The sequence below is a fragment of the Streptomyces sp. JLYT201 genome, from assembly GCF_059448825.1.
Window position 1 is genome coordinate 4,680,711 of record NZ_CM182551.1, and the last position, 56,976, is coordinate 4,737,686.

The 56,976-nt window shown below is 73.5% G+C and carries 48 protein-coding genes (1 of these 48 cut by a window edge); 17 read left to right on the top strand and 31 right to left on the bottom strand.

Annotated elements, in window-relative coordinates; genetic code table 11:
• The 5 genes from AC5WAM_RS19190 to AC5WAM_RS19210 form a co-directional block, all read right to left on the bottom strand.
• Window positions 1-352, bottom strand: partial view of a putative DNA-mimic protein gene (locus AC5WAM_RS19190; protein WP_138960977.1) — the 5' portion only. Its footprint begins 299 nt before the window's first position; 352 of the gene's 651 nt are visible here — the first part of the coding sequence; it begins with the start codon at window positions 350-352; its stop codon lies off the left edge, out of view.
• 200 nt (window positions 353-552) lie between these two features.
• The gene (locus AC5WAM_RS19195; RefSeq protein WP_495523278.1) at window positions 553-3,057 is read right to left on the bottom strand and encodes a dolichyl-phosphate beta-glucosyltransferase; all 2,505 of its coding nucleotides are present in this window, start codon (window positions 3,055-3,057) and stop codon (window positions 553-555) included.
• A complete protein-coding gene (locus tag AC5WAM_RS19200) occupies window positions 3,054-3,791 on the bottom strand; it encodes a GntR family transcriptional regulator (RefSeq protein WP_495523279.1) in 738 nt (245 codons plus the stop codon). Before AC5WAM_RS19200 ends, AC5WAM_RS19195 begins: the two co-directional genes overlap by 4 nt.
• 128 nt (window positions 3,792-3,919) lie before the next feature.
• The gene (locus tag AC5WAM_RS19205) at window positions 3,920-5,278 is read right to left on the bottom strand and encodes an aspartate aminotransferase family protein (protein ID WP_495523280.1); all 1,359 of its coding nucleotides are present in this window, start codon (window positions 5,276-5,278) and stop codon (window positions 3,920-3,922) included.
• Window positions 5,279-5,960: 682 nt separating this feature from the next.
• Window positions 5,961-6,857 (bottom strand): VTC domain-containing protein, encoded by an 897-nt coding sequence (locus AC5WAM_RS19210; RefSeq protein ID WP_495523281.1) that lies wholly within the window; start codon window positions 6,855-6,857, stop codon window positions 5,961-5,963.
• A gap of 278 nt (window positions 6,858-7,135) precedes the next feature.
• Between AC5WAM_RS19210 and AC5WAM_RS19215 the strand changes: the two genes are divergently transcribed.
• From AC5WAM_RS19215 to AC5WAM_RS19245, 7 genes are all read left to right on the top strand, one after another.
• A complete protein-coding gene (locus tag AC5WAM_RS19215; RefSeq protein ID WP_495523282.1) occupies window positions 7,136-7,726 on the top strand; it encodes a DJ-1/PfpI family protein in 591 nt (196 codons plus the stop codon).
• Window positions 7,723-8,190: a MarR family winged helix-turn-helix transcriptional regulator gene (locus AC5WAM_RS19220; RefSeq protein WP_366794287.1), complete on the top strand. Its 468-nt coding sequence runs from the start codon at window positions 7,723-7,725 to the stop codon at window positions 8,188-8,190. Before AC5WAM_RS19215 ends, AC5WAM_RS19220 begins: the two co-directional genes overlap by 4 nt.
• Window positions 8,191-8,389: 199 nt before the next feature.
• Window positions 8,390-9,238, top strand: a complete 849-nt coding sequence (locus AC5WAM_RS19225) for a DUF8832 domain-containing protein (RefSeq protein WP_495523283.1) — start codon at window positions 8,390-8,392, stop codon at window positions 9,236-9,238.
• Between the two features lie 33 nt (window positions 9,239-9,271).
• A complete protein-coding gene (locus AC5WAM_RS19230; protein ID WP_495523284.1) occupies window positions 9,272-9,802 on the top strand; it encodes a carboxymuconolactone decarboxylase family protein in 531 nt (176 codons plus the stop codon).
• An 84-nt stretch (window positions 9,803-9,886) separates the two neighbouring features.
• Window positions 9,887-11,161 (top strand): MFS transporter, encoded by a 1,275-nt coding sequence (locus tag AC5WAM_RS19235; RefSeq protein ID WP_495523285.1) that lies wholly within the window; start codon window positions 9,887-9,889, stop codon window positions 11,159-11,161.
• 273 nt (window positions 11,162-11,434) lie between these two features.
• The gene (locus tag AC5WAM_RS19240; RefSeq protein ID WP_495523611.1) at window positions 11,435-13,453 is read left to right on the top strand and encodes a serine/threonine-protein kinase; all 2,019 of its coding nucleotides are present in this window, start codon (window positions 11,435-11,437) and stop codon (window positions 13,451-13,453) included.
• Between the two features lie 230 nt (window positions 13,454-13,683).
• On the top strand, window positions 13,684-17,241 hold the full coding sequence (locus AC5WAM_RS19245) for an nSTAND1 domain-containing NTPase (RefSeq protein WP_495523286.1): 3,558 nt from the start codon (window positions 13,684-13,686) through the stop codon (window positions 17,239-17,241).
• 63 nt (window positions 17,242-17,304) lie between these two features.
• Here the strand turns inward: AC5WAM_RS19245 and AC5WAM_RS19250 are convergent, their stop codons facing one another.
• On the bottom strand, window positions 17,305-18,588 hold the full coding sequence (locus AC5WAM_RS19250) for an adenylosuccinate synthase (RefSeq protein WP_366794292.1): 1,284 nt from the start codon (window positions 18,586-18,588) through the stop codon (window positions 17,305-17,307).
• Window positions 18,589-18,761: 173 nt separating this feature from the next.
• Between AC5WAM_RS19250 and AC5WAM_RS19255 the strand changes: the two genes are divergently transcribed.
• Window positions 18,762-19,613 (top strand): diacylglycerol kinase family protein, encoded by an 852-nt coding sequence (locus AC5WAM_RS19255; RefSeq protein WP_366794293.1) that lies wholly within the window; start codon window positions 18,762-18,764, stop codon window positions 19,611-19,613.
• Here the strand turns inward: AC5WAM_RS19255 and AC5WAM_RS19260 are convergent.
• From AC5WAM_RS19260 to AC5WAM_RS19325, 14 genes are all read right to left on the bottom strand, one after another.
• The gene (locus AC5WAM_RS19260) at window positions 19,610-20,842 is read right to left on the bottom strand and encodes a cytochrome P450 (protein WP_495523287.1); all 1,233 of its coding nucleotides are present in this window, start codon (window positions 20,840-20,842) and stop codon (window positions 19,610-19,612) included. The genes AC5WAM_RS19255 and AC5WAM_RS19260 overlap by 4 nt on opposite strands.
• 127 nt (window positions 20,843-20,969) lie before the next feature.
• A complete protein-coding gene (locus tag AC5WAM_RS19265) occupies window positions 20,970-21,653 on the bottom strand; it encodes a response regulator (RefSeq protein ID WP_366794295.1) in 684 nt (227 codons plus the stop codon).
• Window positions 21,650-23,014 carry a sensor histidine kinase gene (locus tag AC5WAM_RS19270; protein ID WP_495523288.1) on the bottom strand — a complete coding sequence of 455 codons (1,365 nt, stop codon included), beginning with the start codon at window positions 23,012-23,014 and terminating at the stop codon, window positions 21,650-21,652. Before AC5WAM_RS19270 ends, AC5WAM_RS19265 begins: the two co-directional genes overlap by 4 nt.
• A gap of 138 nt (window positions 23,015-23,152) precedes the next feature.
• Window positions 23,153-24,067, bottom strand: coding sequence for an alpha/beta hydrolase (locus AC5WAM_RS19275; RefSeq protein ID WP_495523289.1), 915 nt, complete (start codon window positions 24,065-24,067; stop codon window positions 23,153-23,155).
• A 133-nt stretch (window positions 24,068-24,200) separates the two neighbouring features.
• Entirely contained in the window at window positions 24,201-25,448 is a 1,248-nt protein-coding gene (kynU, locus tag AC5WAM_RS19280) for a kynureninase (protein ID WP_366794298.1), read from the bottom strand.
• The gene (locus AC5WAM_RS19285; RefSeq protein ID WP_366794299.1) at window positions 25,441-26,295 is read right to left on the bottom strand and encodes a tryptophan 2,3-dioxygenase family protein; all 855 of its coding nucleotides are present in this window, start codon (window positions 26,293-26,295) and stop codon (window positions 25,441-25,443) included. The genes kynU and AC5WAM_RS19285 overlap by 8 nt, the downstream gene beginning before the upstream one ends.
• A gap of 195 nt (window positions 26,296-26,490) precedes the next feature.
• Complete coding sequence (locus AC5WAM_RS19290) at window positions 26,491-26,904, bottom strand: DUF3151 domain-containing protein (RefSeq protein WP_144320093.1); 414 nt, start codon at window positions 26,902-26,904, stop codon at window positions 26,491-26,493.
• A gap of 91 nt (window positions 26,905-26,995) precedes the next feature.
• Complete coding sequence (locus tag AC5WAM_RS19295; RefSeq protein WP_495523290.1) at window positions 26,996-28,162, bottom strand: MalY/PatB family protein; 1,167 nt, start codon at window positions 28,160-28,162, stop codon at window positions 26,996-26,998.
• Between the two features lie 70 nt (window positions 28,163-28,232).
• On the bottom strand, window positions 28,233-29,255 hold the full coding sequence (gene fbaA / locus AC5WAM_RS19300) for a class II fructose-bisphosphate aldolase (RefSeq protein ID WP_495523291.1): 1,023 nt from the start codon (window positions 29,253-29,255) through the stop codon (window positions 28,233-28,235).
• A gap of 144 nt (window positions 29,256-29,399) precedes the next feature.
• The gene (pyrE, locus tag AC5WAM_RS19305; RefSeq protein ID WP_030682693.1) at window positions 29,400-29,951 is read right to left on the bottom strand and encodes an orotate phosphoribosyltransferase; all 552 of its coding nucleotides are present in this window, start codon (window positions 29,949-29,951) and stop codon (window positions 29,400-29,402) included.
• A 30-nt stretch (window positions 29,952-29,981) separates the two neighbouring features.
• On the bottom strand, window positions 29,982-30,776 hold the full coding sequence (locus AC5WAM_RS19310) for an aldose epimerase family protein (RefSeq protein WP_366794302.1): 795 nt from the start codon (window positions 30,774-30,776) through the stop codon (window positions 29,982-29,984).
• Window positions 30,777-31,044: 268 nt separating this feature from the next.
• On the bottom strand, window positions 31,045-31,836 hold the full coding sequence (locus tag AC5WAM_RS19315; RefSeq protein ID WP_366794303.1) for an SRPBCC domain-containing protein: 792 nt from the start codon (window positions 31,834-31,836) through the stop codon (window positions 31,045-31,047).
• A gap of 70 nt (window positions 31,837-31,906) precedes the next feature.
• Window positions 31,907-33,487, bottom strand: a complete 1,581-nt coding sequence (locus AC5WAM_RS19320) for a polyamine aminopropyltransferase (RefSeq protein WP_495523292.1) — start codon at window positions 33,485-33,487, stop codon at window positions 31,907-31,909.
• Window positions 33,488-33,625: 138 nt separating this feature from the next.
• Complete coding sequence (locus AC5WAM_RS19325; RefSeq protein ID WP_366794305.1) at window positions 33,626-34,144, bottom strand: DUF2617 family protein; 519 nt, start codon at window positions 34,142-34,144, stop codon at window positions 33,626-33,628.
• 785 nt (window positions 34,145-34,929) lie between these two features.
• Here AC5WAM_RS19325 and AC5WAM_RS19330 point away from each other — a divergent pair.
• Together AC5WAM_RS19330 and AC5WAM_RS19335 are read left to right on the top strand one after the other, a co-directional pair.
• Window positions 34,930-36,132 carry a pyridoxal phosphate-dependent aminotransferase gene (locus tag AC5WAM_RS19330; RefSeq protein WP_495523293.1) on the top strand — a complete coding sequence of 401 codons (1,203 nt, stop codon included), beginning with the start codon at window positions 34,930-34,932 and terminating at the stop codon, window positions 36,130-36,132.
• A gap of 191 nt (window positions 36,133-36,323) precedes the next feature.
• Entirely contained in the window at window positions 36,324-37,520 is a 1,197-nt protein-coding gene (locus AC5WAM_RS19335) for a putative hexosyltransferase (protein ID WP_495523294.1), read from the top strand.
• A gap of 29 nt (window positions 37,521-37,549) precedes the next feature.
• Here AC5WAM_RS19335 and AC5WAM_RS19340 read toward each other — a convergent pair whose 3' ends face one another.
• Both AC5WAM_RS19340 and clpB read right to left on the bottom strand, forming a co-directional pair.
• A complete protein-coding gene (locus tag AC5WAM_RS19340) occupies window positions 37,550-38,089 on the bottom strand; it encodes a type III secretion system chaperone family protein (RefSeq protein WP_366794307.1) in 540 nt (179 codons plus the stop codon).
• A 110-nt stretch (window positions 38,090-38,199) separates the two neighbouring features.
• A complete protein-coding gene (clpB, locus tag AC5WAM_RS19345; protein WP_495523295.1) occupies window positions 38,200-40,824 on the bottom strand; it encodes an ATP-dependent chaperone ClpB in 2,625 nt (874 codons plus the stop codon).
• 209 nt (window positions 40,825-41,033) lie between these two features.
• Here clpB and AC5WAM_RS19350 point away from each other — a divergent pair, with 209 nt between their 5' ends.
• A complete protein-coding gene (locus tag AC5WAM_RS19350; RefSeq protein ID WP_495523296.1) occupies window positions 41,034-41,474 on the top strand; it encodes a pyridoxamine 5'-phosphate oxidase family protein in 441 nt (146 codons plus the stop codon).
• Between the two features lie 116 nt (window positions 41,475-41,590).
• Here the strand turns inward: AC5WAM_RS19350 and AC5WAM_RS19355 are convergent, their stop codons facing one another.
• Window positions 41,591-41,947, bottom strand: a complete 357-nt coding sequence (locus AC5WAM_RS19355; RefSeq protein WP_366794310.1) for a hypothetical protein — start codon at window positions 41,945-41,947, stop codon at window positions 41,591-41,593.
• Entirely contained in the window at window positions 41,944-42,105 is a 162-nt protein-coding gene (locus tag AC5WAM_RS19360) for a hypothetical protein (RefSeq protein WP_170316475.1), read from the bottom strand. The genes AC5WAM_RS19355 and AC5WAM_RS19360 overlap by 4 nt, the downstream gene beginning before the upstream one ends.
• Before the next feature lie 131 nt (window positions 42,106-42,236).
• On the opposite strand from AC5WAM_RS19360, the gene AC5WAM_RS19365 reads away from it, so the two are divergent.
• The 3 genes from AC5WAM_RS19365 to AC5WAM_RS19375 are packed head-to-tail and all read left to right on the top strand — an operon-like array spanning window position 42,237 to window position 45,244.
• Entirely contained in the window at window positions 42,237-43,226 is a 990-nt protein-coding gene (locus AC5WAM_RS19365) for a helix-turn-helix transcriptional regulator (protein ID WP_366794311.1), read from the top strand.
• Window positions 43,223-44,206 carry a helix-turn-helix transcriptional regulator gene (locus tag AC5WAM_RS19370; protein ID WP_366794312.1) on the top strand — a complete coding sequence of 328 codons (984 nt, stop codon included), beginning with the start codon at window positions 43,223-43,225 and terminating at the stop codon, window positions 44,204-44,206. The genes AC5WAM_RS19365 and AC5WAM_RS19370 overlap by 4 nt, the downstream gene beginning before the upstream one ends.
• A 60-nt stretch (window positions 44,207-44,266) precedes the next feature.
• A complete protein-coding gene (locus tag AC5WAM_RS19375; protein WP_495523297.1) occupies window positions 44,267-45,244 on the top strand; it encodes a helix-turn-helix transcriptional regulator in 978 nt (325 codons plus the stop codon).
• 8 nt (window positions 45,245-45,252) lie between these two features.
• Here the strand turns inward: AC5WAM_RS19375 and AC5WAM_RS19380 are convergent, their stop codons facing one another.
• Entirely contained in the window at window positions 45,253-45,672 is a 420-nt protein-coding gene (locus AC5WAM_RS19380) for a hypothetical protein (protein ID WP_366794314.1), read from the bottom strand.
• 38 nt (window positions 45,673-45,710) lie between these two features.
• The gene (locus AC5WAM_RS19385) at window positions 45,711-46,277 is read right to left on the bottom strand and encodes an MmyB family transcriptional regulator (protein ID WP_366794315.1); all 567 of its coding nucleotides are present in this window, start codon (window positions 46,275-46,277) and stop codon (window positions 45,711-45,713) included.
• 625 nt (window positions 46,278-46,902) lie between these two features.
• On the opposite strand from AC5WAM_RS19385, the gene AC5WAM_RS19390 reads away from it, so the two are divergent.
• Together AC5WAM_RS19390 and AC5WAM_RS19395 are read left to right on the top strand one after the other, a co-directional pair.
• Window positions 46,903-47,934, top strand: a complete 1,032-nt coding sequence (locus AC5WAM_RS19390) for a helix-turn-helix transcriptional regulator (RefSeq protein WP_495523298.1) — start codon at window positions 46,903-46,905, stop codon at window positions 47,932-47,934.
• A 14-nt stretch (window positions 47,935-47,948) separates the two neighbouring features.
• Complete coding sequence (locus AC5WAM_RS19395; RefSeq protein WP_495523299.1) at window positions 47,949-49,001, top strand: helix-turn-helix transcriptional regulator; 1,053 nt, start codon at window positions 47,949-47,951, stop codon at window positions 48,999-49,001.
• 216 nt (window positions 49,002-49,217) lie between these two features.
• Here AC5WAM_RS19395 and AC5WAM_RS19400 read toward each other — a convergent pair whose 3' ends face one another.
• The 5 genes from AC5WAM_RS19400 to dnaK all read right to left on the bottom strand — a co-directional run bounded on the left by AC5WAM_RS19400 (window position 49,218) and on the right by dnaK (window position 54,293).
• The gene (locus tag AC5WAM_RS19400; RefSeq protein WP_138960939.1) at window positions 49,218-49,724 is read right to left on the bottom strand and encodes a hypothetical protein; all 507 of its coding nucleotides are present in this window, start codon (window positions 49,722-49,724) and stop codon (window positions 49,218-49,220) included.
• Window positions 49,725-49,910: 186 nt separating this feature from the next.
• Window positions 49,911-50,366: a heat shock protein transcriptional repressor HspR gene (locus AC5WAM_RS19405; protein WP_030682652.1), complete on the bottom strand. Its 456-nt coding sequence runs from the start codon at window positions 50,364-50,366 to the stop codon at window positions 49,911-49,913.
• Window positions 50,367-50,370: 4 nt separating this feature from the next.
• Complete coding sequence (dnaJ, locus tag AC5WAM_RS19410) at window positions 50,371-51,558, bottom strand: molecular chaperone DnaJ (RefSeq protein WP_495523300.1); 1,188 nt, start codon at window positions 51,556-51,558, stop codon at window positions 50,371-50,373.
• Window positions 51,559-51,678: 120 nt separating this feature from the next.
• On the bottom strand, window positions 51,679-52,425 hold the full coding sequence (gene grpE, locus AC5WAM_RS19415) for a nucleotide exchange factor GrpE (RefSeq protein WP_366794319.1): 747 nt from the start codon (window positions 52,423-52,425) through the stop codon (window positions 51,679-51,681).
• Window positions 52,425-54,293, bottom strand: a complete 1,869-nt coding sequence (gene dnaK, locus AC5WAM_RS19420) for a molecular chaperone DnaK (protein WP_366794320.1) — start codon at window positions 54,291-54,293, stop codon at window positions 52,425-52,427. The genes grpE and dnaK overlap by 1 nt, the downstream gene beginning before the upstream one ends.
• A gap of 324 nt (window positions 54,294-54,617) precedes the next feature.
• Between dnaK and AC5WAM_RS19425 the strand changes: the two genes are divergently transcribed.
• Complete coding sequence (locus AC5WAM_RS19425) at window positions 54,618-56,900, top strand: (Fe-S)-binding protein (RefSeq protein WP_495523301.1); 2,283 nt, start codon at window positions 54,618-54,620, stop codon at window positions 56,898-56,900.
• Window positions 56,901-56,976 lie beyond the last annotated feature (76 nt).

A 56,976-nucleotide genomic window follows, 5' to 3' on the forward strand; every position in this document is an offset into this window, starting at 1 on the left:
CGTACGCCCCGGCGTGGTCGTAGTGCCACACCAGGTGCGACTGCTGGGCGGTCGCGTCGAACATCTCCAGGAGCTGTTCGTAGTCCCCGCCGAGCTCGTCGACCGGAGTGACCTCCAGGCCGCAGACGCGCAGCAGGTACGCGCGCCGCAGGAAGTGCAGCGCGTCGTAGTCGAAGCCCGCGACCGGTGCCACGTCGCCGGACAGGCCCGGCATGTACGCGTAGACGGGGATCGTCGGCAGCCCCGCCTCGGTCAGCGCCTTGTCGTACGCGGCGAGTTCCTCCGCGAAGGGGTTGTCGGGGCTGTGGCACAGCACATCGACGAGCGGGACGAGCCACAAGTCGCAGGCCAAGAAGGGCTCCTCGGGTCAGAACGTCGAACGTCGGACGACGCGGGGGTTCGGACGGGTCGGGTGGGGGGTCGGTCGCGCGGTCGGGAAGGGCGAGGAAGGGCGGTCAGGACGGGGCGGGCGGGACGGGCGAGGGCGGATGAGGTGACGGACGGGGGCGGACAGGTGGTGGACGGGCGTGCGGGGGCGCACGCGGGGGTCGGCTACCGTGCGTGTTGTTCCCGCAGCGTAGTGGCAGCGGGGCCGCTCGCACTCCCCCCTTGCACGTCCCAGATCCACACCCCGTCTACCCACTTTCCGCGCTGTCCAAGAAGATCGTCGAGCGTGCTGCGCAGTGCCGCGTCGGCGGCCTGCGGGGCGAGCACGACGACGCCCGCGTTCCAGTACCGCAGGTCCTCGCGCACGGCCCGCCGCCAGGCGTCCGTGGCCCGCACGGCGCGGCCGGTGCCCCGGATGTCGCGCAGCAGGTTGGAGGTGTTGCGGGGCGGGGCGCCGTAGATGCCGATGCGGTCCGGGCCCCAGGGCCCGTTGAAGTACCCGCCGGGGAGCCGGAAGCCCAGGCCCGCGGTGGTCTGCCAGTGCAGCGCCTCCGCGTAGCCGGGGTCGGGCAGCGGCACCGGGACGAGTGTCTCCCCCGCCGCCGTGTCGACGTACCGCTTCCAGGTGCCGTCGGCGATGAACGCCGGGACCTCGATCCGGTCCACGGCCTTCAGGGGCAGCGGCACGAGGGGCAGCAGGGCGGCGGCGACGGCGCCGAGGCCCGCCCACCGCAGGACGGCGGCCCGGCGGCCCGTGGCCGGGGCCCACGCCGGGGCCCGCCGGGGCCGCTCGACGAGCCCCTCGATCGCGAGCGCGACGAGCATGCCGAGCGCCGGAGCGCACACCATCGCGACGCGCCCCTCGATGACCGACTCGAACAGCGGCCGGTCGGAGAGCAGGGCCCACGGCCCCGGCAGGACCACGTCCGTCAGCGGGATGCGGAACTTCGGGCCCAGGGACAGGAACGCCGCCGCGACCGCGGTGAACGCGAGCGCCTTCACCGCGGGGCGCCGCCACAGCCACACCGTGATCGCGAGGGCGAGGACGACCAGCGGCCAGCCGTAGAAGGCGTTCTGCTCGGTCGGGTTCATCGAGAGCGAGGCGGCGGTGTCCGCGTCGCCCGCCAGGGAGCGCTCGGCGAAGGACAGCAGGGCGAGCGGGCTGTTGCCCGCGTCGTCGCCGTGCAGCACGCTCTTGTAGCTCTGCGGCCCGAAGAACTGCCACCACAGCGGGAAGGCGACCAGCGGCAGACAGACGCCGATGCCGATCGCCAGGCCCCGCGCGAGGGGGCGCCAGGCGGCGCGCGCGACATCCCGGCGCACCACCGCGTACGCGACGGTGAAGAGCACCATCCCCAGGGCGGCGAGCAGCAGCGGCTCCTCGCCGAGGAAGATCTGGTACGTCGTGAACAGGCCGAGGACGACGCCGTCCCGTACGACGTGACGGCCCGCGCACAGGCGCAGCGCCCGGTCGATGATCAGCGGGATCATGAACAGGACGATGAAGTTCGGGTGCGCGTGCGCGTGGCTGACCATCGGCGGCGCGAAGGCGGCGAGCGCCGCGCCCGCGGCGGCGGCCCCCCGGTGCCGTACGAGACGGCGGCGAAGCAGCCAGTACCAGGCGGTCGCGGTGGCGGCGAGTCCCAGCGTCATCGCCACGTTCAGGCTGACGGCCGGGCCGAACACCCAGGTCACGGGGGCCAGTGGGACGGACAGGCCGAGCATGACCGTGTTGGCCATGAGGTTCACGCCGTCCGGGGCGTTCTGGAAGGTCGTGAACAGGGGGTTGTCGAGGTGCCTGACGTTGTGGGCGGTGACCTCGAAGAACCACTCCCACTGGTTCTGGTCCTGGAGGGCGTGCGGCAGGTACCGGGTGTCCGGGGAGATCCAGCGCCGCGCGTACAGGGCGGTCGAGGCGATCAGGAACAGGGCGGCGACGAGCAGGTCGGCGGGGCGCAGCGCGCGGGCGCGCAGCGCGGTCAGCTCGGCCAGGACGCGGACGTAGTCCGTGGGCCGCACCTTGGAGCCCTCCTGGTGCGACCACTGCACCGGCACCTCGGCGACCGGCCAGCCCCGGGTGCGGAAGTGGTGCAGGATCTCCACGTCGATGCCCCAGCCGCGCAGCCGGGCCGAGGCGAAGGCCGCGCGGGCCCGGTCGCCGTCGAACAGCTTGAACCCGCACTGGGTGTCGCGGATCCCGGGGACGGCGACCGTGCGTATCAGGAGGTTCCCGCCCCGGCCGAGCAGTTCGCGCAGCCGGTGCTGGTGCACGCCGATCGTCGCGCCGGGGCGCGCCCGGGAGCCGACCGCCGCCGCGTTGCCGTCGGCGAGGGCCTTCTCCAGGGCCTCCAGCTCCTCGATGGGCGCGGCCAGGTCGGCGTCCGTGACCAGGACGCGGCGGCCGTACGAGGCGAGGACGCCCTGGCGCAGGGCGTGGCCCTTGCCGCGGTTGCTCTCGCCGCGGATCAGCTGGATGCGGGGGTCGGCCGCGGCGGCCGCGGCGGCGATCTCCGCCGTGCGGTCCGTGGAGCCGTCGTCGACGACGATCAGCTCCCACGCCGGGGGCTGCGGGGCCGCGTCCAGGTAGGCGCGGACGGCCTCCAGGGTGGGGGCCAGACGGCGTTCCTCGTTGAAGGCGGGGATGACGACGCTGAGGTCCACGGCGGTCATCCGGAAGCCCGCCCGTCGTCCCCGGCGGCCGGGTCGCCGTCCGTGGCGGCCAGGGTCTCGATCAGGGCGAGCGAGTGCGCGTTGTACTCGACGACGATCGCGTGCGCGGCGAGCGGCTCGCGGCGCGACACGGCGTCCACCAGGTCGGTGTGGCGCGACCACAGGCGGCCGCGCAGATCGCCGCCGCGCTCCGCCTCGCGGCGCAGGTGCGGGACCGCGCACACCCAGGACTTGACGCGCAGGCGGTGCAGGAAGTCGGCGAGGTAGGCGTTGCCGAAGAGGGCGCTCAGCTCGCGCCAGAAGCGCAGGTCGTAGCCGATGAGGACGGTGAGGTCGCCCGCGGCGGCGGCGCGGGCGGCCTCCTCGCCGCGGCGGCGCACCGACACGAATCCGCCCGGCGGGACGGTGCGGCGCTCCGCCGTCACGGCGAGGTCGCGGAAGATGCCGTCCGCGACGAGGCCGCGGGCCTCGATCATGCCGCGGTAGTCGGCGAGGGTGTGTTCGTGCACGCGGAAGCCGCGGTGCTGCACGGAGTCCAGGAGGCCCTGCGCGGAGAGGTTCACGAGGGCCTCGCGGACCGGCGTTGCGGAGACGCCGTACTGCTCGGCTATCTCCTTCACCGTGAACTCCTGCCCCGGTATGAGGCGTCCCGCGAGGATCTCGTCGCGCAGGGCGTCGGCGATCTGCTGGCGCAGGGTGCTGCGGATGACGGCGGGGCCGTCGGCTCCGGGCATGGTGGGTGGCCTCCCCCTGCGAGGTCTGGTGCGGCTTCGCTCGACGACGTGCCAGGCGTCGTCGCTTATGAGCACGTCAGACTACGCGGTCGGGGTTCCGCCCCCCGAGCCACGCCCGGCCGCGGGGCTCAGGCCACGTGGGTGTCGGCGATGTCCAGGGCCCGGTCCAGGGCCGCGAGGCCGTCCTTCGCCTCGGCGTCCGTGATGGTGCACGGCGGCACCACGTGCGTGCGGTTCATGTTCACGAAGGGCCACAGGCCGTTCGCCTTCGCCGCGGCGGCGAACGCGGCCATGGGGGCGTTCGCCTCTCCGCTCGCGTTGTAGGGGACGAGGGGCTCGCGGGTCTCCCGGTCCCGGACGAGCTCCAGGGCCCAGAACATGCCGACGCCCCGCACCTCGCCCACGCTCGGGTGCCGCTCGGCAAGGGCGCGCAGGCCGGGGCCGATGACCTCGGCACCGACGCGCGCCGCGTTCTCGACGACGCCCTCGTCCGCCATGACGCCCAGGGTGGCGACGGCGGCGGCGCAGGCCAGCGGGTGGCCGGAGTAGGTGAGTCCGCCCGGGTAGGGCCTGCGGGCGAAGGTCTCGGCGATCGCCGACGAGATCGCCACACCGCCCAGCGGCACGTACCCGGAGTTCACGCCCTTGGCGAAGGTCAGCAGGTCCGGTACGACGCCGTCGTAGTGGTCCACGGCGAACCAGGCGCCGGTGCGGCCGAAGCCCGCCATGACCTCGTCCAGGATCAGGACGATGCCGTGCCGGTCGCACAGCTCGCGCACGCCCGCGAGGTAGCCGGGCGGCGGGGGCATGATCCCGGCGGTGCCCGGGATCGTCTCCAGGATGATCGCCGCGATGGTCCCGGGACCCTCGAAGGCGATGGTGTCCTCCAGGTGCGTCAGGGCCCGCTCGCACTCCTGGGTCTCGTTCTCGGCGTAGAACGGGGACCGGTAGAGGAACGGCGCCCAGAAGTGCACGACGCCCGCCGACGCGGTGTCGGACGGCCAGCGGCGCGGGTCACCGGTGAGGTTGATCGCGGCGGCGGTGGCCCCGTGGTACGAGCGGTACGCGGAGAGCACCTTGGGGCGGCCGGTGTGCAGCCGGGCCATGCGGGTGGCGTTCTCGACGGCCTCGGCGCCGCCGTTGGTGAAGAAGATCTTGTCCAGGTCGCCCGGGGTGCGCTCGGCGATGAGCCGGGCCGCCTCCGAGCGGGCCTCGATCGCGAACGCCGGGGCGAACGTGGCGAGCTTGCCCGCCTGCTCCTGGATCGCGGCGACGACCTTGGGGTGCTGGTAGCCGATGTTCGTGTAGACGAGGCCGCTGGTGAAGTCGAGGTAGCGGTTGCCCTCGTAGTCCCAGAAGTACGAGCCGTCCGCGCCGGCCACCGCGAGCGGGGTGATCAGTTCCTGGGCCGACCAGGAGTGGAAGACGTGCGCGCGGTCGGTTGCGGCGACCGCTGCGCCGAGCTGGGGGTTGGGCTGAGGGGTCATGGGGGCGAGGGTAGGTGTCCGGAATGCGCCCCCGACATGGGCGCGGTGTCTGGCGACCGCCCCATAACGCGACAACCTGTCGCCCGCGACGCTCGCGGGGACCGCCGCCGCCCGGCCGTGGCACGGGGGGCGCAGGGCCCGCGGGGCCCCAGCCGTGCGGGGCCCGCCGTCCGCGCGGGGCGGCACTCCACCGCTGCCGTGCCTCCGGTGCGGCGGACCGTCGAGCGCGAGGGGCCCGGCCCCGGCCCCGGAGACTCCGGCTGTGAAGCCCCGGGTGTGAAGAGGCCGAGCCCGAAGGCCCCGGCGTCCCCTCGGCCCAGCGCCCCGCGCACCCCGGTGGCCGCGCTGCGGCTCGACGCGGAGACGCCGCGGGACCCCGAGGAGGCCCGGCGCGTCACGGCGGCGGTGGCCCGCGAACGCGCCGCGTTCTGGCAGCCGTTGGCCGAGGACCAGGGGCGCCGCGGCGACGTCGACACCCCGGCCCACGGCCTGACCGTGCCCGTCCCGTACGACGAACTCGCCGCCTGCTTCGACGTGTTGACCGGCAACGTGCTCGACCCCGCGCCCCAGGGCACCGCCTACCACGTGGGCGTCACCACCGGCCCCGCCGGGCGCGCCCGGCGCACGGCGCGGGACGCGGGCGGCTCGTTCGCCGTCGAGCACCGCCCGACCCGGGTGGTCCTCACCTTTCCCCGCCCGGCGCGTCCGGACCGCCCGGATCCGCCGGGCCTCCGGGATCCGCCGGATCTCCCGGACCGCCCGCCGCCGCCGTCCCTCCCGGAATCCCCACCGCCCGCGGGAACGCGACCCGCACCGCCCGCGCCCAGCGGTTGATCCCCAGCTCCGGGCGCACGGCCGCCAGGCCGCCGCAGTACTTGGTGAACTCGGCGGCCCGCAGCCCGTACCGGTGCAGGACCCGGTCCGCCTCCGTCAGCTTGCCGCGCGTCTTCGTCTCGACGAGGACGAGGCCGCTGTCGGCCGTCGCCGTCCGGCCCGTCGCCACGTCCCGTACGACGAGGGCGGCGTCGCACGTGACCCGCTGGCCGTCGGCCACGAACGTCGCCCGGCGGTAGTGCGTGACCAGCGAGGGCGTCAGGGACGTCGGCGCCTCCACGCCGTACGAACCGCGCAGCACCCCGGCGAGGAAGCCGCGCCGGGTGTCGTCGAGCGCGTGCGCGTCGCCCTCCATGCGCTGGCGGTGCTTGACGGTCTCGCCGCGCCCCGTCTTCAGCTTGATCTCGAACTGCCGCTCCCCGCTGTCCTGGTAGACCCGCTCCCGGATGCGGTAGCGCAGTCTGCGGCCCTGGCGGTGGTCGTGGAAGGTGCCGAGGCCCGGGGTGTCGTAGTACGTCGAGCGGTACCCGAAGCTGCGGCGGCCGCCGATGCTCAGCGCCCGGAAGGGGCCGCCGCGTCTGCGCGGGTCGGTGAGCAGCGCCGCGAAGTCCTCGAAGACCTCGACGGGGACGAGATAGCCGTGGTCGTAGCGGGCGAGCAGCTCCGCGCGGGCGTTCAGCTCCGCGAGCGAGAGGGGGTGTGCGGCGAGCGCGGCGCGGCTCAGGGCACGAAGGGCAGGGTTCACGCGAGCTCCTAGCTGAGGCGTGCGGCCGGTCGTGACGTTGCAGTCGTAGGCGTACTCGTACTCGTACTCCCAGTGAACGGGCGGGAGCCCTCTGTGAGTTCCGGTTATCGGAAGCGAACTTCCAGGGTCATGAGGTCGCGAGCGTCAAGGCTCCCAGGAGCTCAGGGTTGCGACTCCGTCAGCCATTGACAGCGTACTGTCGTAATGACAGCATGCTGCCATACCCCCTCAGGCGCGGGCACGGGCCCGAGTCCGGGGGTCCGGCACTGGAGGTCACCATGAGCAAGGCCGTTCACCTCGCCGTCTACGACACGTTCGCCGACTGGGAGACCGGGTACGCCACCGCGTTCCTCGCCCGCACCGGCCACACCGTCCGCACGGTCGCCGCGACCGCGGAGCCGGTCACCAGCATCGGCGGCGTCCGCGTCGAGCCCGACCTCACGCTCGACGCGCTGCGCCCCGAGGACAGCGAGCTGCTCATCCTGCCCGGGGCCGACCTGTGGGACAGCGGGGACGGCCTCGCGCCGTTCGCCCGCGCCGCCCGGACCTTCCTCGACGCGGGCGTGCCGGTCGCCGCGATCTGCGGGGCCACGGCCGGGCTCGCCCGCGAGGGGCTGCTCGACGAGCGCGCCCACACCAGCGCCGTACCGATGTACCTGGCCGCGACCGGGTACAAGGGCGCGGACCGGTACGTCGCGTCCGACGCCGTCACCGACGGCGACCTGATCACGGCGGGACCCACCGAGCCCGTCGCGTTCGCACGCGAAGTCCTGGGGCGCATGGGCGCGTTCGAGGGCGAGCGGCTCGACGCCTGGTACCGGCTGTTCCACGACTCGGACCCGGCCGCGTACGAGACGCTGAACTCATGAGCTCCGCGACCGGCGGCGAGCGCGCCGCCCAGGACCTGCTCAGCCGCACCGCGCTCGGCGTCTTCCGGCTCAACGGCCAGTTCCTCGCGGTCTCCGAGGAACTGGCCAGGCCCGCCGGGCTCACCGCCGCCTGGTGGCAGGTGCTCGGCGCCGTCCTGCACGAGCCCCTGCCGGTGGCGGGCATCGCCCGCGCCATGGGCATCACCCGGCAGAGCGTGCAGCGCGTCGCCGACCTGCTCGTGCGCGACGGCCTCGCCGAGTACGCCCCGAACCCCGCGCACCGCCGCGCCAAGCTCCTGCGCCCCACCGACGCGGGGCGCGCGGCCGTCGCGAAGATCGACCCGGGCCACGCGGACCTCGCCGCCCGGCTCAGGGACGCGCTGGGCGCCGAGCAGTTCGAGCAGACCGCCCTCGCCCTGGAGCGGCTCTCGGCCGCCCTGACCGAACTGGAGCCGCCCCGCTGAACTCCCCCTGAGCGCCCTGCGCCCCCTCCGGCACTCCCACTGGGCACTCCCACCGGCACTCCCTCAGGCACCCCTCGTGGAATTTCTCCCTTCGAGGCCTCGCCATATACCCCCCAGGGGTATATGGTCATGATCGTAGTCCTGAACGGGCGACGCCGGCAGGCCCGCCAGAAGGCGCGCCACGACCACGGGAGATGTCATGAAGAACCACACCGGCCACGACCACGCCAGCCACACCGCTCACGGGGACCACGCGGCTCACGGGGACCACGCGGCTCACGCCGCCCCCGGCGGGCTCGCGGTCTCGCAGGACGGGTACACCCTCGAACTCGACTCGACGGTCCTCGGCGCCGGTGTGCAGCCGGTCAGCTTCCGGGTGGTCGGGCCCGACGGGCGGGCGGTGACCGAGTACGTGGCCGAACACGAGAAGGAGCTGCACTTCATAGCCGTACGGCGGGACACGGCCGGTTTCCAGCACGTGCACCCGGTGCGGGACGAGCAGGGCACCTGGAGCGTCGAACTGGCCCTGGAGCCGGGCGACTGGAGATTCTTCACCGACGTCCACCCGGTCGGCCACGACGGCACCATGACGCTGGGGATCGACGTCGCGGTCGCCGGTCCCTACGCCCCGCGACCGCTCCCCGAGGCCACCGGGGTCGCGCGGATCGGCGCGTACACCGTCACGCTCGACGGCACGCTCCTGCCCGGCGAGACGAGCCAGCTGACCCTCACCGTCAGCAAGGACGGCCACCCCGTCACCGACCTCCAGCCCTACCTGGCCGCGTACGGGCACCTGGTGGCGCTGCGGGTCGGCGACCTGGGCTACCTCCACGTCCACCCGGAGGGCGCGCCCGGCGACGGCACCACCGCGCCGGGACCCGAGATCGCCTTCATGGCCGCCGCGCCCTCGGCCGGGACCTACCGCCTCTACCTGGACTTCCAGCACGAAGGCGTCGTCAGGACCGCCGAGTTCACGGTGCGGACCGGCGGGAGCGCCGCCCCCGCGGGCCACCAGCACGGCCACCACGCCCAGCACGCCCACCACTGAGCGCGTGAACGCACCGCGCAGGAAGGGAGCGTCATGCCCCGCCTGACCCCCCTCACGCCCGACACGGCGGTCGGCGCCTCGCGCGACCTCCTGGCCGACCTGGTCTCCCGCCACGGCCACGTCGGGGCCATGGTCTCCACCATGGCGCACTCACCGGCCGTCCTCGGCGGCTACCTCCAGCTCAGCCGGGCCATGGGCCGGGCCAAGCTCGACCGCGGGATCAGCGAACGGATCTCCATCGCCGTGCAGACCGCGCAGGGCTGCGGGCTGTGCCTCGACGCGCACGTCGGCGCCGCCCGCGCCCTCGGCATCGACGAGGCGGAGATCGAGCGGGCCCGCACGGGCACCTCGGCCGATCCCGCGATCGCGGCGCTCGTCGCTCTCGGCCTCCAGGTCCACCGCGAGCCGACGTCGATCACCGACGACCAGATCACCGCGCTGCGCGCGCACGGCTACAGCGACCGCGCCATAGCCGACGTCGTCGGCGTCGTCGCGCTCAACGTCCTCACCGGCGCCTTCAACCTCCTCGCCGGCCTCACACCGGGGAGCGACACCGGTGCGTAGGGAAGACACCCCCGCCTGTCTCCGCGGGGCACGGCCGCCACCCCGCGGCCGGGCCCCGCCGCATGGACACGGAAGGAACCCGCCATGCGACTGTTCGCCATCCGCGACTACCGCCGTCTGTTCGGCGCCCAGGTCATCGCCCTGTTCGGCACCGGACTCACCACCGTGGCCCTCGGGCTGCTCGCCTACGACCTCGCGGGGCCCCGCGCAGGGATGGTCCTCGGCACCGCCCTGACCATCAAGATGGTCATGTACGTCGTCATCGCCCCGCTGGCCGCCGCGTACGTCGACCGGTTCCCCAGGAGACGGCTCCTGGTCCTCCTCGACGTGGTCCGCGGCGCGGTCGTCCTGGCCCTGCCGCTGGTCACCGAGGTCTGGCACGTCTACGTCCTGATCGGCCTCCTCCAGGCCGCCTCCGCGGCGTTCACCCCGACCTTCCAGGCCGTCATCCCCGACATCGTCACCGACGAGTCCGCCTACACGCGCGCCCTGTCCGCCTCCCAGGTCGCCTCCACCATGGAGAGCCTGCTCAGCCCCGTCCTCGCTGCGCTCGCCCTGACGCTCATCAGCTTCGACCGGCTGTTCCTCGGCACCTCCGCCGGATTCCTCGTCTCCGCCCTGCTCGTCCTGGCCACCCGCGTCCCCGACGCCCGGCCCAGTGCCCACACCAAGGCGTGGGACAAGGCCGCGTCAGGGATCAGGACCTTCTTCAGGACGCCGCGGCTGCGCGGCCTCATGGCGCTCAACCTCGTGGTCGCGGCGGCCGGTTCGATCGTCGTCGTCAGCACCGTCAACCACGTCCGCGACGCACTGGGCGGCTCGCAGTCCGACGTCGCCTGGATGCTCGCCGCCTCCGGCACCGGAACCCTCGTGGCCGCCCTCGCGCTGCCGCGCGTCCTCGACCGGATCGCCGCCCGCACCGTCATGACGACCGGCGCCGCGGTCCTCGTCGGCGCCACCGCCGCCGCCGTGTCGCTCAGCGCGCTCGGCCTCGCCACCTGGACCGGTACGGCCGTCATCTGGGCCGCGATCGGCATCGGCATGGCCCTGGTCATCACCCCGACCGGCAAGGTCCTGCGCGCCTCCGTCGCGCGGAACGCGATCCCCGAGGCGTTCGCCGCCCAGTTCTCCCTGTCGCACCTCGCCTGGCTGATCACCTACCCCGTCGCGGGCTGGCTCGGCACGGCCGCGGGCACCACCCCCGCCTGGTCCGTCCTCGCGGTCCTCGCCGCAGCGGGAGCGGCCGGCGCCCTCCTCCTCTGGCCGCGCCACGACGGCCCCGGAGCCGTCACCATGCCCGTGGCGCCCGCCCTGCACGCGCCGGGAACGGACCGGTCCACCCTGTCCAAGGCCGCCTGAGGCCCCGCGTACAGTGCTCTCGCGCACCGCGCCGCGCCCGGCCCCGCAACGGGGACCCGGGCGCGGCGCGGCCGCTCGCCGTCTCACGGATGGGTCACAGATTCCGTCGACGGCTGCGCGGAAGACGCCCATGATGTGGGCTGTACGAACCGGAGAAGTCCCTGCTGGACGGCGTGGTCCGTCCGTAGACTTCTCTGTCTGTCGTACGGCGGACACGCGCAGTGGCCGCCGGAAAGTGGCTGGAATCTGGGGGAGGACGGCGCCGCGATGGCCATGGAGAAACTGGGCCCGGGGGAACCGCAGCGGATAGGCGCCTACCGCCTGCTCGCGCGGCTCGGCGCGGGCGGCATGGGGCAGGTGTACCTGGCGCGTTCCGGCCGGAACCGCACGGTCGCCGTCAAGCTGGTGCGCGAGGAGCTCGCCGCGCAGGAGGAGTTCCGCAGCCGCTTCCGGCAGGAGGTGCAGGCCGCGCGGCGCGTCGGCGGCGCGTGGACGGCACCCGTGCTCGACGCCGACACGGAGGCCGCGATCCCGTGGGTCGCCACCGGGTACGTCGCCGGGCCCTCGCTGCAGGCCGTCGTCTCGCACGACCACGGCCCGCTGCCCGAGCGGTCCGTGAAGATCCTCGCCGCCGGGCTCGCGAACGCCCTGAAGGACATCCACGCGGCCGGGCTCATCCACCGTGACCTCAAGCCGTCCAACGTCCTGGTGACCATCGACGGCCCGCGCGTCATCGACTTCGGGATAGCCAGGGCCCTGGAGACGGTCACCGACGGCGGCCTCACCCGCACCGGGGCGCTCGTCGGATCTCCGGGGTTCATGGCACCCGAGCAGGTGCGCGGCGACCGCGTCACCGAGGCCGCGGACGTCTTCTGCCTGGGGTCCGTCCTCGCGTACGCCGCGACGGGCAGGCTGCCCTTCGGCACGGCCAACAGCGGTGTGCACGCGCTGATGTTCCGCATCGCCCAGGAGGAGCCGGACCTGGAGCCGGTCCCGGAGTCGCTGCGCGAGCTCATCGAGCACTGCCTGGCCAAGGCGCCGGGCGACCGGCCCTCGCTCGACGACGTGCTCGACCGGACGGGGGCCGAGGACACGGTCTTCGAGGGGAAGTCCCGGGAGCCGTGGCTGCCGGGGGCCCTGGTCGCCCAGCTCGGGCGGCACGCGGTGCGGCTCCTTGAGGTCGAGGACCCCGAGGCGGAGCCTGCGGCCGGGGCCGCCGGTCCGGGCGGGACCGCAGGGGCCGCCGGGGCCGCCGCCGGGGCCGGAGCCGCCGCCGGGGCCGGAGCCGCCGCCGGGGCCGCAGGCGCAGCCGGGGCCGCGGGAGCCGAAGCCGTCGCGGGAGCCGAAGCCGCGGGAGCCGAAGCCGAAGCCGCGGGAGCCGGGGCCCCGCCGGAAGCGGAGGGCACCCCGCCGCCGCCCCTCCCCGCGACGCCGCCCGCCACCCCACCGGGCGTCCCCGCCAGGACCGACGCCCCGCCCCCGCCCGGCGTGCCCGGCCAGGGCTCCGTCGACCGGCTGCCGACCATGGTCAGCGGAGCGCCGCCCGCGCCCACGCCCGCCGCCCCCGGCGCCACGCCCCCGCCGGGCCACACCCCCGCCTACGCCTACCCCCACCAGCCCGCGGGCCCCGCGGGACCGGCCGTCTACGGCTACCCGCATCCGCAGGCCCCGTACGGCACGAGCACCGGCACGCCCCCGTACGGCCCGCCGCCGCTCGACCCGCCGCGCCGCAGCGCCCGGTCGACCGCCCTGCTGGTCGCCGTGGCCCTGATAGTGGCGCTCGGCGCGGGCGGCACCGTGTACGCGGTGATGAAGGGCGACGGCGACCCGAAGGCACACGGCGAGGGCAAGGACCGCAACGACTCCGCGCCCAAGACGCCCGGCACCCCCTCCGACTCCGCGGGACCCGCCTCGCCGACGCCGTCCCCGTCGGCGTCCGACGAGGGCACCGTGCCGGACAAGTACCTCGGCACCTGGAACGGCACCGTGTCCGGCGAGGCCGGCACCAGCACCCGCCGGCTGACCATCCAGCAGGGCGAGGTCGGCGACACCGTCCTGTCCCTGACCGCCGACGGCCCGCTCAAGGGCGGCGGCACCTACCACTGCGTGTTCCAGGGCACCCTGACGTCCGCGTCCGACAGCGAACTCCAGATCTCCGGGACCGAGGTCACCGAGGGCCCGCCCCGCACCTGTGAACCGGGCGCCCCCAGCGTCGTCACCATCCTGCCGAGCGGCGAACTGCACCGGGTCAACACCGACGGCGGCAAAGCGCTCACGTACTCCAAGGGCTGACCCGGCCGCACCGCCGCCCGGTCCCCCCGTAGGCCGGGCGGCGGCTTCCCCCACGGCGATTCCAACCCGCGGCGGCGTTGTCCCGCACCCCCCGCCCGTGCTCCGGGACAAAAGCCCGGGACAGAACCCGGAGCCCCGGTTTTGGCTCGCTCGCGGCTTCCGCGGGGCCGGACGGCGGAGTTGGGTGGGTGCCCGTCACGCACGTACGGGGGCACGCGGGGGGATGCGCCGTGGGACGTCGCGAGAAGCCGATCGACCCGGCGGCGGGGCCGGTGGAGCGGTTCGCGCACGAGTTGCGCGCGCTGCGCCGCGAGGCGGGCACACCCACGTACCGGGCGATGGCCGCCGACTCCGCGTACTCCGCCACCACGCTCGCCTACGCCGTCGCGGGCGAGAAACTGCCCTCGCTGCCGGTCGCCCTCGCCTATGTGAAGGCCTGCGGCGGCGACCTCGCCCGGTGGGAGCGCCGCTGGCGCGAGGCCCGCGTCGAGGAGGCCGCGCACCGGCCCCGCGACGAGTCGGAGGACGGCGAACCGCCCTACCGGGGGCTCGCGCGCTTCGACACCGGGGACCAGGACCACTTCTTCGGCCGCGACCGGCTCACCGGCGAACTCGTCGAGCTGGCCCGGGAGCACCGCGTCACCACCGTCTTCGGCCCCTCGGGCAGCGGCAAGTCCTCGCTGCTGCGCGCCGGGCTCATCCCCCGGCTGCGGCAGCCCGCGCCCCCGGCGCCCCGGCCCGCCGCCATCCGCGTCCTCACCCCGGGCCCCCGGCCGCTGCGCACCCACGAGCGGCTCTTCGCCCCGGCCCCGGGCGACGGCGACACCTGGCTGGTGGTCGACCAGTTCGAGGAGGTCTTCACGCTCTGCCACGACCCGGACGAGCGGGAGGAGTTCATCGCCCGCCTGGTGTCCGCCCGCGCCCCGGCGCTGCGCCTGCGGGTGGTGCTCGGCGTGCGCGCCGACTTCTACGGCCGCTGTCTGCAACACCGCGCGCTCGCCGGCGCCGTCCGCGAGGCCAGTCTGCCGGTGGTCCCGATGAGCCCCGCCGAACTGCGCGAGGCCATCGTCCGCCCGGCCGCCGCACACGGCCTCATCGTGGAGCGCGCCCTCACCGCCCGGCTCATCGAGGAGACCCTGGACGAGCCGGGCTGTCTGCCCCTGACCTCCCACGCGCTCCTGGAGACCTGGCGCCGCCGCCGGGGCCGCATCCTGACGACGGCCGCGTACGAGGCGTCCGGCCGGGTCGCGGGGGCGCTCGCCCGCACCGCCGAGGACCTGTACACGCAGCTGCCCGCCGGACAGCGGGACGTGGCGCGCCGCATCCTGCTCCGGCTGATCACACCGGGGGACGGCGTGCCGGACACCCGGCGGCCGGTGCGCCGGGCCGAGCTCGACGACGGGGGCGCGGCGGACGCCGCGGACGCCGCCCGCGTCCTGGACCGGCTCGCCCGCGCCCGCCTGGTCACGCTCGACCACGACACCGCCGATCTGACCCACGAGGCCGTCATCACCGGCTGGCCCCGGCTGCGCGGCTGGATCGAGGAGGACCGCGAGCGGCTGCGCTGCCACCGCCGCCTCACCGAGGCCGCCGAGGCCTGGGCGGAACTCGGCCGCGACACCGGCGCCCTGTACCGGGGCACCCGCCTGGCCACCGCCGAGGAGCACTTCCCCGGCGCCGGCGCCCACCCCGCGCTCACCGCCCTGGAGCGGGACTTCCTGGTCGCGAGCACCGCCGCCCGCGACCAGGAGCAGCGCGCCGCGGCCCGGGTGACGCGCCGCCTGCGCCGGTTCACCACGGCCCTTTCGGTGCTGCTCGCCCTCGTGCTCGCGGCGAGCCTGATCGCCTGGCAGCAGAGCCGGGACAGCGGCCGCGAGCGCGACCGGGCGCGGGCCGCGCAGCGCGTGGCCCAGTCCCGGCAGCTCGCCGCGCAGTCGGCGGCCCTGCTCGACAGCGACCCCGACCTGGCCTCGCTGCTCGCGGTGCGGGCCCACCGCACGGCCGCCACGCCGGAGGCCGCGGGCAGCCTCTACGCCGCCGCCGAGCTGCCGCTGCGGCGCCGCTTCACCGCCGCCGAGGGGCCCGTCCTGTCCGTCGCGGTGAGCCCCGGCGGGCACACCGTCGCCACCAGCGGCTACGACGGCACCGTACGGCTGTGGGACCCGGCCACCGGCAGGCCGCGGGCCGATCTGAGCAGCGACACGGGTGACGTCTACTCCGTGGCGTTCAGCCCCGACGGGCGGACCCTGGCCGCGAGCGGCGACTCCCGGGTCCGGCTGTGGGACGTCGCCACCGGCAGGGTGCGCCGGGCCCTCCCCCGGCACACCGCCGCGGTCTTCACGCTCGCCTTCAGCCCCGACGGCCGCACCCTCGCGACCGGCAGCGACGACGGCACCGTGCGCCTCTCGGACACGGCGACGGGCCGCACCCGGGCCACTCTCCGGGGCCACAGGGGCGAGATCTCCGGGGTCGCCTTCGGCCGCGCCGGGCACCTCCTCGCCTCCAGCGGCGCCGACCGGACCGTACGCCTGTGGGACGCGGCCACCGGCGAGCGGCGCGCCACCCTGCGGGGCCACAAGGGCGAGGTGTCCGCCGTCGCCTTCAGCCCCGACGGCCGCACCCTGGCCTCCACCGGCTACGACCGGACCGTGCGCCTGTGGGACGTGGCGGCGCGCCGGACGCGGGCCGTCCTGCGCGGGCACACGGGCGAGGTCTCCGCCGTGGCCTTCAGCCCCGACGGGCACACCGTGGCCTCCAGCGGCGCCGACCGGACCGTACGCCTGTGGAACGCGGCCACCGGCCGCGTCCGGACCGTCCTCACCGGCCACACCGCCCCCGTCTCCGGGGTCGCCTTCGGCCCGGACGGGCACACCCTGGCCTCCAGCGGCTACGACCGGACGGTGCGGCTGTGGAACACGGCCACGGCCGCCCCGCACACCACGCTCACCGGCCAGGGCGCCCCGGTCTCCCTCGCGGCCTACAGCCCCGACGGGCGCACCCTGCTCACCGGCGGCGAGGACGGCGGCGTACGGCTGTGGAACACCGCCACCCACCGGGCGCGCGCCACCCTCACCGACCGCACCGGGCCCGTCCTCGCGGTCTCGTTCAGCCGCGACGAGCGCACCCTGACGACGGTCAACGACACCCAGCGGGTGCGGCGCTGGGACCTGGCCACCGGCAGGCCGCGCAGCACGTCCGTCGACAGCGCGGAGGCCGTCGTGGCGGCGGCCATCGGCCCGGACGGCCGGACCCTCGCCGTCGTCACCGGGCAGCGGACGGTCCGGCTGTGGGGCGGGGCGGCGGGCCGGACCCGGACCGTGCTCGACCACCCCGGGGCGGTCCTCGCGCTCGCCTTCAGCCGGGACGGGCGCACCCTGGCCACCGGCAGCGCCGACGGGTCGGTCCGGCTGTGGGACGTCGCCCGGGGCACGCCGCGCACCACTCTGACCGGGCCCGCCGACGCGGTCGGCGCGGTCGCGCTCAGCCCGGACGGGCGCACGGTGGCCGCGGGCAGCGACGACGGCACGGTCCGGCTGTGGGACGCGGCCACCGGCCGGACCCTGGCCGCCCTCACCGACCGCACCGGGCAGGTCCTCACGGTGGCCTTCAGCGGGGACGGGCGCGCCCTGGCCACCGGCGGCGAGGACGCGACGACCCGGCTGTGGCGGACCGACCTGCCCACGCCGTCCGGGGCGATCCGGCGGATCTGCCGCGCGGTCGGCCGCGACCTGACCCGGCAGGAGCGCGCGAGCCACCTGCCGGAGCAGAAGCACGGCCGCACCTGCTGAACGCGCGCGAGCGCCCGGTGGCCGGGGCCACCGGGCGCTCGGACGCGCGACGGACGGGACGGACTAGATGAACGAGTTGATCTCGATCGTCTCGTCGCGGCCCGGGCCCACGCCGATCGCGGAGATCGGGGCGCCGGACATCTCCTCCAGGGCCTTCACGTAGGCCTGCGCGTTCTTCGGCAGGTCGGCGAAGGTCTTGGCCTTGGTGATGTCCTCGGACCAGCCCGGCAGCGTCTCGTAGATCGGCTTCGCGTGGTGGAAGTCCGTCTGGCTGTACGGGAGCTCCTCGACGCGCTTGCCGTCGATCTCGTACGCCACGCAGACCGGGATCTGCTCCCAGCCGGTGAGGACGTCGAGCTTGGTGAGGAAGAAGTCCGTCAGGCCGTTCACCCGGGTCGCGTAGCGGGCGATCGGGGCGTCGAACCAGCCGCAGCGGCGGTCGCGGCCGGTCGTGACGCCGCGCTCGCCGCCGATGGTGCGCAGCGCCTCGCCGTCCGCGTCGAACAGCTCCGTCGGGAACGGGCCCGCGCCGACGCGCGTGGTGTACGCCTTCAGGATGCCGATGACGCGGCTGATCTTCGTCGGGCCGACGCCGGTGCCCGTGCAGGCACCGCCCGCGGTCGGGTTCGACGAGGTCACGAAGGGGTACGTGCCGTGGTCCACGTCCAGGAGCGTGCCCTGGCCGCCCTCGAACAGGACGACCTTGTCGTCGTCGAGCGCGTTGTTGAGGATCAGCGTGGTGTCGGCCACGTAACTCTTGATGTTCTCGCCGTGCTCCAGGAGCTGCTCGACGATCTGCTCCGCCTCGATGGCCCGGCGGTTGAACACCTTGGTGAGCAGCTGGTTCTTCTGCTCCAGGGCCGCTTCGACCTTCTGCTTCAGGATCGACTCGTCGTAGAGGTCCTGGACGCGGATGCCGGTGCGGTTGATCTTGTCGGCGTAGGTCGGGCCGATGCCGCGGCCGGTCGTGCCGATCTTCCGCTTGCCGAGGAAGCGCTCGCCGACCTTGTCCACCGTCACGTTGTACGGCGTGATGATGTGCGCGTTTCCGCTGATCAGCAGCTTCGACGTGTCGACGCCGCGCTCGTTCAGACCGCTCAGCTCGGAGAGCAGGACCGACGGGTCGACGACGACGCCGTTACCGATGACCGGTACGCAGTCCGGCGAGAGGATTCCGGAAGGGAGGAGGTGCAGCGCGTACTTCTGGTCGCCTACGACGACCGTGTGGCCGGCGTTGTTGCCGCCCTGGTAGCGCACTACATAGTCCACGGATCCACCGAGCAGGTCGGTGGCCTTTCCCTTGCCTTCGTCACCCCACTGAGCACCGAGCAGCACGAGTGCGGGCACAGGCGTACACCCCTTCCGGGCGGGGCATGTCCAAGGTCAGGGGCCACGGCTCGATGCCGTCGCCACCGGTGTGGGTGTGCCTTGGTCGCCCCGGAATAGACGAAGCCCCTGGCGCAATAGCGCAAGGGGCTCTTGCACAAAGATGCTACCCGAGGACTAAAGAAAGGGCGCACGTGTCGGCTCGCGACCAGCGCGATGACCTCATCGTGATCATCGACCCGGTCGCCCGGCGCACGGACGGCGAGTCCGTACGCATCGCCAAGGACGTGCTTGGCGCGGGCGCGGAGCTCAAGCTCTGTCTGCCCGAAGGCCCCGAGGAATTCGCCCGCGCCCTGGCCAGGCGGGGGACGCGGCGCCCGGTCGTGGTCGGCGACGACGCGGCCCTGCGGCGGGCCGTCGCCGTCCTGCACCGGGAGCGGGCGCTCGGCGCGACCGATCTGGCGGTCGTGCCCGTCGCGGGCGGCGCCACCGGGGTGCGGCTCGCCCGTGCCCTCGGCGTGCCCGCGGGAGCGGTCGCCGCGGCGCGCACCGTGCTCGACGGGGTGCCCCGGCGGCTCGACCTGCTCGTCGACGACCGCGACGAGGTCGTCCTCGGGGACGTGCGCATCCCGTCCCTGGGCGCGGGCCTCGCCGGGGAGCCAGGACCCGAGCGGCACGGACACCCCTGGCTGCGGACCTGCCAGTCCCTCGTCCGCACCCTGGGCGCCCGGCCCGCGGCGGGCCGGGCCGGGCCGTCGCGGCTGCGGGTGGAGGCCGACGGGGTGACCCTCGTCGACCTCGACCAGCCCGTCGAGGGCGTGTCCGTGACGCCGGGCGGCGGGGGCCTCGCCCGGGTGGAGGTGCGGCCGTCGTCCGTCGGGGCCGGGATGGCTCCGGTGGGGGCGCGGGCCCGCTCCGTGACGGTCTCGGGCCCCGACTTCCGCTACCGCGCGGACGGGACGACGGCCGGGCCCGTCCGCACCCGCACCTGGACCGCCCGCCCCCAGGCCTGGGGCCTCACCCTGCCCGCCGAGCCGCCCCGCTAGACCTGGACGAGCAGCTCCTGAAGGCCCCGGATCACGAAGTTCGGCTTGCGCCGCGGCTCGGCGGCGAGGCGCAGTCCCGGCGCGCGGCGCAGCAGGGCCCGCAGCGACGCGGCGAGCTCGACGCGCGCGAGGGGCGCCCCGATGCAGTAGTGGATGCCCGCGCTGAAGGAGATGTGCGGGTTGGCGTCGCGGGGGCGGGCGAGGTCGAGCGTGTCGGGGTCGCGGAAGGCGGCCGGGTCCCGGTTCGCCGAGCCGAAGAGCAGCGCCACCTCGCTGCCCCGGGGGATCACCGTGCCGCCGACCTCGATGTCGTCGAGCACCCACCGCTCGAAGAGCTGGAGCGGGGTGTCGTGGCGCAGCAGCTCCTCCACGGCCGTGGGCAGCAGCCGCTCCGGCTCCGCGCGCAGGGCGGCGAGCTGCCCGGGGTGGCGGAACAGCGCGTGCCAGCCGTTCACGGTGGCGTTGACGGTCGCCTCGTGCCCGGCGTTCAGGAGCAGCACGCAGGTGGAGACCAGCTCCTGTTCGCTGAGCCGGTCGCCCTGCTCGTGGGCGGCGATGAGGTCGGTGAGCAGGTCGTCACCGGGCCGCGCCCGCCGCCGCGCGATCAGCTCCCGCAGATACGCGGAGAACTCCAGGGACGCGCGCACGGCCCGGGCGGCGACCGCCTCGTCCGGGTTCAGCTCGTACATCCCGCAGATGTCCGCCGACCAGGGGCGCAGCGGCTGCCGGTCGCCCTCAGGGATGCCGAGCAGCTCGGCGATCACCGCGACGGGCAGCGGCTCCGCGACCCGTGCGAGCAGGTCGCCGCCGCCGTCCGCGACGAGGCCGCGCACCAGGTCGTCCGCGAGGCCCTCGACGTACGGGCGCAGGCGCTCCACCGTCCGAGGCGTGAACGCCTTGGCGACCAGGCGCCGGATGCGGGTGTGCGCGGGTGCCTCCAGGTCGAGCATCCCGTGGTCGTTGAGGACGTGGAACGGCTCGTGCGCGGCCGGGGGCGCCGTGCGCCCGAACTCCTCGTGCCCGAACCGGTGCAGATACGTGCGGCCGAGCCGCCGGTCGCGCAGCAGCGCGGCGACGTCCGCGTGGTGCGGGATCAGGTACTGGTCGCTCGGCCCGTAGTAGTGCACCCGTCCCCGCGCGCGCAGCTCCGCGTAGGCGGGGTAGGGATCGGCGAGGAAGGCGCCCGACGAGGGCGCGAAGACACCGGTGACGTCCGCCAGTTCAGCCATGTGCGGATGCTAAGGGAGCGCCCCGAAGGGGCGCGGGGCCATACCGATTGCGGCTCCGCCGCGTGGGCGCGACCAGCCACGGCGGACCCGCAGATTCAGCATCGCACTTCCCGCGGAGCGCCCGCGCTCACCCGGGTGTGACCAGCCTCGCCTCGTAGGCGAACACCGCGGCCTGGGTGCGGTCCCGCAGGCCCAGCTTCACAAGGATCCGGCTGACGTGGGTCTTGATGGTGGACTCGGCGACGACGAGCCGCGCGGCGATCTCCAGGTTGGAGAGCCCCTGCGCGATGAGCACGAGCACCTCCGTCTCGCGCTCGGTCAGCTCCCCGTACTGGGCCTGCGCCTGCGCGGTCCCCGCGGGCAGCGGCCGGTCCGCGAGCCGGGAGAACTCCGTGATGAGGCGGCGCGTCACGCTCGGCGCGAGCAGGGCCTCGCCGGCGGCGACGACCCGGACGCCGTCCGCGAGCTGCCGCGCCGAGGCGTCCTTGAGCAGGAAGCCCGACGCGCCCGCGCGCAGCGCCTGGTACACGTACTCGTCGAGGTCGAAGGTGGTCAGGACGAGGACCCTGGTGGCGCTGGAGTCGGCGGCGACGATCTCGCGGGTGGCGTCGATGCCGTTCAGCTCGGGCATGCGGATGTCCATGAGCACCACGTCGGGGGCGAGTTCGCGCACCCGCTGCACGGCCTCGCGGCCGTTGACGGCCTCGCCGACGACCTCGATGCCGGGCATCGCGTTGAGCAGCACGGAGAAGCCCTCGCGGACCATCATCTGGTCGTCCGCGATCAGCACGCGGATGGTCTCGCCGCTCACGCGGCCTCCCCCTCGGCCGCGCCCGGTGCCGCCGCCACCGGGACGGGCAGGAACACCGTGACCTCGTACCCGCCGTCGGCCGTCGGCCCGGCCGTCATCTCCCCGTCCAGCATCCCGACGCGCTCCCGCATACCGGTGATCCCGTGCCCGGCGCCCATCGAAAGGGGCGGGCGAAGCCCTCGTTGAGGGGCGGTGGCCGGGTGACGGGCGGGCGGCTTCACGAGCCCCGTCGCGGGGCCGTTCACGATCCGCAGGCCGAGTCCGCCGAGCACGTAGCCGATCTCCACCCGGGCCGTCGCCCCGGGCGCGTGCCGCAGGCTGTTGCTGAGCGCCTCCTGCACGATCCGGTACGCGGACAGCTCGACGCCCTGCGGCAGCTCGCGCACGCCGCCGGTCACGGCCTTCTCTACGGTCAGGCCGGTCTCCCGGACGTTGTCGATGAGCCGGTCGAGATCGGCGAGCGTCGGCTGCGGGGCGTCGGGCGCCTCGTAGTCCTCCGCCCGTACGACGCCGAGCACGCGGCGCAGCTCGGTCAGCGCGACCACCGCGTTCTCGCGGATCGTCGCGAAGGCCTGCGCCAGCTCCGGCGGCGGGTTCTCCACCCGGTAGGGGGCCGCCTCCGCCTGGATGGCGACGACCGACATGTGGTGGGCCACGACGTCGTGCAGCTCGCGGGCGATGTTCGTGCGCTCCTCCAGGAGCGTGCGCCGGTCCCGCTCGACGGCGGTCACGGTGCGCTCGGCGACGACCTCGCGGCGGGCGTCCCGGTTCGCCGACACCAGTGTCACGATGGCGACCACGACGCCGCTGAGCGCCAGCATGTCCAGGGAGTTCGAGTTCCAGGCGACGGTCGCGTCGACGAACATCGAGTACAGGGCGGTCAGGGCCCACATCCACGCCGCCGTGCGGGGCCTGGTCCGCGCCGCGACCACCGCCATCACCACGGTGTGCCCGACGATCGAGCCGGGCGGCCACGGGGCCCAGCCGCCGCCGCTCAGGAGCATCATCAGCGGGGTCATCCCCAGCGAGCACCACCAGGCGAGCACCGGCCGCACCAGCGTGAGCAGCACCGCTCCCGCGGGCAGGAACCCGGTCAGCGCCCAGGCGAACTCCCCGTTCGTGTCCCAGCCGCCGAAGCCGCCCGCGTAGGCGACGAACAGGGTCAGCAGCGCGAACGCCACCACCACGCCGTGCGGCAGGTACTCCTCGGCCCGCGCCGCCCGCCCCGGCAGCCGCGCGGCACCCCGGCGCAGCGGCCGCAGCGGCCGGTACGCGAACACGTCCTGGAACAGGTCGCCGCGCAGGCCCTGGAGGGCGTTCTGCGCGAGGTGGAACTCTGGGCTGCGTGTCTTCTCGGTCACGTCTAAGACGGTACGGGGGCCGTGACCCCCCGGACGTCCCCTCTGGGACGGGTTCCCAGGGGTCCGTCGCAAGTACTACGCGGCCGCCGCGCGGCCCCCCTCGGACCCCCTTTTCGGCCCCTTTCGCCCCCCCTCGGCTCAGAACGCGAGCTGGGCGATCTCCTCCGCGACCACCGCGCACGCGTCGGCCGCCGGGTCGATCAGGGGGAAGTGGCCGACGTCCTCCAGGAGCGTCAGACCGACCACCTCGCCCGCCTTCGCGGCGGCGTCGGCGTAGGCCTCGGCGACCGCCTGCGGGACGACGATGTCGGTGCGGCCCTGGACGACGGTCGTGGCGATGCCGGTGGGCAGGAGCGCGGCGGGGTCGGCGTGGGCCAGGCGCTGCGCGAAGCGGGCCTCGGCCGCCGGATCCGCCGGGCCCTCGGCGTCCAGGAGCTGGCGCACGGCGCCGGAGCAGACGCCCAGCTCGTCCGCCACGCGGAAGTCCGCGATGGGCGCGAGCGCGACGACGCCCCGCAGCGGCGCGGGCCGGGCCGTGCGCCACGGCGAGCCCTCCGGCAGGACGTGCCGGGCCGCGGCCCACAGGGCGAGGTGGCCGCCCGCCGAGTGGCCGGTCACCACGGTCCGGCGCGGGTCGGCGACGGGCAGCGCCGTGCGGGCGAGCGCGGGCAGCGCGTCCAGGGCGGCGGCCACGTCGTCGAAGGTCTCCGGCCAGCGCCCGGCCACGGGCCCGGCGGCGCCGCCCTGCGCGGGGATCGGCCCGGCCGCGCCGCCCCTGCGGTACTCGACGTTGGCCACGGCGAAGCCCCGCCGGGCCAGGAAGTCCGCGAACGGCGTGATGTGCAGGCGGTCGTAGGGGGCCCGCCACGCCCCGCCGTGCAGGACGACGACGAGCGGGGCCGGGCCCGCGCCGCCGCCGCGCGGCGCGTAGAAGTCCACGATCTGGTCCGGGTGCGGACCGTAGGCGGCGGTGGCGTCCGGCCGCACCTCGGGGTGCGCGAAGGCGGACTGTTCCTCGGCGGCGTCACGCGCCACGGCGGCGTCGTCCGGCATGCGGTGGCCTCCCGGTTCGGCGGAGTGCGGAACCGCCGGGCGCCGGTGACAACTGACCGGCGCCCGGCGGGCGTTCGTACGACAGTCGGACCAGGTGCCCCGGAAGGGCATGATCCAGATTCGCCGGACGTTATCAGGTGTCCCGGCCGCCCCCGGGCCCCGGTACCCCGTCACCTCCGAGGATGCCGCCGAGGACCCGCGCGGCCCGCTCCGCGTCCGCGAACGACACGTACAGCGGGGTGAAGCCGAAGCGCAGCACGTCCGGCGCGCGGAAGTCGCCGACCACGCCCGCCGCGACGAGCTTCGGCATGACCTCCCGCGCGTCCGGGCAGCGCAGCGCGATCTGGCTGCCGCGCTCCGCGTGCGCGGCCGGGGTGATGGACTCGGCCCGCCCCCGGGGCACGTACGCCCCGACGCACTCCAGGAAGAAGTCCGTGAGCGCCAGGGACTTGGCCCGTACGTCGTCGAGCGAGACGCCGTCCCAGACGTCGAGGGCCGCCTCCAGGGCGAGCAGCGACAGGATGTCCGGCGTGCCGACGCGGCCGCGCACCACACCAGCGGCGGGTTCGTAGTCGGACCGCATGCCGAAGGGGTCGGCGTGCGAGTTCCAGCCGGGCAGCGGCGAGTCGAAGCGGGCCTGGAGGTCACGGCGTACGTAGAGGTACGAGGGCGAACCCGGGCCGCCGTTCAGGTACTTGTACGTGCAGCCGACCGCGAGGTCCACGCCGTGCTCGTCCAGGCCGACGGGCAGCGCGCCCGCCGTGTGGCACAGGTCCCACACCGCGCGGGCGCCCGCCGCGTGCACGGCCGCCGTGAGCCCCGGCAGGTCGTGCAGGCGGCCCGACCGGTAGTCGGCGTGGTTGAGCAGCACCGCGGCCGTGCGCGGGCCGAGCAGGCCGGGCACGTCGGCCGGGGCGGCCGGGACCACGCGGCAGCCGGTGAGGCGGGCCGCGGACTCGGCGACGTACCCGTCCGTCGGGAAGGTGGTGGCGTCGACGACGACCTCGTCGCGCGCGGGGCTGTCGGCCCGGGCCATGCGCACGGCCGCGACGACCGCCTTGAAGACGTTCACGCTGGTGGAGTCGGAGACGACCACCTGGCCCGGGGCGGCGCCGACGAGCGGGGCGATCCGCTCCCCGACCCGCTCGGGCGCGGTCCACCAGCCGCTCTCCTCCCAGGAGCGGATGCGCAGCTCGCCCCACTCGCGGGTGACGACGTCGGCGACCCGGTCGGCCACGTGCGCGGGCAGGGCGCCCAGGGAGTTCCCGTCCAGGTACACGCCGTCGTCGAGGACGAACTCCGCGCGCTTGGCGGCGAGCGGGTCCGCGGCGTCGAGGGCGGCGGCCCGCGCGCGCAGCTCCGCTTCCCTCGGCTCAGACATGGCTGCGCGCCGTCCACAGCTCGGGGAACACGTTCTTCGTGGCGCGCTTCTCCAGCCAGGCCACGCCCGCGGAGCCGCCGGTGCCGGTCTTGGAGCCCATGGACCTGCGGGTGGCCACCAGGTGGTCGTTGCGCCAGCGCCACACCAGCTCGGCGACGTCGGTCAGGGCCTCGCCGAGGCGGGCCAGGTCGGAGCTCTCGTCACCGGAGTAGAGCTCGGTCCACACGGCCTCGACGCGGGGCGACGGCTCGTACCTGGCCGTCACGTCGCGGTCGAGGACCTCGGCGGGGACGTCGTACCCGCGGTGCGCGAGCAGCCGGAGCACCTCGTCGTACAGGCTCGGCTCCTGGAGGGCCTTCTCCAGCTCCGCGTACACGCGCGGGGTGCCGCGGTGCGGGACCAGCATGGACGCGGACTTCTCGCCGAGCAGGAACTCCATGCGCCGGTACATCGCCGACTGGAAGCCCGAGCCCTCGCCGAGCGAGCCCCGGTAGGAGTTGAACTGGCCGGGGGTGAGCTGGCCGAGCGGCTTCCAGGAGGCGTTCAGGGCCTCCAGCTCGCGCACGGAGCGCTTCAGGGCGGCCACCGCGGTCGGCACGTCGTCGTCGCGCAGGGCGCGCGCGGCGGTCTCCCACTCGTGGACGATGACCGTGAACCACAGCTCCATCACCTGGGTCGTGACCAGGAAGACCATCTCGCCCGGGTCGTCGGAGCGCAGGTGCTGGAGGTGGGTGAGGACGTCCGCCTTCACGTAGTCCTCGTAAGGGGTGCTGCCGGCGAAGTCGAGGTTGGGGCTGTCGGGGCTCTCGGTGGGCGTTTCGCCGGACGTCTGCTGTATCTCGTTCATCTCGAGAGTCTCGCCTGCCGTGCTCGCCTCGTGGGACATCGCTGTCTCCTAGATGCGTGATCCGGGTAGCGGTCCGCCCCTGCCGTAGCGGCACGGGGGCCCCGGTCCCCACTCGCATCCTCCGCAACATCCCGCGAAACGGCAAGACCTGCCTGGTCACACCGGGTGGCCCAGGCAGGTCCGCGACGCCGGGGCCTAGCCCAGGGTGTCCGCGGCCGTCGCCGAGGAGTCCCGCAGGAACGTCGAGCAGCGCTCGTACTCCTCCTGCTCGCCGATCGCCTGCGCCGCGCGGGCCAGGCCGTGCAGCGCCCGCAGGAAGCCGCGGTTCGGCTCGTGCTCCCACGGCACCGGGCCGTGGCCCTTCCAGCCGGCCCTGCGCAGGGCGTCCAGGCCCCGGTGGTATCCGGTACGGGCGTACGCGTACGACTCGACGACGCGGCCCGCCTCGAACGCCTCGTCCGCGAGGCGCGCCCAGGCGAGGGAGGACGTCGGGTACTTGGCGGCGACGTCGGCGGCCGCCGTGCCGCCCGCGAGCAGCTCCCGGGGCTCCGGGTCGTCGGGCAGATGGGTCGGGGGCGGTCCCCCGAGCAGGTTCTCGTGAATGGCCATGGGCTCCAGTCTGCTCCATGCCCCCTCTCGCGGGTGCGCCCCGGCCCCTTTCCCCGCCCCCGGCGCCCGGCCCGCGCCGCCCGGCGCCGCCCTAGCGCGCGGCGGCCACCGCGCGCACCGCCCGCACCAGGGCCTCGGCCCCCGCCCGCGCCTTGCTCCGGGGGCACCCCACGTTGAGGCGCACGAAGCCCGGGGTGCCGTAGGTGGTGCCCGGCATCACGGCGACCCGCTCCTCGTGCACGAGGTGGTGCTGGAGGGCGTCGTCGGAGGTCTCGCCCAGGACGGGGCGGAGGTCGATCCAGGCCAGATAGCCCGCTTGCGGCGGCCGCCAGTCCAGGGCGGGGAAGGCCGCGTTCAGGGTGGCGGCCACCAGGCGCAGGTTGGCGTGGGTGTAGGCGCGCACGGCGTCCAGCCAGGCGCCGCCCCTGCGGTACGCGGCGACGTGCGCGGTCAGCGAGAGGACCGCGGGCGAGGCGAGGCCCTCGCCGGTGTCCATGCGGCGGACGAAGGCGGCGTGGTCGCCGGGGTCGCCGATGAGGCCGTAACTCCCGCTCAGCGCAGGGAAGTTGAAGGACTTCGTCGCGGAGGTGACGAGGGCCCAGCGGCCCCGCCCGTAGCGGGCCCAGGGGCGGTGGAGGTGTCCCTCGTGGGTGAGGTCGGCGTGGATCTCGTCGCTGATGACGGCGACGCCGTGCCGCTCGCACAGGCCGGCCACCGCGAGGAGCTCCGCCTCGGTCCACACCCGGCCGGTGGGGTTGTGCGGGGAACACAGGATGAGGACGCGGCTGTCGGGGCGCGCCAGCTCGGCGTCGAGGGCGGCGAACCCGGGGTCCTCAAGGGGCACGCCCCGCAGCTCGCGCCCGAGCCCGGTCACCGCCTTGCGGAAGCCGTCGTACGTCGGGGTGTGCACGACGACGCCCTCGCCCGGCTCCGTCCACATGCGCAGGAGCTGGGATATCTGGTTGAGCACGGACGGGGCGTACACGAGGGACGCCGGGTCGACGTCCGTGTCGTAGCGGCTCTTGAACCAGTCGTGGACCGCGCCGCGGAAGTCGTCGTTGCGCCAGTCGGTGTAGCCGAACACGCCGTGCGCGACGCGCTGTTGGAGGGCGTCGAGGACCTCGGGCGCGCTGCGGAAGTCCATGTCGGAGATGGTGAAGGGCAGCAGGTCCGGCACCGGGAACCGGTCCTTCACGCCGTCCCACTGCACGCACCAGGTGCCCCGCCGGTCCACGGGGATGTCGAAGTCGTACGCCACGGTCGGTTCCCTCCGGGTACGCCGACGGGCCCGGCACCCACGAGGAGTGCCGGGCCCGTCGAGCGGTGGACTACTTGAGCTTCGTGCCCGTGGAGCGCAGCGCGCCGCACGCCTCGGTCACGCGCTTGGCCATGGAGGCCTCGGCCAGCTTGCCCCAGGTGCGCGGGTCGTAGGTCTTCTTCGAACCGACCTCGCCGTCGACCTTCAGGACGCCGTCGTAGTTCTTGAACATGTGGTCCGCGACGGGACGCGTGAAGGCGTACTGGGTGTCGGTGTCGAGGTTCATCTTCACGACGCCGTTCTCCAGCGCCGTGGCGATCTCCTCGGCGGTGGAGCCGGAGCCGCCGTGGAACACGAAGTCGAAGGGGGACGTCTTGCCGTACTTGGAGGCGACACCCTCCTGGAGGTCCTTGAGGAGCTCGGGGCGCAGCACGACGTTGCCCGGCTTGTACACGCCGTGGACGTTGCCGAAGGACGCGGCGAGCAGGTAGCGGCCCTTCTCGCCCAGGCCGAGGGCCTCGGCGGTGCGCAGCGCGTCGTCGACGGTGGTGTACAGCTCGTCGTTGATCTCGTGGCTGACGCCGTCCTCCTCGCCGCCGGTCGGGGTGATCTCGACCTCAAGGATGATCTTCGCGGCAGCGGCCTTGGCGAGCAGCTCCTGGCCGATGGCCAGGTTGTCGGCGAGGGTCTCCGCGGAGCCGTCCCACATGTGGGACTGGAACAGCGGGTTCTCGCCGCGGGCGACGCGCTCGGCGGAGACGTCGATGAGCGGCCGGACGTAGGTGTCCAGCTTGTCCTTGGGGCAGTGGTCGGTGTGCAGCGCGACCGTGATGTCGTACTTCTTGGCGACGATGTGCGCGAACTCGGCGAGGGCCACCGCGCCCGTCACCATGTCCTTGCTGTGCTGCCCGCCCAGGAACTCAGCGCCACCGGTGGAAATCTGGATGATGCCGTCGCTCTCCGCCTCCGCGAAGCCACGCAGGGCGGCGTGCAGGGTCTGGGACGAGGTCACGTTGATGGCCGGGTAGGCGAACTTGCCTGCCTTCGCCCGGTCGAGCATCTCGTTGTAGACCTCGGGGGTTGCGATGGGCATGTGTCCGCTCCTTGTGATGTGCGGGGTGGATGCTGTGCTGCTTGGCCCTGACCTGGGTGTCTAGGGAACCCTGGGACGCCGGGGAACCCGGGGGCGGCGACGGCGATGTCGTCGCCCCCATCCTTCCAGACTTGCGGGACGTGCTCAGTCGAGCCCGAGCTCGTCCTTCGAGTACGCGAAGAGGTACGGGACCCCCGCGCCCTCGGTGATCTTCACGTCGGCGCCGGTGGCCCGGTCCACGATCGTGGCCACGCCCACGACCTCGGCGCCGGCCTCGCGCACGGCCTCCACGGCGGTCAGCGGGGAGCCGCCGGTGGTGGAGGTGTCCTCGACGACGAGGACGCGCCGCCCCTTGATGTCCGGGCCCTCGACGCGCCGCTGCAGGCCGTGCGCCTTGGCGGCCTTGCGCACCACGAAGGCGTCCAGGCGCCGGCCGCGCGCGGCGGCCGCGTGCAGCATCGACGCGGCGACCGGGTCGGCCCCCATCGTCAGGCCGCCCACGGCGTCGAACTCCAGCTCGCTCGTGAGGTCGAGCAGCACCTGCCCGACGAGCGGGGCGGCCTCCCCGTCCAGGGTGATGCGGCGCAGGTCGACGTAGTAGTCGGCCTCCAGGCCCGAGGAGAGGGTCACCTTGCCGTGCACGACGGCCTTGTCCTTGATCTGCCGCAGCAGGTCGCCGCGTACGTCGTTCGTCATGGCTACGAGCTTAAGGGCGCGGCCGGGCCTTCAGAGCCGCCGCCAGGTCCAGGTGGTCGAGGTCTCCAGCGGCTCCAGCGGGGTGACCAGGCGCGGCAGGGTGTTCAGGCCGTTGGGCGGCCCGCTCTGCGGCTCCACGCACACGGCGGCCTCCTGCTCGTCGTACACCACGACCCACTCCTCGCGGCTCGCCACGTTCAGCTCAAGATCGCCGGGCCAGGTCAGGGTGACGTCGACGCCGTCCGGCATCCCGAAGCAGTCGTCCCAGGGGCCCGGCAGCGGGTCGATCCGCTCGCCGGTGGGCAGGTGGTCCTCGCCGCGGCGCTCCTGCCAGGCCGCGTCGAAGGCGAGCCTGACGTCCTCGCCGCCCTCGGTGAGGCGCCGGTTGAACCACGGGTGCCAGCCCGCCTGCGCCGGGAAGGAGTCGTCGTACGTCTCCACGGACATCCGCAGCGTCAGCGCGCTCTCGGTCAGCTCGACGATCTGCGTGACCCGGCCGGAGTACGGCCACGGGTCCGCGAGGTCGTAGGTGAACACGGCCTCGCGGCCGCTGACCCGGGCGGTCTTCCACGCGGTGTCCCTGCCGGTGCCGTGGATGGCGTGCGGCGGGGAGTTGAGGGGGAGCTGATGGGGGCGCCCGCCGCTCAGGAAGCGGCCCTCCCTGGTCCGGCCGCACCACGGCACCATCGGGAAGCAGCCGTAGCGCTCCCCCTGCCGCAGCAGCTCGACGCCGTCCACCTTGAGGCTGCCGAGGCGGGCCCCGCTCCCCGGCCGCACCGAAACTTCCGCGTCACCCGCGGCCAACGTGATCTCTTCGCTGCTCACGCCCCGACCCTAGCCCCGGCCCTCGCGGGGCGCCCCACTGTGTCCATTAGCGCGCTCCGCGCGCGGGCGCCCCTTCCCGCTCCGGGGGCTGCCGCCCCCGTGCCCCCGCTTTTCGGCGCTTCGCGCCTCGTCCTCAAACGCCGGACGGGCTGGAACTGTCGCCGGTTGCGGCTGTGTTTCAGCCCCTCCGGCGTTTGAGGAGCGGGGGTCTGGGGGCGGAGCCCCCAGTTTCGGGAAGGGGCGGGCTTGGGGAACCCCCCGTTAGGGATCAGCGGCGCTTGCGCAGGGCCCTCGTCACCACGATCGCCGACGCGACGAGCACGGCCGCCGCGGGCGCGGCCCACCGCAGCGCGGCCCCGCCACCCAGCGCCTCCGGCGCGGGCACGGGCGCGTACCGCCCCCGGGGCGGCGCGTGGTCGACCTCCTCCGCACTGCGCCCGATCATCGTCCGCCGCGCGTGCGCGGCCTCGGGGCCGCTGCCCGCGTCATCGACGGAATCGATGTCGGAGAGCGGATCGAGCGCCGGCGGCGGCACCTCGGCGTCGAAGACGCGGGACGGCGCCGGGGCGGGCTCCGGGGCAGGGTCGGGGGCGGGGTCGGGCTCCGGGGCCGCCGCCGGGCCGGGCGCCGCGAGGCCTTCCGCGAAGCGCGCGAGGAGCCGCCGCACCGCGCCCTCCACAGCCTGTGGAGAACTCTTCACGGCCTCGGCGACCCGCCCGTCGGCGGACGCGCTGCCGCTGAAGGCGACCCGCGTGCCCCCCTCCGCGGCGGCCAGGCGCAGCACGAGGGAGAACGTTACGGCGCCACTGCCCCGGGCCTCGTGGGCCTCCCCGCTCACCGCGTACCCGCCGTCGCCGCGCGCGGCGACCCGCAGGCCGCCGCGGTAGGTGATCGTGTGGCCGCCGACGCGCACCTTGAGCCGCCCGGTGACGGGCGGCGCGTCAGGCCCTGGGTCGGCGTCCCGCTGCAGCCCGGGCACCGCGCGGGCGACCCGCTCGGGGTCGGCCAGTGCCTCGCGGAGCGGCTCTTCCGGAACCGGTACGAACACCTCATGCTCCATGACAGTTGAGCGTACCGACGCCGCCGCCGTGATGTACGCCACTTCGGCCCGCCCGGCCCGCCGCGGGCCGTCAGTCGGCGTAGCGCGGATGCACCAGCGTGGACGGCTCGATGGTGCGCCAGTCGGACGGCCGCAGCCGCTCGGCGGCGCGGGATCCGGCACGCAGCACGGCGGAGCCGCGGGCCGCGCCGAGCACCGGCTCGGCGCGGGCGGCCAGCACGAAGCCCCAGTCGCGGGGCGTACCGCCGGGCTCGGGGGTGCGGTCGGGCCCGCCGTAGGCGCCGCGGCGGCCGGTGAGGCGGTAGGGCTCGGTGCGGTACCCGGCGGCGCGCAGCGTCGCGTCGACGGTCCAGTAGGTGTGCGGCCGGGTCGCGGCGGGCCCGGCGTGCACGGCGAAGCGCCCGTCGTCGGTGAGCACGCGGGAGACCAGGCCGTAGAACTCCTGCGAGTACAGCTGGGTGCTCGCGGTGATGCCGGGGTCGGGCAGGTCGGCGACGACGACGTCGTACACCCGCCGGTGCGGGCCGCGCAGCCAGCGGAAGGCGTCGGCGTGGACGACGCGCACGCGCGGGTCGCGGTAGACGTGGCCGTTGAGTTCGCTCAGGCCGGGGTCGTCGCGGGCCAGGTCGACGACGGCCGGGTCGAGTTCGACGACGTCGACGCGGCGCACCCCGGCGTGCCGCAGCACCTCGCGGGCGGCGAGCCCGTCGCCACCGCCGAGGACGAGGACCCGCTGGTGGCGGCCGCCGCGCAGGGCGGGCTGCACGAGGGCCTCGTGGTAGCGCCGCTCGTCGCGGCCGCTGACGCGCAGCCTGCCGTCGAGGAAGAGGTGCAGGGACTTCCGGTCGCGGCCGGTGAGGACGACTTCCTGGACGTCGGTGCGGACGGCGACGCGGATCCCGGAGCCGTACACGGCCCGGCGCGCGGCCCGTTCGAAGTCGTCGACGAGCACGGCGGCGGAGGCGAGGACGGCGAGCACGACGGCGTTGACCACGAGCAGCAGCCAGCGCCCGCGCGGGCTCAGGTCGCGGCCGAACAGGCCGAGGACGAGCGCGCCGCCCGCGAGGACGTTGACGGCGCCGGTGAGCAGCGCCCCGGTGAGCTGCCCGAACCAGGGGAGCAGCAGGAAGGGGAAGGCGAGGCCGCCGACCAGGGCGCCCACGTAGTCCGCGGCGAACAGGTCGGCGACGGCCCCGCCCGCGTCCTGCCGCCGGACGCGCTGGATGAGCACCATGAGCAGGGGCACTTCGGCGCCGATGAGGACGCCGATGGCCAGGGAGAACACCACGAAGAGATAGCGGGATCCGCTGGCCCACATCTCGCCCCGGTCGCCCGCCCACGCGAACGCCGCGTACAGGACCATGGCGCTGCACCCGCCGACGAGCGCGAGGGCCGCCTCGACGAGCCCGAAGCCGGCGGCGGCCCGGCAGCGCAGGCGCTTGGCGAGCAGCGAGCCGACGCCCATCGCGAAGACCATGACGGACAGGACGACGGAGGCCTGGGTGACGGAGTCCCCGATCAAGTACGAGGCGAGGGCGACGAGTTCCAGTTCGTACACGAGTCCGCACGCGGCGCAGACGAACACGCCCGCGAGGACGAGGAACCGGCCTGTCCGGGGCGTGACGGGAAGACGCTGACGCGGCTCGATCACGCTGGGAACGCTACGTCACCGTTCGCTCACGCCAAGTCCCCCACAAGAGTGGAGGTGACGGCGAGAATGTGTGAACCGCCGTTCGCCGGGCCATCGCAGGGCCGCGCCCCGGCCCCGCGAACCGCGGCCCGGCCCAGCTCAGAGCGGTGCGGGCGTCCGCACGCCGACCCGCGTACGGGTCGCCACGAGCTGCCCGTCCTGTGGATAGGCGTGCCAGGTGCGCCACATCACCGAGCCCTCGTGCCGCTGCGCCAGCATCGCGGTGAACGCGTGCGGGATGCCGGGGAAGACCCCGGCGAGCCCGTGCGGATGCTCCGTGACGAGGGCGAGCAACTCCTGCGCCCGGCCCGCGAACTGACCCCGCGACAGCGTCTCCACGCGGGCCGCGAACTCGTACTCCCACTCGCCGACCCGCTTGGAGACGCCGAGCGGCAGCGGCGTGCTGCTGCCGGGGATGCAGGCGACGGTCTCGGAACAGCTGCCCCGGTCCTCTTCGAGCAGCACTTGGTGGGAGGCCCCGAGGAGTCTCAACTGCACGGCCGCACCGGTCAGTTCGAGGTCGAGAGTGGCGAGCGCGGGCAGCGGCTCGCGGCCGAGGGCCCAGGCCAGGTCCCCGGCGCGCGTGTCGGTGTAGACAGTCTTCAGGGTCGTGAGCATGGGTCGGCTCCGCTAACACGCAATGGAGGTGGGGGGGGGCCGGCGCGCCCGGTCGGACACCAGGCGGAGGGGGTTGCCGGCGCGTGCCCACGGAGACGTCCCGCTGCCTGCTGAGCGGGGGCGTCCGAGGGCGGTGTGACGGTTAAGAGGGAATCATGAACTGCGACACTGCCACAGCGCTTTTACCCAACTTCGTAGGGTTTCCATCCCCTAGAGGGCCGAACAGTTCATCTGTTCACGTTTCATGGAAAGCAGTCAGTCCGGAAATGGCATCCTATGGACGCCGATCGGTCCGTCAACGACGAAGCGCCCGGCGGGAGTTGCCTCCCGCCGGGCGCTCGGCCCAGTGGACCAGCTGCCCCGTGTCAGCTGCCTCCGCCGCCGCAACCTCCGCCCCCGCCACCGCAGGACGAACCGCCGCCGCAGGACGAGCCGCCGCCACAGGAAGAGCCTCCGCCACAGGACGCACCACCGCCGTCGTAGGTCGCGGTCCCGCTACTGGAGCTGGACCCCGCCCACCAACTGCGGCCCCCCGACCTGGTGCGCCTGCGGCCGTTCCTGCTGACGTACACGAGCAGCCCGATCACTACGAACCAGCCGATGAAGAACAAGGCCACAACCATCGCCCCCATCCTTCACTTCCTTTCCCCCGAGACGGCCCCGGACCGTTCCCCCGAACCGGCGCCGCTGTGCGGATATGGTCCCGCGTCGTTGCGTGACAAGGGGATGCCCCCGGCCGGCCGCCGCCAAAGCAGAGTTGAGGAAGTCCAGAGGTTCGGCGGAGGATGGCGGCCATGACGTCATCTCCCGGTGCCTCCCGCGACGGCCGTCCGCTGCTCAACCGCCGGCTCGCGGAATTCGGTACGACGATCTTCGCCGAGATGTCCGCGCTCGCGCTGCGGACCGGAGCGATCAACCTGGGCCAGGGCTTCCCGGACACGGACGGCCCCGAGCAGGTGCGCGAGGCCGCGGTGCGCGCCCTGCGCGACGGCCGCGGCAACCAGTACCCGCCGGGCCCCGGCGTCCCCGAGCTGCGCGCCGCGATCGCCGCCCACCAGGAGCGCCACTACGGCCTGTCCTACGACCCCGACCGCGAGGTCCTCGTCACCGCGGGCGCCACCGAGGCCATCGCCGCCTCGCTGCTCGCCCTGGTCGAGCCGGGCGACGAGGTCATCGCCCTGGAGCCGTACTACGACTCGTACGCCGCCTCGATCGCCCTCGCGGGCGGCACCCGGGTGCCGGTGACGCTGCGCCCCGGGGACGGGCGCTTCAGCCTCGACCTCGACGAGCTGCGGGACGCCGTCACCCCGCGCACCCGGCTGCTCCTGCTCAACACCCCGCACAACCCGACGGGCACCGTCCTCACCCGCGCGGAGCTCGCCGAGATCGCGAAGCTCGCCGTGGAGCGCGACCTGCTCGTCGTCACCGACGAGGTGTACGAGCACCTGGTCTTCGACGAGGGCGGCCACGTCCCGCTCGCCTCCTTCCCCGGCATGCGCGAGCGCACGGTGACGATCGGCTCGGCGGGCAAGACGTTCTCGTTCACGGGCTGGAAGGTCGGCTGGGTCACGGCCGCGCCGGACCTGGTCACGGCGGTGCGCTCCGCGAAGCAGTTCCTCACGTTCGTGTCCTCGGGCCCGTTCCAGTACGCGGTCGCGGAGGCGCTCGCGCTGCCCGACGCGTACTTCGCCTCGTTCCTCGACGACATGCGCGCCAAGCGCGACCTGCTGGCCTCCGGGCTCACGGCGGCGGGCTTCGAGGTCTACCGCCCGGCGGGCACGTACTTCGTCACCACCGACATCCGCCCGCTCGGCGAGAGCGACGGCTTCGCCTTCTGCCGCGCCCTGCCGGAGCGCGCGGGCGTCGTCGCCATCCCCAACGCGGTCTTCTACGACCACCGCGACCGGGGCGCCCCCTTCGTCCGCTTCGCCTTCTGCAAGCAGACCCCGATCTTGGAGGAGGCGGTCGCCCGCCTGAAGTCGCTGTAGTCGGCTGTGGCGGCCACCGTCCGCTCCCTTCTGCGGGCGGCTGGTCCGCTCCCCTCTGTGGGCGGCTGGTCCGCCCAGAGGGCGGAACGGGCGGGCACAGCCCACGACGGCGCGGCACCCGACGTAAAACGCCCACCCACACGGCCCTGCCTGACTCGCGCCCGCCCCAGAGGGCCCGCAAGGTTCCGGGTGTGACCCACCCGAGCCCCACCATCCCCGCCCCCGTCACACGCACCCCCCGCACGGAGTGCGAGCCCACCGGACCGGGCCGCCGCACGGCCACCGCGCTGCACGCCCTGGGCGCCTTCGCCGCCGCCCGCCTCACCGGCCTGCTCGCGCTCGCGATCGCCGCCCACACCAGCCACCAGGACGCCTTCCGCCTCCTGGGCCGCTCCTGGGACTCCCGCTGGTACACCGGCATCGCCGCCCACGGCTACGGCCGCACCCTGTACTTCGAACCCGGCGTCGTCCAGAGCGACCTGGCCTTCTTCCCGCTCTACCCGGCCCTGATCCGCGCGGTCGAGACGCTCACGCCGCTCGGCTACGGCGCCGCGGGCCTGCTCGTCTCCTGGCTCGGCGCGGGCGCCGCCGCGGTCGGCATCTACAAGATCGCCGCCCGGCTCCACGACCACCGCACGGCCACGGTCCTCGTCCTGCTGTGGGGGCTCCTGCCGCACTCCGTGATCCTGACGATGGCGTACACCGAGCCGGTCCTGACGGCGCTCGCTGCGGGCTCCCTGTACGCGCTGCTCACCGGCCGCTGGCCGGCGGCGGGGGCCCTCGCCGCGTTCGCGGGCCTGGCCCGCCCGAACGGCTTCGCGGTGGCCGCCGCCGTCGTGGTGACGGCGCTCTGCGAGGTCGTCCGGCGCCGGGGCCGGGTGCCGCACGGGCTGTGGGCGGGCGCGGCGCTCGCCCCCGTCGGCTGGGGCGCGTACGTGCTGTGGGTGGGGGTCCGCAGGGGCGATCCGCTCGGCGGGTACTTCGCGGTGCAGCGCGACTGGGGCTCCCGCTTCGACTTCGGCCGGGGCTCGCTCGCCTTCGCCCGGCACCTGCTCCTGCACGGGGACAAGCTCGTCTTCGCCGTGACCCTGGTGATCGTCGCGGCGGCGCTGCTCCTGTACGGGCTGCTGCTCTGCGACCGCGCCCCGCTGCCGCTGCTCGTCTACGCCGGGGTCCTGCTGCTGATCACGGTCGGCGGCTCGGGCTTCTTCGAGTCGAAGCCGCGCTTCCTGCTGCCCGCGTTCCCGCTGCTGCTGCCGCTCGCCTGCGCCCTGGTGCGCACGGCGAGAGCCCGGCCCAGGCACGCCGCCCTGGTGGTCGGCGCCCTGGCCGGGCTCTCGCTCGCGTACGGGACGTATCTGGTGACGACGGCCCGCATGCCGTTGTAGTGCTGTGTGCGGTACGGGGACCGCGGCCGTCAGGCCTGCTCGTCACCGGGCTCGGCGTCGTCCGCCGCGTCGGCGTCCTTCTCCAGGCCCAGCTGCTCCACGAGCCAGCGGTCGAACTCGATCGCGGCCCGCACCCAGCTGACCGTCGACGACACGAAGTGCTCCAGGGAGACACCCGTGCCGATCAGCATCTGGGCCTCGCCGATGAGGCGGACGGTGCCGTCGTCGTGCGTGTGCGTGTAGACCTTGGGCCAGAGCGTGCGGCGGTTCCAGTCGTCGATGGACTCCAGGATCTGCGGCTTCTCCTCGATGGCGTGCGGCCTGTCGTAGAAGGTCCTGACCGAGAAGACCTGCTGGTCGTCCTCGCCGCGGAACATGAAGTACGTACGGAACTCCTCCCACGGCGCCGCGAGGTCACCCTCGTCGTCGACGACGTACTTGAGTTCCATCTGCTCCAGGAGCTGCTTGACGAGGTCCTGGTCAGGGACGACGGGGCCCGCCGGTCCTGCGCCCTGCTGCGGTTCGGGCTGGCCCCCGAAATTCGGAATCGAGGACGGGTCGATGCTCACCGTTATTTCCCTTCGTACTTCGTACGGATTGAGCCATCCTCTCCCATGGCGGGCGGGGGCCCGCAACCCCCGCCCCTGGATGTGACCGGTTACGGCGCCCCGCCGGACCCCTACAGGGACTTTCCGGGCGCGGGGGCGCTCGCGGGGCCCACGATGAGGTCGTCGCCGAAGACGTCCACGCGCACGGTGTCGCCGTCCTTGACCTCGCCCGCGAGGATCTCCTTCGCGAGCCGGTCGCCGATGGCGGTCTGGATCAGCCGGCGCAGCGGCCGGGCGCCGTACGCCGGGTCGTTGCCCTTGTCGGCCAGCCAGGCCAGGGCCTCGGGCGTGACGTCGAGCGTGAGCCTCCGGTCGGCAAGCCGCTTGGCGAGCCGGGAGATCTGGAGCTCGGCGATCCGCGCCAGCTCGTCCTTGTCGAGCGCCGAGAAGACCACGAGGTCGTCGAGGCGGTTCAGGAACTCCGGTTTGAAGGAGGCCCGCACGACCTCAAGGACCTGCTCCTTCTTCTCGTGCTCGCTGGTCAGGGGCTCGACCAGGAACTGGCTCCCCAGGTTCGACGTGAGGATCAGGATGGTGTTGCGGAAGTCCACCGTCCGTCCCTGGCCGTCCGTGAGCCGCCCGTCGTCGAGCACCTGGAGCAGCACGTCGAAGACCTCCGGGTGCGCCTTCTCGACCTCGTCGAGCAGGACGACGGAGTACGGCCTGCGCCGCACGGCCTCGGTGAGCTGGCCGCCCTCCTCGTACCCGACGTAGCCGGGAGGGGCGCCGACAAGGCGGGCCACGCTGTGCTTCTCGCCGTACTCGCTCATGTCGATGCGGACCATGGCCCGCTCGTCGTCGAAGAGGAAGTCCGCGAGCGCCTTGGCCAGCTCGGTCTTGCCGACGCCGGTGGGGCCGAGGAACAGGAAGGAGCCGGTGGGGCGGTCGGGGTCGGCGATCCCGGCCCGGGTGCGCCGGACCGCGTCGGAGACGGCCCGCACGGCCTCGGTCTGCCCGATGAGGCGCCTGCCCAGCTCGTCCTCCATGCGAAGGAGCTTCTGCGTCTCGCCTTCGAGGAGGCGCCCGGCGGGGATGCCGGTCCAGGCCGCCACGACGTCGGCGATGTCGTCGGGCCCGACCTCCTCCTTGACCATGGTGTCGGCCTTCGTCCCGGCCTTGGCGGCCTCCTCCTCGGCCTCGGACGCGGCCTCCAGGTCCCGCTCCAGGGCGGGGATCTCGCCGTACAGGAGCTTGCTCGCGGTGTCGAAGTCGCCGTCGCGCTGGGCCCGCTCGGCCTGTCCGCGCAGCTCGTCCAGCTTCTCCTTCAGCTCGCCGACGCGGTTGAGGGACTGCTTCTCCTTCTCCCAGCGGGCGGTGAGCCCGCGCAGCTCCTCCTCCTTGTCGGCGAGGTCGCGGCGCAGCTTCTCCAGGCGCTGCCGGGAGGCCGGGTCGGTCTCCTTGGTGAGGGCCAGCTCCTCCATGCGCAGGCGGTCGACGGCGCGCTGGAGCTCGTCGATCTCGACGGGCGAGGAGTCGATCTCCATGCGCAGCCGCGACGCCGACTCGTCGACGAGGTCGATGGCCTTGTCGGGCAGGAACCGCGAGGTGATGTACCGGTCGGAGAGCGTGGCGGCGGCGACCAGGGCGCTGTCCGCGATCTGCACCTTGTGGTGGGCCTCGTAGCGCCCCTTGAGCCCGCGCAGGATCGCGATGGAGTCCTCGACGGAGGGCTCGGCGACGAGCACCTGCTGGAAGCGCCGCTCCAGGGCCGGGTCCTTCTCGATGCGCTCGCGGTACTCGTCCAGCGTGGTGGCGCCGACCATGCGCAGCTCGCCGCGGGCCAGCATGGGCTTGAGCATGTTGCCCGCGTCCATGGCGGAGTCGCCGCCCGCGCCCGCGCCGACGACGGTGTGCAGCTCGTCGATGAACGTGATGACCTGCCCGTCGCTCTCCTTGATCTCGGAGAGCACGGTCTTCAGGCGCTCCTCGAACTCGCCGCGGTACTTGGCGCCCGCGACCATCGCGCCGAGGTCGAGCGAGACCAGCCGCTTGTCCTTCAGGGACTCGGGCACGTCGCCCTTGACGATGCGCTGGGCGAGGCCCTCGACGACGGCGGTCTTGCCGACGCCGGGCTCGCCGATGAGCACGGGGTTGTTCTTGGTGCGCCGGGACAGCACCTGGACGACCCGCCGGATCTCCTGGTCGCGCCCGATCACGGGGTCGAGGCGGCCCTCGCGGGCGGCGGCGGTGAAGTCCGTGCCGAACTTCTCCAGGGCCTTGTACTGGCCCTCGGGGTCGGGGGTGGTCACGCGGCGGCCTCCACGGCTCTCCGAGAAGGCGGCGAGCAGCTTCTCGTCGGTCGCCCCGTTCTCGGTCAGTACGTCGCCCGCGGCGCCGCCCTTGGCGGCGAGGGCGATGAGCAGGTGCTCGGTGGACAGATAGTCGTCGCCGAGGTCCTTCGCGCGCCCGGCGGCGTCCGCGATCACGGCGAGCAGCTCGCGGTTGGGCTGCGGCGGGGCCACCGTCGCCCCCGTGACGCTCGGCAGCGCGGCGAGGACGCGCTCGGCGGCGGCGCGCACGGCGACCTGGTCGGCGTCGACCGCGGCGAGCAGATCGGTGATGTTCTCGTTGTCCTGGCCCTCCAGCAGGGCGAGGAGGAGGTGCGCGGGGGTCAGATCCGGATGGCCTTCGGACACGGCCCGGCTCGTCGCCGCGTTGATCGCGTCCCGGCTCCTGTTCGTCAGCTCGGCGTCCACTGGGGGCTGCTCCTCCTTGCTGCCTGCGGCTCTCGGTCCTGTGCGTACGCGGTGCGCACGGGGTGCGCACCGGTGCGTACGCGTGCTGTCGGGTGCTGTGCGGGTGCCCTTCGAGGGCTCCCTCATACTGACTCACCCAACGTACACAAAGTTGAGTCTATTCCACTCAAGGCAGATGCCGGAAGTCCGGCCGGGCTACCTTCCGCTCCATGGCCATCGACCTCGGCGCCCTGCCCGCGCCCTACCTCAGCTTCTGGCGGGAACGTCACCTCTGCACCTTGACGACGCTGCGCCGCGACGGCAGCCCGCACGTGGTGCCCGTCGGCGTGACCTACGACCCCGGGGAGCGGATCGCTCGGGTGATCGCGAGCGGCACCAGCCGCAAGGTGGCGCACGTCCTCGCCGCCGCCCCGGCGGGCGCGCGGGTCGCGGTCTGCCAGGTCGCGGGCCGCCACTGGGCCACGCTCGAAGGCCGGGCGACGGTGTCGGCGGAGCCCGCGCGGGTGGCGGACGCGGAGCGCAGGTACGCCGAGCGGTACGGCAGGAACCCGCGGGAGAACCCGGCCCGGGTGGTCATCGAGATCGCGGTGGACCGCGCGCTCGGCAACGTGAAGGAACCCGCCGCGGCGGCGCCGCGGCCCGTCGGCTGAACCGGCACGCCGCGCGCACCCCGCACACACCACAGCGGCGCCACCGTGTTCAGGTCCACGGTGGCGCCGCTGCTGGGGGAAGCACCTGCGCGATTTACAACGACGGGGGAATCGCGTCAGGCGCTGCGGGGGGTGGCTGTGAGGGGGTCGGAAGCGGCGGAGTGCTGCGCGGCATCCCGCTTCCGCTTCCCGATCAGCTGGTGGTCGCGCTGATCGAGGTTGACGAAGACCATGCCGTAGCGCACGGCGCAGCGCACCGGCTGGGGCGCGCCGCGGGGCCGGCGCAGGCACCGGTAGGCACGGATGTCCTCGTCGTCGTCCCGTACGATGATCACCGGCTCGCCGACCAGGGTGACCATCAACGAGTCACCGGGGTGGGGGATCGCGGTGGCGAGGTCGATGAAGTGCCAGCCCGACCGGTAGGCCGTGGCCATTTCCCGGCGGAAGGTGCGGTCATCGGGAGGGGTACTCATGCCTTGTCACCCGCCGGCGTGATCCAGGCAAGGTCAGACGGCGCGGCTGTGCTCTTCGCTGGGTGGCTCCAGGCGAGATCCATGGCACTCACCGCACCCAGGCCAATCCCTGCGGAGAGAGCGGTCACCAGGACCGCGCGAAGCATGCGCTTGAACATGGTCGGCTTCGTCCTCACTTGGTAGGTTCCTCTCCCCCGGCACAACAAGACGATGTCTCAATCGAGCACGTCAAAGCCACAGGGTGGATGCATCATGTTCCTGCACGTTCAGGACCCTGGGGGGTGGAGAATTGCTCACAACTGACGCTAAACCGACACATCCTCACCCCGAGAGCCCACTGTGTGGCGAAGGAGCGAGGTTGTACGCCTCCGCGCTGAGCAACGGGCGGCTCGCGCGGGCCGAGGCTGAGAACGCACCGTGCCTTCTGGAGTCCGCACTCGTCCATCCCGACCCGGATGACGCGGATTGGCTGCGACCCGTTCCACCGGCCACGGCACTCGCCCAGCGACTGCATCCGCTGGAGCGGGAGATCCAGGACCGGAGGCGGCTCGCGGTCGAGCTGACCGACACCTTCGAGCCATTCATGGCCATCCCCACGCGCGTGGAACCCACGAGCCACGCGATCACGGTATTGGAGGGCGAGGCCCGCATCAACGAAGCGATCGAGCAGGCCACGGCCGAGTGCCGGCACGAGGTCCTGACGGTCCAGCCCGGCGGCGGCCGGAGCGAGGAGAGGTTGAATATCGCGCTCCGGCGCGGGCAGACCATCCTCGACCGCGGCATCTCGATGCGTACCCTCTACCAGCACACCGTCCGGCACAGCCGGGGCACCCTCGCCTACGCGGCCTACATGTCGCACGGCAACGTGCAGATACGCACGCTGGAGGAGGTGATCGACCGACTGATGATCTTCGACCGCAGCGTCGCCATCCTCCCCGCGCGCGCCGACCGCCAGGACGCCCTGGAGGTCCGGCACCCCGCCCTGGTCGAATACCTCTTCAAGGTCTTCGAGCAGCAGTGGCAGCAGGCGACGCCCCTGCTCGACGAGGACCCCTACCCGCCCTCCGCCGACGGGATCACCGGGGTCCAGCGCTCCATCGCCCGGCTGCTCATCGAGGGCCACGTGGACGAGGCGATCGCCCGCCGCCTCGGGATGAACGTCCGGACCTGCCGTGCCCACATAGCGAAGATCGCCGCCGCCCTCGGCAGCGGCAGCCGCGCCCAACTCGGCTATCTGATCGCCCAGTCCGGCATCCTCGGGCAGGACAAGTCGGCATGACCACCGAACCCCGGCACCCCCACCCGCACGGCCCCGACGAGCTGTGCGCGGAGGGTTCCGCCCTCTACACCCGCGCGCTGCGCGAGGGGCGGGTCACCCAGCGGGACGCCGACTCCACCCCCTGCCTCATCGACTTCGGCCTGCTCCACCCCGACGTCGAGGACATGCGCTGGCTGCGCCCCACCGCACCCGCCATCGCCCTGCCCCAGCTCCTGCGCGGCATCGAGGACCGCATCGCCCAGCAGCGCCGCCGCGAGGAGCGCCTGACGGCGATGTTCGAGCCCCTGATGGCGCTCGACGCCCGCCAGACCGTGGGCGCGGAGCACCAGGACATCACCGTCCTCGACGGCTTCGACCGGATCAACGAGGCGATCACCCGGGCCACCGCCGACGCCGCCCACGAGCTGCGCACCGTCCAGCCCGGCGGGGCCCGCTCCCCCGAGATACTGGCCGACGCGCTCCCGCGCGAGCAGGAGTTCCTGTCCCGCGGCTGTCGCATGCGCACGCTGTACCAGCACACCACCCGCCACTCCCTGCCCGCCCTGGCACACTACGAACAGCTAGACGGTGACGTAGAGGTGCGCACGCTCAACGAAGTAACCGAGCGCATGGTCGTCCTGGACCACGCGGTGGCATTCATACCGGCGAGCAAGGACCGCACGGCGGCCCTGGAGATACGCCAGCCCGCGATCGTCGACTACCTCATCACCACCTTCGAACGACTGTGGCGCCTCGCGACCCCCATGTACCCGCACGCGGCCCAGCTCCCCGCGGAGAACGGGGTCACGACCCGCCAGCGGGCCATCGCCGAGCTCCTCATCGAGGGCCTCACGGACACGGAGATAGCCGAGCGGCTCGGCATGAACGTGCGTACCGCACGCGAACACATCGCGAAGCTCGCCGCGATCCTCGGCAGCAACAGCCGCGCACAACTCGGATATCTCATTGGCCAGTCAGGAATCCTGAACCAGAATCACTAGCTGCTGAGCGTGGGAGCCGGCGGGGACCGCCGCCGGCGAGCCGTGAGGAGGGGCAGCGACGTGGCGAGGGATCACAGTCCGCACGGCGCCGGGGAGCTGTGCGGAGTGGGCAGGACCACGTACGTCCGCGCCCTCCAGGACGGCGGCGTCCCCGCCGCCGACGCCGACCGGGCCCCCTGTGTCGTCGACCTCGGACTGCTCCGCCCCGACCCCCGCGACGCCTCCCGGCTTCTTCCCGTCGCCCCGTCCGTCGCGCTCCCCCGGCTCCTGCACGCCCTCGACGCCGACGTCACCGACGAGCGCGCCCGGCAGCGGCGGCTCGCCGAGGTCTTCGCCCCGCTGATGACGCTCGGGGAGGGGCAGTCCACGGGGGCCCGCTCGCCGGGCGCCACCGTCCTCAAGGGCCTGTCCCGCATCAACGCGGCCATCGACCACGCCGCCGCCGGCGCCAGCCGGGAGGCCCTCGCCATCCAGCCCGGCGGCAGGCGGGTCCAGGAGACCCTGGAGCAGGCGCTGCCGCGCGCGGACGGCATCCTCTCCCGCGGTGGCCGGATGCGCTCGCTCTACCCGCACACCGGCCTGCACGCCTGCCCCGTGTACGCCCACTTCCAGCGGCTCGACGGCGACGTGGAGGCCCGCACCCTGACGGAACTGCCCGGCCGCCTCCTCGTGTTCGACCGCTCCGTCGCCTTCATCCCGGCGGGCGAGAGCCGGGACGTGGCCCTGCGGATACACCAGCCCGCCGTCATCTCCTACCTGGTGACCACCTTCAAGCTGCTGTGGCAGCTCGCCACGCCCATGTGGCCGGACGCGGCCCCCGAGCCGCCCCGGCAGGGCATCACCCCCCGCCAGCTCGCCATCGCCGAGCTGCTCACCGAGGGCCTCACCGACACCGAGATCGCCGCCCGGCTCGGGATGAACGTACGGACGGCCCGGGTGCACATCGCCAAGCTGTCGGCCGTCCTGCACAGCCAGAGCCGGGCCCAGCTCGGCTATCTCATCGGGCAGTCGGGCATCCTCGGCGAGGGCCGGGCCTGAGCCGGGCCCTAGATGGCCCGCTGGAGCGGCAGGCCGACCGCGCGCAGGGCCTCGCGCACCACGCGCTCCCCGTCCAGGCCGTCGGCGCCCAGGTCGAGCACCGCCGACTGCTCCCACCGCACCGACGAGGGGCGACCCATGCTCACCCGCCACAGCACGGCGGGCGCGGCGCCCTCGCCCCGGGCGTCCAGGGCGATGTTCAGGACCCGCACCACGGAGACCTTCGCCACCACCTGGAGCGGGAAGTCACCGGCGAGCAGCTGCCGGTCGACGACCCAGGTCACCGGGTAGCCCCGGCCGTTGAGGTCGTCGGCGATCACGTGCACGGCGGCCGCGTGGCGGTCGGGCGTGCGGGACGCGGCACCGCGCCCCGGCGTCGCGTCCCGGCCCGAGGGCTCGGCGGGCGTGCGTACCCCGGCTGCCTCCATGTCGCCATCACCTCACCGTTCAGGGCCGTTCAGGGCGTTCAGGTCCGGTCAGCCTCGAAGAGCAGGACCGCGTGGCGCGCTCCCCGCGAGCTCACGGGCTCCGACAGGAGCACCGTGACGGTACCGGGCCCCCGCGTGGGGTGCCGCAGCGGCAGCGCCTCCTCCTCGCAGCGCACGGACAGGTCGGTGCCGCGGCGGTAGATGGGCCCGGCGACGCCGTCGCCGAGGACGTCGTGGTGCAGCTGCGCGAGCGCGCGGTTGCCGGGGTGCTGGATGCGGGCGAAGCGCAGCTGGTTGAGCACGGACGGCGCCCACCGCGTCGCCCACTGCAGGAGGACGCCCTCGCGGGCCTGCGGGGTCAACGCGACCCAGCGCAGCGCGTTCGCGGGCACCGCCCCCTTCGGGAACAGCTCCGCGAACCGGTCGTTGTACGCGACGAGGTCCCACTGGGCGTTCACCACGTACGCCATCTCGCGCTGGCCCGCGACCGCGCGCTGCCAGGCGGCGGCCGACGGCACGGCGCTGCCGACGTCGGGGGAGAGCGGGTGCGGCGGCTGCCTGCCGAGCGCGAGCAGATACACCTGGGTGAACTCGTCCTCGGACATACGGAGAATGTGGCCCACTTGGCGCAGATAGTCGTCGCGCGGAGAATACCGGCCGCTCTCGAATCGGTGGTACGTGCCCACCGACCGATTCATGAGAATGTCCATATCGGGCTGGGAGAGGCCGGTGACGCGCGGGCCGGGCCTGCGCGGCGGTTTGGCATTCAGCCCGACTTCCTCGGGCCTGATGCGGGCGCGCAGTATCCGGAGTATTCCCCGCAGCCCGGTCTCCTCCACTCCTGCCCCCCTTCTCCGCGCGCGCGGGCACACGGGTCCGCGGGCGCGTTCTCTGCACCATAAGCCCAAGGGCGGCACCGACCAATGGAGCCGCCCGCGCGTCCGGCGCGCCGCCGCACCCGGTCCCCGGCGCCGGTGGTCTTCGTGCCGCGCGGTGGCACGCGAGACGGATGGACGGCCCGGGGGACGCCCCGCCGCGGACCTGCCGCAGGGCCGCCACAGGCCTGCCGCCGACCCGCCACCGGCCTGCCGCCGACCTGCCGGGGCATACGTTGAAGTCTGAATAATTGGGTGTGGAATGCTAGGAATAGCCCCACCATTGAAGGCAGTTGCCGCGTTGGCCACGATGGTCACTTACGTGCCGCACCGGCGGGAGGAGCAAGGGAGCGCCGTGCCGGACGGAGCGATGCGCGAGACGGACGCGGGCCTTCCGGCCCACCCGCCGCACGGCCCCGACGTCCTCTGCGAGCAGGCGCGGGCCCTGTACACCCGGGCCCTGCACGACGGCCGCGTCCCCGCCGACGCGGCCCACGCCGAGTGTCTGCGCCCCTTCGGCCTGCTGCGCGCGGACCCGGCGGGCGACCCGGCGTGGCTGCTGCCCGCCGCGCCCGTCGTGGCCCTGCCCCGGCTCCTGGCGGACATCGAGCGGCGCGTGGCACGCCACCGCGGCCGGGCCGCCCGGCTCGCGGCCGCCTTCGAGCCGCTCATCCTGGCGGAGCCGGCCCCCGACCCGGACTCGGCGGCGGCGCACCTCACCGTCCTCCAGGGCGTACCGCGGATCAGGACGGCCGTGCGGCAGGCTCTCGCCGACGCCCGCGAGGAACTGCTCGCGGTCCAGCCGAGCGGCCCGCGACCGCGCCTGCTGCCCCACGACGAGCCGTGGCGCATGGCCGAGTTCGTCGCGCGCGGCGGGCAGCTGCGCACCCTCGCCCGGCCGCCGCGGGGCGGCGCCCCGCCGCCCCGGACGCATCCGCTGGGGCCCGCCGTCGACGGCGAGGCCCGCACGCTGGACGAACTCCCGCCCTGCCTCATCCTCTTCGACCGGCGCGTCGCGTTCATTCCGGTGGACACCGCCGGCGAGATCTCCTTCGAAGTGCGCTCGCCCGCACTCATCGCGTACGTCGCGAGCGCCTTCGACATTCTCTGGCGGCTCGCGAGACCCCTGTACCGGGAAGACGCCCCGCCCCTGCCCGACAAGGCGATCTCGCCGGTGCAGCTGGAGATCGCGCGCCTTCTCACCGAAGGCCTCACCGACACGGAAATCGCCTCGCGCACGGATCTGAACGTCCGGACCGTACGCGTCCACATCGCCAAGGTGGCGCAGGTGCTCGGCAGTACGAGCCGTACGCAACTCGGCTTTCTCATAAGCCAGTCCGGAATACTCGAACGCCATTCCTCACGGCGTTTCTCACCCGACCGGTGAGAGGGCGGACCGGCATGCCATCGGGGGACGAGCGCCACCGCCCGCACGGGGCCGACGCGTGGTGCGCCGCGGGAGCCGCGCTCTACGCCCGGGCCCTGCGCGAGCGCCGCGTCCCCGCGCGGGACGCGGCAGGCGCGCCCTGCCTCGTCGACTTCGGCCTCCTGCACCCCGACCTCGACGACATGGCGTGGCTGCTGCCCAGCGCCCCCTCGCGCGCCCTGCTGCGGCTGCTGCGCGGCGTCGAGGAGGACGTGGCGCACGAACGGCGCCGCGAGGCCGAACTGACCGCCGCCGTCGAGCCGTTGCTCGCCCTCGCGCGCCGGGCGGCGGAGCGCGCGGCCGCGCCCCCCGCGCCGGGCGGCGGCCGCCCGCCCGGGCCGCCCGCGCTCACCCTGCTCAGAGGCCTGCCCCGGATCTCCGAGGCCGTCTGCCGGGCCGCGGACGCCTGCGCCGAGGAGGTCCTGACCGTGCAGCCCGGCGGGTTCCACCGCGTCTGGGACCTGGGTCCGGCGCCGCCGCGCGAACAGCCCCTGCTGTCCCGCGGCTGCCGGCTGCGCACCCTGCACCAGCACACGGCCCGGCACGCCTTCCCCGTGCTCGCCCGCTTCGAGGGTCTGGAGGGCGACGTGGAGGTCCGCACGCTGAGCGAGGTCACGGCCCAGCTCGTCGTCTTCGACCGCGCGGTGGCCTTCGTCCCCGCCGACCGGGACCGCGCCCTGGCCCTGGAGGTCCGCGTGCCCGCCCTGGCCGGCTATCTGGCCGCGCTCTTCGACCGGCTGTGGCGCCTGGCGACGCCCCTGTTCCCGCACCCCGCGCCGCAGCGCGCCCGGGGCGGCGTCACGCCCCGCCAGCGCGCCATCGCCGAACTGCTCACGGAGGGCCTCACCGACGCGGGCATCGCCGAACGCCTCGGCATGAACGTCCGGACCGTACGCGTCCACATCGCCAAGCTGGCCCAGGTCCTCGGCAGCACGGGCCGCACCCAACTCGGCTACCGCATCGGCCAGTCGGGCCTGATCGGCCCGGGCAGCCCGTGCGGCCCCCACGGCCCCGGCCGCACCCGCTGAACCACGAACGTCCGCAATTGCGGCTACTTGCCCCCGCCCCCGCCCCTTGCACCGCAACAAGTTGACGGTAGCGGAGCGTGGGCGCGGCACTGCATGGTGATTCCCGCAGCGGCTCTGTTGTGGTCTCCCCCCGCGGGGTCGCGCTTCCCTGAGGCTCTCCGGCCCGCCTCGTTCCGTGGCGGGCCGGGGCAGCCACGCGCCCCGCGGAGCGGGCGCCTACGCCTGGTCCGCCCACTCCCGCAGCAGGCGCTCGCGCAGCTCGCGGCGCGGCGTGCCGCCCTCGTGCGAGCGCCCCCACTCGGCCATCGCCGAGAGCGTGGTCAGCAGCGTGGCGGCGCCCTCCGTGAGCCGGGCGAGCAGGGCGCGGGACAGGTCGTACTCCTTCTGGGAGTAGCCGTACGCCGCCGCCACGTACGCGGTCAGCTCGACCTCCTGGTCGGCGGTCTCCACGCACACGGTCATCGAGGGCGCGTCGTCACCGCCGCCGAGCCCGACCGTGAGCGCCATGTCCACCACCATCCCGACCTGCCGCTTCAGCGACTTCACCGGAACGTCCTCGATGCTCAGCGCCCGTACGTCGTCCCAGAGCCACAGGCCCGACTGCTGGTGGCCGAGACCGGCCACCCCCTCGGGTGTCAGCCGGACCCCGGGAGCGAGCCCGGACGGCTTCGAGCCCACGTACACATCACCCTCGGCGATCCAGAACAGCCCGACCATGGCCATGGAGAATCCAGCTTTCCCGCGGAAGAAACACGACAGCCTGCCAACTATAGGAGTGCGGCGCGCCGCCCATCGTTCCCCTACGGCTGCTCGCCGGACCGCCTCGGTACGGCGAAGGCCGGGCGCCCGCACACGAGTGGTTCGCGTGCGGGCGCCCGGCCTTTCGTCGTCGTGCCGGACCGCTGCGGGCTACTGCTCCGGCGACCTCTTCGGCCGCCACACCACGAGCGCGCTCGCCTGCTGCACGTCCTGGTAGGGCACCAGGTCGCGGCGGTAGGAGGCGTGGACCTGGGCCTCGCGCTGCTGCATCGCGGCGGCCGCGCCCTCGACGGCCGCCGACAGCTCGGCGACCCGGGACTGGAGCGCGGCGACCTGGTTCTCCAGCTCGATGATGCGCTTGATGCCCGCGAGGTTGATGCCCTCCTCCTGGGAGAGCTGCTGGACGGTGCGGAGCAGCTCGATGTCCCGGGCGGAGTACCGCCGGCCCCGGCCGGCGGTGCGGTCGGGCGAGACCAGGCCCAGGCGGTCGTACTGCCGCAGGGTCTGGGGGTGGAGACCGGAGAGCTGGGCCGCCACCGAGATGACGTACACCGGGGTCTCGTCCGTCAGCTGATACGGGTTGCGTCGGCGGCCGTCCCGCTCCATGAGGTCACGCTCCCTTCGCGGCCTTGAACAGTTCTGCCCGCGGATCCAGATCCGCAGTCGCCTCGCGGTACGCCTCCAGGGCTTCCTTCGCCGCGGGGGACAGCGTCGTCGGGACGGCCACCTCCACCGTGACGAGCAGGTCGCCGGGCGTGCCGTCCTTGCGGGCGGGGCCCTTGCCGCGCACCCGCATCGTGCGCCCGTTCGGCGTGCCCGGGGGCAGCTTCAGGGTGACCGGCACGCCGCCGAGCGTGGGCACCCGGACCTCGCCGCCGAGCGCGGCCTCGGCGAGGGTCACCGGGACCGTCACCGTGAGGTTCTCGCCCCTGCGACCGAAGACCGGGTGGGCGTCCACATGGACGACCACGTACAGATCGCCCGCGGGGCCGCCGCGCTCACCGGGCGCGCCCTTGCCGCGCAGCCGGATGCGCTGGCCGTCGCTGACGCCCGCCGGGATGCGCACCTGCATCGTCCGCGAGGACTTCGCGCGGCCGCTGCCGTGGCACACCTCGCAGGGCGTCTCGGCGATCAGGCCGCGGCCCTTGCAGTCCACGCAGGGGTCGGTGAGGGAGAACCCGCCACCGCCGCCCCGGGAGACCTGGCCCGTGCCCACGCAGGTGGGGCACACGCGCGGCGTGCCGTTCTTGTCGCCGGTGCCCGAGCACGCCTTGCAGGCGGCCTGGGAGGACATGCGCAGCGGAACCGTCGCGCCCTCCACCGCCTCCGTGAAGCTCAGCGTGACCTCGGACTCGATGTCCTGGCCGCGGCGCGGCTGCGTACGCGTCCCCGTGCCCGCGCCGCCGCGGTTGAACAGGCCCCCGAAGACGTCACCTAGGCCGCCGCCGAAGCCGCCGGCGCCCGCTCCACCGCCGCCCGGGGCGCCGCCTCCGAAGAGGTCGCCCAGGTCGAAGTTGAACGTGCCGCCGCCCGCTCCGGGGCCTGGCCTGAATCCGCCGTTGCCGAAGAGCGCGCGGGCCTCGTCGTACTCCTTGCGCTTCTTCGGGTCGCCGAGGACGTCGTTCGCCTCGGAGATCTCCTTGAAGCGCTCCTCGGCCTTCGCGTTGCCCTTGTTGGCGTCCGGGTGGTTCTCGCGGGCGAGCTTCCGGTACGCCTTCTTGATCTCGGCTTCGGTGGCGTCCTTGGGGACGCCGAGGACCTTGTAGAAGTCCTTCTCGATGAAGTCCTTGGTGCTCATCCCCGACGTCCCTCCTTCCTCGTCGTCAGGTCGACGCCGACGCCGACCGCGACGCCGGGTCCGCGACCATCATGGTCGCCGGGGGCCCGGCCGCGGCCGACGTCGCCGTCCGTGTCAACGTCAGCCCTTGTCCGGGCCACCGTTCTCCTTGCTCTCGGCCTGGTCGGCCTGGTCGGCGGGCCGGCCCGCGTCCTTGGCCTCGGCCTTGTCCGCGGCGTCCGGCGTCTCGCCCTCGCCGTCGGCGCCCTCGGCCGCGTCCGGCTTCACCGTCTGCGCGCCGGGCTGCGGCTCGGCCACCGCCACGCGGGCGGGACGGATGACGCGCTCGCCGATGCGATACCCCGGCTGGAGGATCGCGACGCACGTCGTCTCCGTGACGTCCGGTGCGTAGCTGTGCATCAGGGCTTCGTGGATCGTCGGGTCGAAGGGCTCGCCCTCCTTGCCGAACTGCTGGAGGCCCATCTTGGCGACGACGGTCTCAAGCGATTCGGCCACCGACTTGAAGCCGCCGACCAGCTCGCCGTGGTCCCGCGCGCGGCCGACGTCGTCGAGGGTCGGGAGGAGCTCGGAGAGGAGGTTCGCCGAGGCGATCTCCTTCACCGTCACCTTGTCCCGCTCCACGCGGCGGCGGTAGTTCTGGTACTCGGCCTGGAGCCGCTGGAGGTCCGCGGTGCGCTCGCCGAGCGCCGAGCGGGCCTGGTCCAGCTGGGCCGTCAGTCCTGCTTCTCGCATTGCGTCCCCGGCCGGGGCCGCCGGGCCCTCCTCGGTGGAGGGCTCGGCGGCCTGCGGCGCCGCTTCGTCAGGGGTGGCGCCGGAGGGGACGTCGGGCCGGTCGGCGTCGCCGAAGCCCGGGGTCTCCTCCGTCATCAGGCAGCGCCGCCCTTCGCGTCACCGGGCTTCTCGTCGTCGACGATCTCGGCGTCCACGACGTCGTCTTCCTTCGACATGTTCGGCGCGTCGGCGCCCGGGGCGGCGCCTTCGGCACCGGCCGCGCCCGCGGCCTGGGCGTCGGCGTACATGGCCTGGCCCAGCTTCTGGGAGACGGCGGCGACCTTCTCCGTGGCGGTGCGGATCTCCGCGGTGTCCTCGCCCTTGAGCTTCTCCTTCAGCTCGGCGACGGCCGTCTCGACCTCGGTCTTGACGTCACCGGGGACCTTGTCCTCGTTGTCCTTGAGGAACTTCTCCGTCTGGTAGACGAGCTGCTCGCCCTGGTTGCGCGACTCGGCGGCCTCGCGGCGGGCGTGGTCCTCGTCCGCGTACTTCTCGGCCTCTTCGCGCATGCGGTTGACCTCGTCCTTCGGCAGCGAGGAGCCACCGGTGACGGTCATCTTCTGCTCCTTGCCCGTGCCGAGGTCCTTCGCGGTCACGTGCATGATGCCGTTGGCGTCGATGTCGAAGGAGACCTCGATCTGCGGGACGCCGCGCGGGGCCGGGGGCAGACCGGTCAGCTCGAACATGCCGAGCTTCTTGTTGTACGCCGCGATCTCGCGCTCGCCCTGGTAGACCTGGATCTGCACGGACGGCTGGTTGTCCTCGGCCGTCGTGAAGATCTCGGAGCGCTTCGTCGGAATCGTGGTGTTCCGCTCGATCAGCTTGGTCATGATGCCGCCCTTGGTCTCGATGCCAAGCGACAGCGGGGTCACGTCGAGGAGCAGGACGTCCTTGACCTCGCCCTTGAGGACACCGGCCTGGAGGGCGGCGCCGATGGCGACGACCTCGTCCGGGTTCACGCCCTTGTTGGCCTCGTTGCCGCCGGTGAGCTCCTTGACGAGCTCGGCGACGGCGGGCATGCGGGTGGAGCCGCCGACGAGGACCACGTGGTCGATCTCGGAGAGGGCGATGCCCGCGTCCTTGATCACGTTGTGGAACGGGGTCTTGCAGCGCTCCAGGAGGTCGCTGGTCAGCTGCTGGAACTGGGCTCGCGTGAGCTTCTCGTCCAGGTGCAGCGGGCCCTCGGCGGAGGCCGTGATGTACGGCAGGTTGATCGTCGTCTCGGTCGAGGACGAGAGCTCGATCTTCGCCTTCTCGGCGGCCTCGCGCAGGCGCTGGAGCGCCATCTTGTCCTTGGACAGGTCGACGCCGTGGCCGTTGGCGAACTGCTTGACCAGGTAGTCGACGACGCGCTGGTCCCAGTCGTCACCACCGAGGTGGTTGTCGCCGTTGGTGGCCTTCACCTCGACGACGCCGTCGCCGATCTCGAGCAGCGAGACGTCGAAGGTGCCGCCACCGAGGTCGAAGACGAGAATGGTCTGGTCGTCCTTGTCGAGGCCGTAGGCCAGGGCGGCGGCAGTCGGCTCGTTGACAATACGCAGGACGTTCAGACCCGCGATCTCGCCGGCCTCCTTGGTGGCCTGGCGCTCGGAGTCGTTGAAGTACGCGGGCACGGTGATGACCGCGTCCGTGACCTTCTCGCCCAGGTACGCCTCGGCGTCGCGCTTCAGCTTCTGCAGGATGAAGGCGCTGATCTGCTGCGGGTTGAAGTTCTTGTCATCGATGTCGACCTTCCAGTCCGTGCCCATGTGGCGCTTCACGGAGCGGATGGTCCTGTCGACGTTGGTGACCGCCTGGCGCTTGGCGACCTCGCCCACCAGGACCTCACCGTTCTTGGCGAAGGCGACGACGGACGGCGTGGTCCTGGCGCCTTCGGCGTTGGTGATGACGGTGGGCTCGCCGCCTTCGAGAACGCTGACGACGGAGTTAGTCGTGCCCAGGTCGATGCCGACCGCACGTGCCATTTCGATGCCTCCAGATGCCTACTTGAGTGGAACTGACTCAAGGATGCCCCACAGGTCGCCCCGAGTCAACAGAGCTGAGTCAGGGAGACTCAACTCTTATCCCACCCTTACGCGCAACCCGGGAGTCATGGAGAGAGACGACCCCCGGCCCGGAACAGTTGAGCGGGGACGGGCAGGGGGCGAGCGGGGGCGGAAAGGGGAGCCTGAGCGACACAGATCACCGCCCGCCTGGCTGCGCGCCCGCACCGTATGTGGGTAGTCTCAGACGGACTGCATAAGTTACTGCTTAGTAATAGACGCCTCGCAGGCCTGAGGAGCCCCGAAATGCAACTCGCCGCGATCATCGTGTCGCTGGTCCTAATCGCGGTCGGCGTCGCGCTGTTCGGCCGTGCCATCCTGCAGATCTACCAGTTCGTGCGGCTCGGCCAGGCCGTGCCCGCAGGCACCCGGACCGACGCGCCCGCCGAGCGCACCCTCACCGTGGCCAAGGAGTTCCTCGGCCACACCCGGATGAACCGGTGGGGCATCGTCGGCGTCGCGCACTGGTTCGTGGCGGTGGGCTTCTTCTCCCTGCTGCTCACGATCGTGAACGCCATCGGCCAGCTCTTCAAGGCCGACTGGATCCTGCCGGTCATCGGCGACTGGGCGCCGTACAACGTCTTCGTCGAGTTCCTCGGCACCATGACCGTGCTCGGCATCCTGACGCTGATCGTCATCCGGCAGCTGAACCGGCCGGGCAAGCCGGGCCGCAAGTCCCGCTTCGCGGGCTCCAACACGGGCCAGGCGTACTTCGTCGAGGGCGTCATCCTCATCGTGGGCGTCTGCATCTTCATGCTGCACGCCCTGGAGGGCGCCCAGCACCACGTGGACGGCTACGAGGCCTCGTTCTTCCTCTCGTACCCGTTCGTCTCGTGGTTCTCGGGCATGGACCTCTCGACGCTCCAGAACCTCACGTACTTCTTCGCCGGCCTGAAGATCGCGACCTCGTTCATCTGGATGATCACGGTCTCCCTGAAGACCGACATGGGCGTCGCCTGGCACCGCTTCCTGGCCTTCCCCAACATCTGGTTCAAGCGGAAGGCCGACGGCTCCACCGCGCTCGGCGCGCTCCTGCCGATGACGAGCGGCGGCAAGGAGATCGACTGGGAGGACCCGGACGAGGACACCGTCTTCGGCGTCAGCCAGGTCGAGCAGTTCTCCTGGAAGGGCATCCTCGACTTCTCCACCTGCACCGAGTGCGGCCGCTGCCAGTCGCAGTGCCCCGCCTGGAACACCGGCAAGCCCCTGTCGCCGAAGCTCCTGATCATGTCGCTGCGCGACCACGCGCACGCCAAGGCCCCGTACCTGCTCGCCGGTGGCGGCAAGACCATGGAGGGCGAGGAGAAGGCGACCGCCGAGCAGCTCGCCGACGTCCCCGCCGCCGCGCTCGCGGAGGCCGAGCGCCCGCTGATCGGCACCCTCGAAGAGAACGGCGTCATCGACCCGGACGTCCTGTGGTCCTGCACCACCTGCGGCGCCTGCGTCGAGCAGTGCCCCGTCGACATCGAGCACATCGACCACATCGTCGACATGCGCCGCTACCAGGTGATGATCGAGTCCGCGTTCCCGTCCGAGGCGGGCACGATGCTCAAGAACCTGGAGAAGAAGGGCAACCCCTGGGGCCTGGCCAAGAAGCAGCGCCTGGAGTGGACCAAGGAGGTCGACTTCGAGGTCCCGGTCGTCGGCAAGGACATCGAGGACCTCACCGAGGTCGAGTACCTGTACTGGGTCGGCTGCGCGGGCGCCCTGGAGGACCGGGCCAAGAAGACCACGAAGGCCTTCGCGGAGCTGCTGCACATGGCGGGCGTGAAGTTCGCGATCATGGGCGGCGACGAGAAGTGCACGGGTGACTCGGCCCGGCGCCTCGGCAACGAGCCGCTCTTCCAGCAGCTGGGCGCCGAGAACGTGGCCTCCCTGAACATGGCGTTCGGCGAGTCCCTCGACGAGGACGGCGGCGTGGACGAGTCGACCATGAAGCCCAAGTCGGCCAAGAAGATCGTCGCGACCTGCCCGCACTGCCTCAACACCCTCGGCAACGAGTACCCGCAGCTCGGCGGCGACTACGAGGTCATCCACCACACCCAGCTGCTCCAGCACCTCATCGACCAGGGCAAGCTCATCCCGGTCACGCCGGTCGAGGGCCTGATCACGTACCACGACCCCTGCTACCTGGGCCGTCACAACAAGATCTACACGCCCCCGCGCGAGATCATGGACAAGGTCCCGGGCCTGCGCCAGCAGGAGATGCACCGCCACAAGGAGCGCGGCTTCTGCTGCGGCGCGGGCGGCGCGCGGATGTGGATGGAGGAGCGGATCGGCAAGCGCATCAACACGGAGCGCGTGGACGAGGCCCTCAGCCTCAACCCGGACATCGTGTCGACGGCCTGCCCGTTCTGCCTGGTCATGCTGACCGACTCTGTCAACGGCAAGAAGAACGATGGCCAGGCCAAGGAGTCCCTCCAGGTCGTGGACGTGGCGCAGCTGCTCCTCGACTCGGTCAAGACGCCCGTCGACCCGGCGGGCGAGGCCGAGTCGGAGAGCGAGCCGGAGCCCGAGCCGGTGAAGTGAGCCGCGCAAGTCGGTCGTAACGGGCCGGTTCCGCCCTGGCGGAACCGGCCCTTCGTCGTTCGTGTAAACCTGTGGT

Excerpts from the sequence above, each read along its gene's own strand:
- AC5WAM_RS19315 (WP_366794303.1), bottom strand. The coding sequence starts at position 31,836 with ATGGAGCATGAGGTGTTCGTACCGGTTCCGGAAGAGCCGCTCCGCGAG.
- grpE (WP_366794319.1), bottom strand. The coding sequence starts at position 52,425 with ATGACGGAGGAGACCCCGGGCTTCGGCGACGCCGACCGGCCCGACGTC.
- AC5WAM_RS19330 (WP_495523293.1), top strand. The coding sequence starts at position 34,930 with ATGGCGGCCATGACGTCATCTCCCGGTGCCTCCCGCGACGGCCGTCCG.
- AC5WAM_RS19325 (WP_366794305.1), bottom strand. The coding sequence starts at position 34,144 with ATGCTCACGACCCTGAAGACTGTCTACACCGACACGCGCGCCGGGGAC.
- AC5WAM_RS19350 (WP_495523296.1), top strand. The coding sequence starts at position 41,034 with ATGGCCATCGACCTCGGCGCCCTGCCCGCGCCCTACCTCAGCTTCTGG.
- AC5WAM_RS19370 (WP_366794312.1), top strand. The coding sequence starts at position 43,223 with ATGACCACCGAACCCCGGCACCCCCACCCGCACGGCCCCGACGAGCTG.
- AC5WAM_RS19230 (WP_495523284.1), top strand. The coding sequence starts at position 9,272 with ATGCCCCGCCTGACCCCCCTCACGCCCGACACGGCGGTCGGCGCCTCG.
- AC5WAM_RS19425 (WP_495523301.1), top strand. The coding sequence starts at position 54,618 with ATGCAACTCGCCGCGATCATCGTGTCGCTGGTCCTAATCGCGGTCGGC.
- AC5WAM_RS19285 (WP_366794299.1), bottom strand. The coding sequence starts at position 26,295 with ATGAACGAGATACAGCAGACGTCCGGCGAAACGCCCACCGAGAGCCCC.
- AC5WAM_RS19220 (WP_366794287.1), top strand. The coding sequence starts at position 7,723 with ATGAGCTCCGCGACCGGCGGCGAGCGCGCCGCCCAGGACCTGCTCAGC.
- AC5WAM_RS19395 (WP_495523299.1), top strand. The coding sequence starts at position 47,949 with ATGCCATCGGGGGACGAGCGCCACCGCCCGCACGGGGCCGACGCGTGG.
- fbaA (WP_495523291.1), bottom strand. The coding sequence starts at position 29,255 with ATGCCCATCGCAACCCCCGAGGTCTACAACGAGATGCTCGACCGGGCG.
- dnaJ (WP_495523300.1), bottom strand. The coding sequence starts at position 51,558 with ATGAGCACCAAGGACTTCATCGAGAAGGACTTCTACAAGGTCCTCGGC.
- AC5WAM_RS19195 (WP_495523278.1), bottom strand. The coding sequence starts at position 3,057 with ATGACCGCCGTGGACCTCAGCGTCGTCATCCCCGCCTTCAACGAGGAA.
- AC5WAM_RS19400 (WP_138960939.1), bottom strand. The coding sequence starts at position 49,724 with ATGGCCATGGTCGGGCTGTTCTGGATCGCCGAGGGTGATGTGTACGTG.
- AC5WAM_RS19200 (WP_495523279.1), bottom strand. The coding sequence starts at position 3,791 with ATGCCCGGAGCCGACGGCCCCGCCGTCATCCGCAGCACCCTGCGCCAG.
- dnaK (WP_366794320.1), bottom strand. The coding sequence starts at position 54,293 with ATGGCACGTGCGGTCGGCATCGACCTGGGCACGACTAACTCCGTCGTC.
- AC5WAM_RS19205 (WP_495523280.1), bottom strand. The coding sequence starts at position 5,278 with ATGACCCCTCAGCCCAACCCCCAGCTCGGCGCAGCGGTCGCCGCAACC.
- AC5WAM_RS19380 (WP_366794314.1), bottom strand. The coding sequence starts at position 45,672 with ATGGAGGCAGCCGGGGTACGCACGCCCGCCGAGCCCTCGGGCCGGGAC.
- kynU (WP_366794298.1), bottom strand. The coding sequence starts at position 25,448 with ATGTCTGAGCCGAGGGAAGCGGAGCTGCGCGCGCGGGCCGCCGCCCTC.
- AC5WAM_RS19355 (WP_366794310.1), bottom strand. The coding sequence starts at position 41,947 with ATGAGTACCCCTCCCGATGACCGCACCTTCCGCCGGGAAATGGCCACG.
- AC5WAM_RS19275 (WP_495523289.1), bottom strand. The coding sequence starts at position 24,067 with ATGCCGGACGACGCCGCCGTGGCGCGTGACGCCGCCGAGGAACAGTCC.
- pyrE (WP_030682693.1), bottom strand. The coding sequence starts at position 29,951 with ATGACGAACGACGTACGCGGCGACCTGCTGCGGCAGATCAAGGACAAG.
- AC5WAM_RS19260 (WP_495523287.1), bottom strand. The coding sequence starts at position 20,842 with ATGGCTGAACTGGCGGACGTCACCGGTGTCTTCGCGCCCTCGTCGGGC.
- AC5WAM_RS19360 (WP_170316475.1), bottom strand. The coding sequence starts at position 42,105 with ATGTTCAAGCGCATGCTTCGCGCGGTCCTGGTGACCGCTCTCTCCGCA.
- AC5WAM_RS19225 (WP_495523283.1), top strand. The coding sequence starts at position 8,390 with ATGAAGAACCACACCGGCCACGACCACGCCAGCCACACCGCTCACGGG.
- AC5WAM_RS19290 (WP_144320093.1), bottom strand. The coding sequence starts at position 26,904 with ATGGCCATTCACGAGAACCTGCTCGGGGGACCGCCCCCGACCCATCTG.
- AC5WAM_RS19235 (WP_495523285.1), top strand. The coding sequence starts at position 9,887 with ATGCGACTGTTCGCCATCCGCGACTACCGCCGTCTGTTCGGCGCCCAG.
- AC5WAM_RS19405 (WP_030682652.1), bottom strand. The coding sequence starts at position 50,366 with ATGGAGCGGGACGGCCGCCGACGCAACCCGTATCAGCTGACGGACGAG.
- AC5WAM_RS19240 (WP_495523611.1), top strand. The coding sequence starts at position 11,435 with ATGGAGAAACTGGGCCCGGGGGAACCGCAGCGGATAGGCGCCTACCGC.
- AC5WAM_RS19385 (WP_366794315.1), bottom strand. The coding sequence starts at position 46,277 with ATGTCCGAGGACGAGTTCACCCAGGTGTATCTGCTCGCGCTCGGCAGG.
- AC5WAM_RS19215 (WP_495523282.1), top strand. The coding sequence starts at position 7,136 with ATGAGCAAGGCCGTTCACCTCGCCGTCTACGACACGTTCGCCGACTGG.